At 66.2% G+C, this 57,314-nt stretch carries 47 protein-coding genes, 1 pseudogene, 2 CRISPR repeat arrays, 1 riboswitch and 1 other annotated feature (2 of these 52 running past the window's edge); of the genes and pseudogenes, 22 read left to right on the top strand and 26 right to left on the bottom strand.

Going from position 1 to position 57,314, the window contains the following annotated elements:
• Together CAL15_RS21690 and CAL15_RS21685 are read right to left on the bottom strand one after the other, a co-directional pair.
• Nucleotides 1-818, bottom strand: the 5' portion of a protein-coding gene (locus CAL15_RS21690; protein WP_086080386.1) for a LysR substrate-binding domain-containing protein. Its footprint begins 130 nt before the window's first position; the window shows 818 of its 948 coding nt (coding positions 1-818); it begins with the start codon at nucleotides 816-818; its stop codon lies beyond the left edge, outside the window.
• Nucleotides 819-971: 153 nt separating this feature from the next.
• Nucleotides 972-2,183 (bottom strand): MFS transporter, encoded by a 1,212-nt coding sequence (locus CAL15_RS21685; protein WP_086080385.1) that lies wholly within the window; start codon nucleotides 2,181-2,183, stop codon nucleotides 972-974.
• Between the two features lie 190 nt (nucleotides 2,184-2,373).
• Here CAL15_RS21685 and CAL15_RS21680 point away from each other — a divergent pair, with 190 nt between their 5' ends.
• The 11 genes from CAL15_RS21680 (at nucleotide 2,374) to cas2e (ending at nucleotide 16,275) form a co-directional block, all read left to right on the top strand.
• Nucleotides 2,374-2,874: a (2Fe-2S)-binding protein gene (locus CAL15_RS21680; RefSeq protein WP_086080384.1), complete on the top strand. Its 501-nt coding sequence runs from the start codon at nucleotides 2,374-2,376 to the stop codon at nucleotides 2,872-2,874.
• Nucleotides 2,875-2,878: 4 nt separating this feature from the next.
• Nucleotides 2,879-3,874, top strand: a complete 996-nt coding sequence (locus tag CAL15_RS21675; protein ID WP_086080383.1) for an FAD binding domain-containing protein — start codon at nucleotides 2,879-2,881, stop codon at nucleotides 3,872-3,874.
• A gap of 11 nt (nucleotides 3,875-3,885) precedes the next feature.
• A complete protein-coding gene (locus CAL15_RS21670; RefSeq protein ID WP_086080382.1) occupies nucleotides 3,886-6,102 on the top strand; it encodes a xanthine dehydrogenase family protein molybdopterin-binding subunit in 2,217 nt (738 codons plus the stop codon).
• A 159-nt stretch (nucleotides 6,103-6,261) separates the two neighbouring features.
• Nucleotides 6,262-7,329: a CRISPR direct-repeat array (repeat unit 29 nt; unit sequence GTGTTCCCCGCGCATGCGGGGATGAACCG).
• A gap of 517 nt (nucleotides 7,330-7,846) precedes the next feature.
• Complete coding sequence (gene cas3 / locus CAL15_RS21665) at nucleotides 7,847-10,567, top strand: CRISPR-associated helicase Cas3' (RefSeq protein WP_198299098.1); 2,721 nt, start codon at nucleotides 7,847-7,849, stop codon at nucleotides 10,565-10,567.
• Nucleotides 10,542-12,089 (top strand): type I-E CRISPR-associated protein Cse1/CasA, encoded by a 1,548-nt coding sequence (casA, locus tag CAL15_RS21660; RefSeq protein WP_086080380.1) that lies wholly within the window; start codon nucleotides 10,542-10,544, stop codon nucleotides 12,087-12,089. The genes cas3 and casA overlap by 26 nt, the downstream gene beginning before the upstream one ends.
• Nucleotide 12,090: 1 nt before the next feature.
• A complete protein-coding gene (gene casB, locus CAL15_RS21655) occupies nucleotides 12,091-12,633 on the top strand; it encodes a type I-E CRISPR-associated protein Cse2/CasB (RefSeq protein WP_086080379.1) in 543 nt (180 codons plus the stop codon).
• Nucleotides 12,634-12,648: 15 nt separating this feature from the next.
• Nucleotides 12,649-13,782 carry a type I-E CRISPR-associated protein Cas7/Cse4/CasC gene (gene cas7e, locus CAL15_RS21650; protein WP_086080378.1) on the top strand — a complete coding sequence of 378 codons (1,134 nt, stop codon included), beginning with the start codon at nucleotides 12,649-12,651 and terminating at the stop codon, nucleotides 13,780-13,782.
• A 1-nt stretch (nucleotide 13,783) separates the two neighbouring features.
• The gene (gene cas5e, locus CAL15_RS21645; RefSeq protein WP_086080377.1) at nucleotides 13,784-14,461 is read left to right on the top strand and encodes a type I-E CRISPR-associated protein Cas5/CasD; all 678 of its coding nucleotides are present in this window, start codon (nucleotides 13,784-13,786) and stop codon (nucleotides 14,459-14,461) included.
• Nucleotides 14,436-15,047, top strand: a complete 612-nt coding sequence (cas6e, locus tag CAL15_RS21640) for a type I-E CRISPR-associated protein Cas6/Cse3/CasE (protein ID WP_086080376.1) — start codon at nucleotides 14,436-14,438, stop codon at nucleotides 15,045-15,047. The genes cas5e and cas6e overlap by 26 nt, the downstream gene beginning before the upstream one ends.
• 35 nt (nucleotides 15,048-15,082) lie before the next feature.
• Nucleotides 15,083-15,970: a type I-E CRISPR-associated endonuclease Cas1e gene (gene cas1e, locus CAL15_RS21635; RefSeq protein ID WP_086080375.1), complete on the top strand. Its 888-nt coding sequence runs from the start codon at nucleotides 15,083-15,085 to the stop codon at nucleotides 15,968-15,970.
• Nucleotides 15,967-16,275: a type I-E CRISPR-associated endoribonuclease Cas2e gene (gene cas2e, locus CAL15_RS21630; protein ID WP_420042520.1), complete on the top strand. Its 309-nt coding sequence runs from the start codon at nucleotides 15,967-15,969 to the stop codon at nucleotides 16,273-16,275. The genes cas1e and cas2e overlap by 4 nt, the downstream gene beginning before the upstream one ends.
• Before the next feature lie 633 nt (nucleotides 16,276-16,908).
• Here the strand turns inward: cas2e and CAL15_RS21625 are convergent.
• From CAL15_RS21625 to CAL15_RS21595, 7 genes and pseudogenes are all read right to left on the bottom strand, one after another.
• Nucleotides 16,909-17,193, bottom strand: a complete 285-nt coding sequence (locus CAL15_RS21625) for a type II toxin-antitoxin system RelE/ParE family toxin (protein ID WP_086080374.1) — start codon at nucleotides 17,191-17,193, stop codon at nucleotides 16,909-16,911.
• Nucleotides 17,177-17,476, bottom strand: coding sequence for a type II toxin-antitoxin system RelB/DinJ family antitoxin (locus tag CAL15_RS21620; protein ID WP_086081236.1), 300 nt, complete (start codon nucleotides 17,474-17,476; stop codon nucleotides 17,177-17,179). The genes CAL15_RS21625 and CAL15_RS21620 overlap by 17 nt, the downstream gene beginning before the upstream one ends.
• Nucleotides 17,477-17,685: 209 nt before the next feature.
• Nucleotides 17,686-18,201: pseudogene (locus CAL15_RS21615) on the bottom strand (IS3 family transposase); the annotation flags it as partial.
• Nucleotides 17,794-17,910 (bottom strand) — a sequence feature (AL1L pseudoknot). It overlaps the preceding pseudogene by 117 nt.
• Before the next feature lie 108 nt (nucleotides 18,202-18,309).
• Nucleotides 18,310-20,230: a CRISPR direct-repeat array (repeat unit 29 nt; unit sequence GTGTTCCCCGCGCATGCGGGGATGAACCG).
• Between the two features lie 19 nt (nucleotides 20,231-20,249).
• Complete coding sequence (locus tag CAL15_RS21610; protein WP_086080373.1) at nucleotides 20,250-21,008, bottom strand: LamB/YcsF family protein; 759 nt, start codon at nucleotides 21,006-21,008, stop codon at nucleotides 20,250-20,252.
• An 11-nt stretch (nucleotides 21,009-21,019) separates the two neighbouring features.
• Entirely contained in the window at nucleotides 21,020-22,036 is a 1,017-nt protein-coding gene (locus CAL15_RS21605; protein WP_086081235.1) for a biotin-dependent carboxyltransferase family protein, read from the bottom strand.
• 17 nt (nucleotides 22,037-22,053) lie between these two features.
• Nucleotides 22,054-22,818, bottom strand: a complete 765-nt coding sequence (pxpB, locus tag CAL15_RS21600; protein WP_086080372.1) for a 5-oxoprolinase subunit PxpB — start codon at nucleotides 22,816-22,818, stop codon at nucleotides 22,054-22,056.
• An 87-nt stretch (nucleotides 22,819-22,905) separates the two neighbouring features.
• Nucleotides 22,906-23,337, bottom strand: a complete 432-nt coding sequence (locus CAL15_RS21595; RefSeq protein ID WP_086080371.1) for a VOC family protein — start codon at nucleotides 23,335-23,337, stop codon at nucleotides 22,906-22,908.
• 116 nt (nucleotides 23,338-23,453) lie between these two features.
• On the opposite strand from CAL15_RS21595, the gene CAL15_RS21590 reads away from it, so the two are divergent.
• Nucleotides 23,454-24,314 (top strand): LysR family transcriptional regulator, encoded by an 861-nt coding sequence (locus CAL15_RS21590; RefSeq protein WP_086080370.1) that lies wholly within the window; start codon nucleotides 23,454-23,456, stop codon nucleotides 24,312-24,314.
• 75 nt (nucleotides 24,315-24,389) lie between these two features.
• On the opposite strand, the gene serA is transcribed toward CAL15_RS21590, so the two are convergent.
• The 3 genes from serA to phoB all read right to left on the bottom strand — a co-directional run bounded on the left by serA (nucleotide 24,390) and on the right by phoB (nucleotide 27,779).
• Nucleotides 24,390-25,586 carry a phosphoglycerate dehydrogenase gene (gene serA, locus CAL15_RS21585; protein WP_086080369.1) on the bottom strand — a complete coding sequence of 399 codons (1,197 nt, stop codon included), beginning with the start codon at nucleotides 25,584-25,586 and terminating at the stop codon, nucleotides 24,390-24,392.
• Between the two features lie 177 nt (nucleotides 25,587-25,763).
• On the bottom strand, nucleotides 25,764-27,074 hold the full coding sequence (gene phoR / locus CAL15_RS21580; protein WP_086080368.1) for a phosphate regulon sensor histidine kinase PhoR: 1,311 nt from the start codon (nucleotides 27,072-27,074) through the stop codon (nucleotides 25,764-25,766).
• 6 nt (nucleotides 27,075-27,080) lie between these two features.
• The gene (gene phoB, locus CAL15_RS21575) at nucleotides 27,081-27,779 is read right to left on the bottom strand and encodes a phosphate regulon transcriptional regulator PhoB (RefSeq protein ID WP_086080367.1); all 699 of its coding nucleotides are present in this window, start codon (nucleotides 27,777-27,779) and stop codon (nucleotides 27,081-27,083) included.
• Nucleotides 27,780-27,922: 143 nt separating this feature from the next.
• Here phoB and ubiE point away from each other — a divergent pair, with 143 nt between their 5' ends.
• The 6 genes from ubiE to rfaE2 all read left to right on the top strand — a co-directional run bounded on the left by ubiE (nucleotide 27,923) and on the right by rfaE2 (nucleotide 33,800).
• A complete protein-coding gene (gene ubiE / locus CAL15_RS21570) occupies nucleotides 27,923-28,699 on the top strand; it encodes a bifunctional demethylmenaquinone methyltransferase/2-methoxy-6-polyprenyl-1,4-benzoquinol methylase UbiE (RefSeq protein WP_086080366.1) in 777 nt (258 codons plus the stop codon).
• Nucleotides 28,700-28,861: 162 nt separating this feature from the next.
• On the top strand, nucleotides 28,862-29,860 hold the full coding sequence (locus CAL15_RS21565) for a Tim44 domain-containing protein (RefSeq protein ID WP_086080365.1): 999 nt from the start codon (nucleotides 28,862-28,864) through the stop codon (nucleotides 29,858-29,860).
• A 136-nt stretch (nucleotides 29,861-29,996) separates the two neighbouring features.
• Nucleotides 29,997-30,629, top strand: a complete 633-nt coding sequence (locus tag CAL15_RS21560; RefSeq protein ID WP_086081234.1) for a ubiquinone biosynthesis accessory factor UbiJ — start codon at nucleotides 29,997-29,999, stop codon at nucleotides 30,627-30,629.
• 4 nt (nucleotides 30,630-30,633) lie between these two features.
• Nucleotides 30,634-32,187 carry a ubiquinone biosynthesis regulatory protein kinase UbiB gene (ubiB, locus tag CAL15_RS21555; protein ID WP_086080364.1) on the top strand — a complete coding sequence of 518 codons (1,554 nt, stop codon included), beginning with the start codon at nucleotides 30,634-30,636 and terminating at the stop codon, nucleotides 32,185-32,187.
• A gap of 183 nt (nucleotides 32,188-32,370) precedes the next feature.
• Entirely contained in the window at nucleotides 32,371-33,261 is an 891-nt protein-coding gene (locus CAL15_RS21550; protein WP_086080363.1) for a ferritin, read from the top strand.
• A 56-nt stretch (nucleotides 33,262-33,317) separates the two neighbouring features.
• The gene (gene rfaE2 / locus CAL15_RS21545; protein ID WP_086080362.1) at nucleotides 33,318-33,800 is read left to right on the top strand and encodes a D-glycero-beta-D-manno-heptose 1-phosphate adenylyltransferase; all 483 of its coding nucleotides are present in this window, start codon (nucleotides 33,318-33,320) and stop codon (nucleotides 33,798-33,800) included.
• Between the two features lie 17 nt (nucleotides 33,801-33,817).
• Here the strand turns inward: rfaE2 and CAL15_RS21540 are convergent, their stop codons facing one another.
• The 14 genes from CAL15_RS21540 to CAL15_RS21470 all read right to left on the bottom strand — a co-directional run bounded on the left by CAL15_RS21540 (nucleotide 33,818) and on the right by CAL15_RS21470 (nucleotide 50,954).
• Entirely contained in the window at nucleotides 33,818-35,146 is a 1,329-nt protein-coding gene (locus tag CAL15_RS21540; protein WP_086080361.1) for a TolC family outer membrane protein, read from the bottom strand.
• A gap of 3 nt (nucleotides 35,147-35,149) precedes the next feature.
• On the bottom strand, nucleotides 35,150-35,830 hold the full coding sequence (locus CAL15_RS21535) for a protein-L-isoaspartate O-methyltransferase family protein (protein WP_086080360.1): 681 nt from the start codon (nucleotides 35,828-35,830) through the stop codon (nucleotides 35,150-35,152).
• A gap of 63 nt (nucleotides 35,831-35,893) precedes the next feature.
• The gene (thiD, locus tag CAL15_RS21530; RefSeq protein WP_086080359.1) at nucleotides 35,894-36,718 is read right to left on the bottom strand and encodes a bifunctional hydroxymethylpyrimidine kinase/phosphomethylpyrimidine kinase; all 825 of its coding nucleotides are present in this window, start codon (nucleotides 36,716-36,718) and stop codon (nucleotides 35,894-35,896) included.
• Entirely contained in the window at nucleotides 36,715-37,521 is an 807-nt protein-coding gene (locus CAL15_RS21525; RefSeq protein ID WP_086081233.1) for a thiazole synthase, read from the bottom strand. The genes thiD and CAL15_RS21525 overlap by 4 nt, the downstream gene beginning before the upstream one ends.
• 94 nt (nucleotides 37,522-37,615) lie before the next feature.
• Nucleotides 37,616-38,497 (bottom strand): cobalamin-binding protein, encoded by an 882-nt coding sequence (locus CAL15_RS21520; RefSeq protein ID WP_157666745.1) that lies wholly within the window; start codon nucleotides 38,495-38,497, stop codon nucleotides 37,616-37,618.
• Between the two features lie 236 nt (nucleotides 38,498-38,733).
• Nucleotides 38,734-40,782: a TonB-dependent receptor gene (locus tag CAL15_RS21515; protein WP_086080357.1), complete on the bottom strand. Its 2,049-nt coding sequence runs from the start codon at nucleotides 40,780-40,782 to the stop codon at nucleotides 38,734-38,736.
• Between the two features lie 88 nt (nucleotides 40,783-40,870).
• A riboswitch (cobalamin riboswitch) is annotated at nucleotides 40,871-41,042 on the bottom strand.
• A 57-nt stretch (nucleotides 41,043-41,099) separates the two neighbouring features.
• The gene (locus CAL15_RS21510; protein WP_086080356.1) at nucleotides 41,100-41,540 is read right to left on the bottom strand and encodes a DUF7832 domain-containing protein; all 441 of its coding nucleotides are present in this window, start codon (nucleotides 41,538-41,540) and stop codon (nucleotides 41,100-41,102) included.
• An 81-nt stretch (nucleotides 41,541-41,621) separates the two neighbouring features.
• Nucleotides 41,622-42,587 carry a tetratricopeptide repeat protein gene (locus CAL15_RS24725; RefSeq protein WP_232468056.1) on the bottom strand — a complete coding sequence of 322 codons (966 nt, stop codon included), beginning with the start codon at nucleotides 42,585-42,587 and terminating at the stop codon, nucleotides 41,622-41,624.
• Between the two features lie 36 nt (nucleotides 42,588-42,623).
• Nucleotides 42,624-43,622 carry a PAAR-like domain-containing protein gene (locus tag CAL15_RS21495; protein WP_086080355.1) on the bottom strand — a complete coding sequence of 333 codons (999 nt, stop codon included), beginning with the start codon at nucleotides 43,620-43,622 and terminating at the stop codon, nucleotides 42,624-42,626.
• 40 nt (nucleotides 43,623-43,662) lie between these two features.
• Nucleotides 43,663-44,739, bottom strand: a complete 1,077-nt coding sequence (locus tag CAL15_RS21490; protein WP_086080354.1) for a pentapeptide repeat-containing protein — start codon at nucleotides 44,737-44,739, stop codon at nucleotides 43,663-43,665.
• Nucleotides 44,736-47,363, bottom strand: a complete 2,628-nt coding sequence (locus CAL15_RS21485; protein ID WP_086080353.1) for a DUF2169 family type VI secretion system accessory protein — start codon at nucleotides 47,361-47,363, stop codon at nucleotides 44,736-44,738. The genes CAL15_RS21490 and CAL15_RS21485 overlap by 4 nt, the downstream gene beginning before the upstream one ends.
• 21 nt (nucleotides 47,364-47,384) lie before the next feature.
• The gene (locus tag CAL15_RS21480; RefSeq protein WP_086080352.1) at nucleotides 47,385-47,903 is read right to left on the bottom strand and encodes a DUF3592 domain-containing protein; all 519 of its coding nucleotides are present in this window, start codon (nucleotides 47,901-47,903) and stop codon (nucleotides 47,385-47,387) included.
• 7 nt (nucleotides 47,904-47,910) lie between these two features.
• A complete protein-coding gene (locus CAL15_RS21475) occupies nucleotides 47,911-50,250 on the bottom strand; it encodes a type VI secretion system Vgr family protein (RefSeq protein WP_086080351.1) in 2,340 nt (779 codons plus the stop codon).
• 38 nt (nucleotides 50,251-50,288) lie between these two features.
• Nucleotides 50,289-50,954, bottom strand: a complete 666-nt coding sequence (locus CAL15_RS21470; protein WP_157666707.1) for a DUF3540 domain-containing protein — start codon at nucleotides 50,952-50,954, stop codon at nucleotides 50,289-50,291.
• A gap of 306 nt (nucleotides 50,955-51,260) precedes the next feature.
• Between CAL15_RS21470 and metH the strand changes: the two genes are divergently transcribed.
• From metH to CAL15_RS21450, 4 genes are all read left to right on the top strand, one after another.
• A complete protein-coding gene (metH, locus tag CAL15_RS21465; protein ID WP_086081231.1) occupies nucleotides 51,261-55,034 on the top strand; it encodes a methionine synthase in 3,774 nt (1,257 codons plus the stop codon).
• 236 nt (nucleotides 55,035-55,270) lie between these two features.
• Nucleotides 55,271-55,759, top strand: coding sequence for a PTS sugar transporter subunit IIA (locus tag CAL15_RS21460; RefSeq protein WP_086080349.1), 489 nt, complete (start codon nucleotides 55,271-55,273; stop codon nucleotides 55,757-55,759).
• A 66-nt stretch (nucleotides 55,760-55,825) separates the two neighbouring features.
• Entirely contained in the window at nucleotides 55,826-56,650 is an 825-nt protein-coding gene (locus tag CAL15_RS21455; RefSeq protein WP_086080348.1) for a helix-turn-helix transcriptional regulator, read from the top strand.
• A gap of 140 nt (nucleotides 56,651-56,790) precedes the next feature.
• Nucleotides 56,791-57,314: the 5' portion of an IclR family transcriptional regulator gene (locus tag CAL15_RS21450; RefSeq protein ID WP_086080347.1), read on the top strand. The gene runs 244 nt beyond the window's last position; the window shows 524 of its 768 coding nt (coding positions 1-524); it begins with the start codon at nucleotides 56,791-56,793; its stop codon lies beyond the right edge, outside the window.

Raw genomic sequence — 57,314 nt, 5'->3', positions numbered from 1 at the left:
AGGATCAGGTAATAGCCGCCGGAACCCAGCATGACTTCGTTGAACGGCGCCGCCAGTTCGCCCGATGCCAGCATCTTGCGCACCAGCAGCCGCGGCATGATAGCCACGCCGAGCTCGGCCCGCACGGCCTCGACCATGACGGAGTAGTGGTCGTACTCCTGGGCCTGGCCGTCGAATTCCAGGCCGGGAGCCAGCGTGCGCCGCCACTCGTCCCATGCAGTGGGATACAGCACGTGCTGCAGCCGCGGCACGCGCCGCAGGTCGGCATAGTCGCGCAAGGGCAGCCGCTCGCACAGCGCGGGGCTGGCGATCACGCACATCTCGCGGCCGAACAGGTACTGGTCCCGCGCCCCTTGCCAATTGCCCCGTCCGAAGCGGATCTCGGCGTCCAGGTCGCTGCGGCCGACGCGACCGCCCACGGGACGGGTGCGCATCTGGAGTTCGATGGCGGGATGCTCCTGGGCGAAGCGGGGCAGCAGCGCGACCAGCCAGAACTGCAGCACGGCGGGCGGCGCGAGAAAGGTGACGATCGCGCGTTGCTCGGCCGGCGCCGATACGCGTTCGACGGCGTATTGGATCTGCTCCAGTGCCGGCTCGATGGCGTCGAGGAACTGGATGCCCGCCTGCGTCAGCGCCACGCCGCCGGCGCGGGTGAGCAGCGGCACGCCCAGGTGTCTTTCCAGCAGCCCGATATGCTTGCTGACCGCGCTTTGCGTCAGGTGCAGATAATCGGCCGCGCGAGTGAAGCTGCCCAGCCGTGCCACGGCAATGAAGACCTGCAGCGATAGCAGCGAGAAAGGCGGTCGTGACGGCGTCATGGCGGCGCGGCATAGAGGGGAAGGCAGGCAGCTTTCCCGTTTCGATCCGCATTCTAGAGCGCTGCGCGGCGGCGTTCGCCTGCCCCTGGTATATACCCCTACGTGTCGCGCTTTGCGGCTGAGGCGCGCTTGTCGGGCTGCCTCGTTGCCAGGTCAGCGTGCCGCGTCCGTCGCCAGCGCGGGCGCCTTGCCGCGGGTCCGCCGGTCGGTGGCCACCGACACCGCCCACAGTGCCAGCCCGCCCAGTGCCAGCAGGGTGCCCACCCAGCCCGTCGACGTCCAGCCGAAGCCGGCCGCGATCGCCAGCCCGCCCAGGTACGGGCCCAGCGCATTGGCGGTATTGAATGCGGAATGGTTCAGCGCTGCCGCCAGGCCTTGCGCGTCTTCGGCCACGTCCATCAGGCGCGTCTGCAGCACCGTGCCCAGCGCGCCGCCGCAGCCGATCAGGAACACCGACAGGCCCAGCGTCCAGATGTTGCCGGCCATCAGCGGGAACAGCGCCAGCGCGCCGGCGCTCCAGACGAGCATCAGGCCCGCGGTGCGCATCAGCGCCCGGTCGGCGAACAGCGGCACCACCATGTTGCCCACGGTGAATCCCACCCCGAACATGCTGAGCACGACGGGCACCATGGCAGGCGACACGCGCGTCACTGCCATCATGGTGTCGGCCATGTAGGTGTACACCGCAAACAGGCCGCCGAAGCCGATCGCGCCGATGCCCAGCGTCAGCCATACCTGGCCGCGCTTGAGCGCGCCCAGTTCGCGCAGCGGGCTGGCATGCGGGTCGGCCGGCGTATCGGGCGCGAACAGGCGCACGCACGTCATGGTGAGCACGCCCAGCAGGGCCACCAGCGCGAAGCTCCAGCGCCAGCCCACCGCCTGGCCCAGCCAGCTGGCCATGGGAACGCCCACTATGGTGGCGCAGGTCAGGCCCAGGAACACGCGGCCCACCGCCAGCGTGCGCCGGTTCTCGGGCACCAGCGAGCTGGCCACCAGCGCGGCGATGCCGAAATAGGCGCCATGCGGCAGGCCGCTGATGAAGCGGAACGCCAGCATCCAGTGATAGTCGGGCGCCAGCGCCGAAAGGCCGTTGCCGACCGCGAACATCGCCATCAGCAGGATCAGCAGCGTGCGGCGCGGCAGCCGCGCGCCCAGCACGGCCAGCACGGGGGCGCCCACCACCACGCCCAGCGCGTAGGCGCTGATGACGTGGCCGGCGGTGGGGGCGTCGATGCCCAGGCTTGCCGCGAAATACGGCAGCAGGCTCATGGAGGCGAATTCGGTGGTGCCGATCGCGAAGCCGCCAACGGCAAGCGCGAACAGTACCAGGCCCGGTTGTTGCGGCCGGGCATTGACGTCAGTCATGCGTACATCCTTGGTAAAACGAGTGCTGCGTTCAGCGCCGTGTCAGCCCGCGACAGCGGCGCGGCGCGAAGGGGCGATTGAATCACGAATGCATGACACAGGTGTCCATACCCATGCCGGTTGTGGACACAATCGTCGCCCGCATCGGGCATGACGTTTGCTGGTGCCTCCGGTTCTTCAGGAGGTTCCCATGCCAGACTCGTCCCCTACCGCGGCGCCCATGGCTGGCGCCGTCGACGCCACGCTGCACGTCAATGGCGCCGCCTACGAACTCAAGCTCGATCCCCGCGCCACATTGCTGGACACGCTGCGCGAGACCCTGCATCTGACCGGCACCAAGAAGGGCTGCGACCATGGCCAGTGCGGCGCCTGTACCGTGCACGTGGATGGCCGCCGCGTGAACGCCTGCCTCACGCTGGCCGCGTCGGTCGGCGACAGCGAGGTCACGACGATAGAAGGACTGGGCACGCCGGACGCGCTGCATCCGATGCAGGCGGCCTTCGTCGCCCACGACGGCTACCAGTGCGGCTACTGCACGGCCGGGCAGATCATGTCGGCCACCGCGCTGTTGTCCGAGCCTTGCGGTCCCGGCGACGACGAGGTGCGCGAATTGATGAGCGGCAATATTTGCCGCTGCGGCGCCTATTCGAACATCGTCGCCGCGATCCAGGACGTGCGCGGGAAGAGGTGACGCCATGGAGACCTTTCGCTACAGCCGCGCGGCCGACGCCGCCGAAGCCGTACGCATGGCCGCCGCGGAGCCGGCCCACGTGCGCTTTCTTGCCGGAGGCACCACGCTGGTCGACCTGATGAAGCTGGACGTCGAGACGCCGCAGCACGTGGTGGACATCGGCCGCATCGGCCTGGACCAGGTCGAGGTGGCCGAGGACGGCAGCGTGCGCATCGGCGCCATGGTGCGCAATGCGGACCTGGCCCACCATGCATACGTGCGCGCGCACTATCCGGTGCTGTCCCAGGCCCTGCTGGCAGGCGCCTCCGCGCAGCTGCGCAACATGGCGACCACCGGCGGCAATCTGCTGCAGCGCACGCGCTGCGTGTACTTCCGCGATCGCGCCTCGCCGTGCAACAAGCGCGAGCCGGGCACGGGCTGTTCGGCCATCGGCGGCTACAACCGCAACCTCGCCGTGCTGGGCACCAGCGAGCATTGCATCGCGTCCAATCCCTCGGACATGAACGTGGCGTTGATGGCGCTGGGCGCGAGCGTGCAGGTGCAGGGCGCCGGCGGCATGCGCACCATCCCGATTGCCGACTTCTATCTGCTGCCGGGCGACACGCCGCATCGCGAGACCGTGCTCGAGCCCGGAGAGCTGATTACCGCCGTAGTGCTGCCGCGGCTGCCCAGCGGCACGCGCTCGGCTTACCTCAAGCTGCGTGACCGCGCCTCGTATGAATTCGCGCTGGCCTCGGCGGCGGTGGTGCTGCACGTCAATGGCGGGCGCATCGACCACGCGGGAATCGCGCTTGGCGGTGTAGGCACGCGCCCCTGGCGTTGCCCACAGTCCGAACAGGCCTTGCTGGGCCAAGCGCCGGACAGCGAGCCCTATGCCCAGGCCGCTCGCGCGGCGGTGCGCGACGCCGTGCCCCAAAGCGAGAACGCATTCAAGATCGAACTGGCGCAGCGCTGCCTGGTGCATGCGCTGGCCACGACCGTGCCGCCGCACCACGCGTAGGAGCAATGCCCATGGAACCCATCCGGCTTTCCCATCCCGAGGCCGTCAGCAATCCATACCCGCGCATCGACGGACCGCTGAAGGTCAGCGGCACGGCCCGCTACGCGGCGGATTTCAATCTGCCGGGCATGCTGTATGGCGTGCCCGTATGCGCCACCATCGCACATGGCCGCATCGCGGAGCTCGACGTGACGCGCGCCGAAGCCGTGGCCGGCGTGCGCGCGGTACTGCATCGCGGCAACTGTCCGCCGTTGCGCCGTGCCGAGAAAGGCAGCATCGACGAGAAGCGTCCGCCGTTCGAGGACGACGTGATCCGCTACTACGGCCAGTACGTGGCCCTGGTGGTGGCCGACACGCTGGAGATCGCCACGGCGGCCGCCCGCCTGGTGCGCGCGCGCTACGACGCGCAGACGCCCGACGTGTCGCCTCCCGGGCCCGTGACCGAGGCCGATACGCCGGACGTAGAGAGCGAGCGCGGCGACGCTGTCTCTGCCTACGACAGCGCGGAGGTGCGCATCGACGCCACCTACACCACGCCGGTCGAGACCCACAATGCCATCGAGATGCACGCCTGCGTGGCGGACTACAACGGGCAGACCTACACGCTGTACGAGACCAGCCAGGGAGTGGTGAACCATCGCGACGTGATGGCGCAGATGCTGGACGTGGAGCCTGCGCACGTGCGGGTGGTGTCGCTGTTCCTGGGCTCGGGCTTCGGCGGCAAGCTGTGGCCCTGGCCGCATTCGCTGCTGGCCGCCGCGGCTTCCTGCAAATTGCACCGTCCCGTGAAAGTCGTGCTAGCGCGCGCCATGACCTTCCATGGCACGGGCCATCGTCCCTACACGCGCCAGCGCTTTCGCCTGGGTGCGACGAAGGAGGGGCGCCTGGTGTCCGTGCAGCACCACTACGTCAGCCAGGGCTCGCTGCTGGACGAATACACGGAGTACTGCGCCGAGGCCACGCCGCGCATGTACAGCACGCCGAATCTGAAGGTGTGCTCGGGCATGGCGCGCCGCAACGTGGGCACGCCCACGTCGATGCGGGGCCCCGGTGCCGTGCCGGGCCTGTATGCCTACGAGTCCGCCATGGACGAGCTGGCCATCGCGCTGGGCAAGGACCCGGTTGAACTGCGCTTGATGAACGAGCCCGAGAAGGACGAGAGCAACGGTTTGCCGTTCTCGTCGCGCCATCTGCGCGAATGCCTGACCACTGGCGCCGATCGGTTCGGCTGGTCGCGGCGCACCCCCGCCGTCGGATCGATGAAGAGAGGCGAGCTGACGTTGGGATGGGGCATGGCATCGTGCTCATGGCTGGGATACCGCATGCCCACCGAGGCCACAGTCAGCCTGCACGCCGACGGCTCGGCGCGCGTGCTGTGCGCGGCACAGGACCTGGGCACCGGCACCTACACCGTGCTGGCGCAACTGGTCAGTGCCGAGACGGGCCTGCCGCTGGACCGCATCGAAGTGCGGCTGGGCGATTCGGACCTGCCGCCCGGGCCGACGTCCGGCGGCTCGGGCGCCACCGCGTCCGTCGTGCCGGCCGTACTGCAAGCCGCGCGCCATGCCGTGCGGGCAGCCATCGGCTTATGCGTCCAAGGCGAGGGCGCCTGGGCTGGCCGGCCGGTGGACGACCTGTGCTGTCGCGACGGCGGCATCGGGCCTGCAGATGGGGATGAATGCGTGCCGCTGCAGCGCGTGCTGCTGCAGGCAGGCGTGGAGTCCGTATCGGGCCAGGGCAAGGCCGGCTCGGGCGGCGACGTGAAGAAGCGCTATTCGGTGAATTCCTACGGCGCCCACTTCGCGGAAGTGACCTGGCATCCCGCCACCGCGCGCCTGCGCGTGTCGCGCGTCGTGACGGTGATCGACGGCGGCCGCATCGTGAACCCGCGCACCGGCCGCAACCAGATAGAGGGCGCGGTCATCATGGGCGTAGGCATGGCGCTGTTCGAACACACGCAATACGACCCGCGCAGCGGCGCGCCCGTGAACAGCAATCTGGCGGATTACATCGTGGCGACGCACGCCGATGCGCCGGAACTGGATGTGATGTTCCTCGATTATCCCGACACGGTGTGGAACGAGGTGGGCGCGCGCGGGATCGGCGAGATTGGTCTGGCGGGGATCGCGGCCGCGATCACCAATGCGGTGTATCACGCGACGGGCGTTCGGGTGCGCGATCTGCCGGTGAGGATCGAGGATTTGTTGGAGGCTCGGCTGGCCGCGTAGGACAGGCTAGAAGGAGAGATTTGCGGGGCTCGCTAAGTCCGGCTGCAGTGAGATTCTGTTGATCGGTGTTTGATAACGTGGCAGCCTTCGAAGTGTCAGTTCGTCGGTAGATTTTGGCGGCGTGGATTTGTCGTTTCGAAACAAGGGCTTATCGGAAGAGTGTTCCCCGCGCATGCGGGGATGAACCGCCGGAACACCAGGAGAAGTACGACGCCGCCATGTGTTCCCCGCGCATGCGGGGATGAACCGAGCATGGACATCATTCAGCCGCGCGTCATCGCGTGTTCCCCGCGTATGCGGGGATGAACCGGTTGGGCCGCCACCACACGGGAAGCGCTGTCTCGTGTTCCCCGCGTATGCGGGGATGAACCGTCCATCGGTGCCGGCAAGTCCTGGCAGTTCCCGTGTTCCCCGCGCATGCGGGGATGAACCGCCGCGTTGACCTTCTACGCCGAGAACGACATTGTGTTCCCCGCGCATGCGGGGATGAACCGTAGTGTGATTCAGCGCCGCACTACTTTGCTGCGTGTTCCCCGCGCATGCGGGGATGAACCGGTTACGCCGTAAACTTGGTCCTCGGCTGCAATGTGTTCCCCGCGCATGCGGGGATGAACCGGCCCGCGCCCTGGACGTGCTCGGATACCTGCCGTGTTCCCCGCGCATGCGGGGATGAACCGCTGACAGCCCCGTTCGGGTTCTACGACCTGAAGTGTTCCCCGCGCATGCGGGGATGAACCGTTGATCGAGGGATCGGTCAGTACCGCGGCGAAGTGTTCCCCGCGCATGCGGGGATGAACCGCGCTATTACGATGCACAAGAGGCAATGCAGATGTGTTCCCCGCGCATGCGGGGATGAACCGCGCTACTTCATCCGCGAGGTGATGGCCCTGACGTGTTCCCCACGCATGCGGGGATGAACCGTAGTCGGCCGGAATCTGCCGCTCGTCCTCGATGTGTTCCCCGCGCATGCGGGGATGAACCGTTTTGGATATAAGTGGCGTAGCTGCTGATGAAGTGTTCCCCGCGCATGCGGGGATGAACCGGCCAGCATGCAGTACACGCCTGACCGGCGAAAGTGTTCCCCGCGTATGCGGGGATGAACCGGTGAAGGAGCGCGCCACCGTCTCGCTGCGCGCGTGTTCCCCGCGTATGCGGGGATGGACCGACGGTCGCGGCGCCGGCGACGGAGGGGGGTGATGTGTTCCCCGCGTATGCGGGGATGAACCGCGGGGGGGAGAACCGCACGAGCCTGGGCTACCCGTGTTCCCGCGTATGCGGGGGATTAGCCCTCCTTGCAGCGCTTCATCCATTCACGTGTGTCTCGGGCGCATGCAGACGAGGCGGAGTTCTCCGAACCGTGCGGTTGTGGTCACGGCGCACACATGGAAGCGGGTGCGGGACATGCTCGGCAGCACTGAACAGACCTCTTGTGCGAAGTCTTGAATGCGGGGTGCCCACATTTCCTCGTCAGAATGCTCCCTGCTTCCGGGATGGGCTTCAGCAATCCGCCAAGGTGATGTCTAGCGTCGCTCGCGGCAACATGCGCGGCTGCAGCCTTTCCCACAAGCATTTGAAGCCCACGTCGCGGATATATCGAGCGCTCACGATCAGGGGCTGCCGCTACGCCTCTGGTTACTAGTTCCCATAAAAGTGCCGGCAGTCGTGCAATAACCGGGACATAATGGTTGTGCAATGTTTAGTTTCTGTTGTACATATTTATTCATATAAATCTAAGAGATTGGCCGTGCCCGAATCCGTCGACAGCGCCCCGACTACATTCAGCCAGCTTTCTCCGGCAGCCAGAGCCATCTGGGCAAAGAGCGGGGAGGGTAGTGGGCACGGGTTGCTGGCCCATATGCTTGATGTTGCCGCGGTCGCGCAAAGGATTTGGCAGGGCACACCTCGACCTTTCAAAAGAAAAATTGCAGCGCGCATGGGCTTGCCCCATGCCCACGCGGGCCGTTGGATTGCCACGCTGGTGGGTTTGCACGATTTCGGCAAAGCCATCCCCGGGTTTTATGCAAAATGGCCGGAAGCCATGGCAGCAAGCCGAGCTGCCGCTTTGCAGTTCAATGACCGATCACTGCACGTCACGAACCACTCTTGCGCGACGGCGGCCTTGCTTGCGCCTGCGTTGCGTAAATTGGTAGATGCAGAGTCCATATGGCTGCTCCACGCTATTGGGGCAATCAGCGCACATCACGGCTACCATTTCTCGTCGACCGAGATCGCCGCGGCGAAACCTTTGCGCGAAGACAAGGTATGGTCCGAGGCCCGATTCGAACTGCTCGCGGCCTACTGGCGCGTCATGGCGCCGCAGGGTCGGCCAGTGAGCGACGAGTTGGATCTACCGACGGTCAACTGGCTGGCCGGCTTGACCAGCGTGGCGGATTGGATTGGCTCTAACGTCGACTGGTTCGCCATGGGCGAGCGGCATGATGACCTGCTGCAGTATTTTGGTCATGCGTTGGAATTGGCCGAGACAGCGTTAGCGTGCGTACCTTGGCCGTCATCACGCACGTTTCTCCCTGTAGAAGCGTCCACCGATGAGTTGATCTGCAGGATCATTGGAGTGGATAGCCAAGTTAGCGCCAGACCGTTGCAGCATGCCGGGGAACTTTTGCTTAGCAAGGCACAGGGGCCTGCTCTAATGCTGGTCGAGGCCCCCATGGGCGAAGGAAAAACCGAACTCGCGCTGCTGGCGTGTCTGAGGCTGCAGACACTCAACGATCACCGTGGCCTCTTCATGGCGTTGCCGACGCAGGCCACGGGCAACGCCATGTTCAAACGCGTCGTCGGTTTTCTCCAGCGATTCGCGCAAGCGGACACCGATATACAACTGGTCCATGGCGGTGCGCTGCTGAACGAGGACATGCAGAATCTACGCGATGTAGACCATTCGCGTGGCGAAACGGTCTCTGCGGCTGCTTGGTTCACTCCACGTCGTCGCCCGTTGCTTTCCCCTCATGGGGTGGGCACCATCGATCAGGCGCTGTTTGGCGTATTGAACGTCAAACATCATTTCGTTCGTCTGTTCGGCCTTTCCAACCGCGTCGTGGTACTTGACGAAGTCCATGCCTACGACACCTATACCTCCGGACTGATCGAATGCCTGTTGCGGTGGCTGAAAGCGTTGGGATGTTCCGTCGTACTGATGAGCGCAACATTGCCCCGGCATCGGCGCGATGCACTTCTACAGGCCTGGAACATACCGAATGAAGAATCGCCAGAGCTGCCGTATCCGCGCGTATTGGTTGCTAGCGGGAGCGGTGTGTACGCAGAAACGTTTGCCGCGCGACCGTTGCCTCCCGTGACGGTAAGTGGCCTGAGTGAAGACCTTGCAGAAATAGCGCTGCTATCGATGCGGCAGGTCGAGCACGGTGGTTGCGGTTTGGTCGTCGCCAATACCGTCGAACGCGCACAAGCCTTGTATCGACTGCTTGAAGGTCAACTGGACAACGACAGTAGTCTCATGCTGTTCCATGCGCGTTATCCGGCTGAGCAGCGTACATCGATCGAGCAGGCCGTTCTGGCCGCTTTTGGCGCCCACGGTCAACGGCCAGCCAAGGCCATCCTGATCGCAACCCAAGTCGCAGAACAGTCCTTGGACGTTGACTTCGATTTTGTAATAACCGACTTGGCTCCGGTCGACCTGCTGCTGCAGCGGGTAGGTCGCCTGCATCGCCACGAACGCATACGACCCGATTCGCATAGTGTGCCGCGAGTGCACGTCGCCGGCCTGGGCGGTAAACAGCTGCCGGAACTGAAGGAAACCGCATGGGAGTACGTGTACGACCCTTACATTCTGGGCCGGACATGGGCAATCCTGTCGCGTATGAACTCAGTCGAACTGCCGGAGGACATAGATCGTCTAGTGCAGCAAGTCTATGGTGACCACGAACTACCGGAAGACCTCGAAGCGCAAGCGCGTGCCTTCATCGAAATAGAGTCATACGGCAAGTACCGAGCTCGGGTCACGAGGGAACGGCAGCAATGGCTGAACATTTCCATCGACCCATCCGAGGAGCCGCAAGCCGCCTATGTGGGAAAACCTCGCGGCGCCGATGAAGACGAGCTGCTAGGGCAAGTCAATCAGACGCGGTTGGGGAGGGAGTCAGTGACTCTAGTTCCTGTCCATGTCGCGGCGGATGGATGGTGCATTGAGCCGTATGGCGAGTGCTTCGACCCCAACGCGCCCGTATCAGATGATTTGGCCAAGCGTCTCTATGCAAGGCACGTCCGGGTGTCCGGCAAGGCTTGCGTCGCGCACTTCAGCGCCCAACCCATACCCGTAGCCTTCGAAATGCACGCATTGCTTCAGAATTTCCATCCGCTGGTGCTGCGGGATGGTTGGTACTCATCGCAAGATTTAACGCTAGGCCTACACGAGACTTTGGGCCTGCTGCAAGCAAACGATACTCGCTTGGCGGACGATACACATGCCCAAACACTTCAACCTGCTTGACGAGCCCTGGTTGCCGGTACGGCTGGCCGATGGAGAAAACGTCGACGTGGGACTGCGCGACCTCTTCGCGCGCGCCAACGAAATACGCGCATTGTCGGATACCGAGCCGCCCAGCCTTATCGCACAATATCGGGTGTTGCTCGCGATCGTGCACTCGGCGCTGACCCAATCGCTGGGAAAGTGGACCGACCGGCAACGCGCTCAGTGGTATGAAAACGGTTTGCCCATTCAGGACATCCTGGGCTATCTGGCGCATTGGCAGGACCGCTTCTGGCTCTTTCACGATGAGCATCCCTTCATGCAGGTGGCTGTGCTGGCTCATGCTGAAGAGACTCGCGACAAGCTCAAACCTTGGACGCAAGTCGGGTTGGCGCATGCCACCGGCAATACCCCTGCGGTGTTCGATCATTCCGTCGACTCGCAGCCGACCGCCGTTCCTCCGGCACGCGGCCTACGCAGCCTATTGGGATTCTTGCAGTTCACTCCCGGCGGTTTGGTAAAGACCTTCCGTGATTCCGACAAGGCCGGTGCATTGGCGAACACGGCGGCCTCGTTGCCCATGGGGGAGACGCTTTCTAAAACTTTGTGCCTGGCGCTGCACGCTGCCAGCCGCGATGGAGTGAACGATATCCCCGCCTGGCAACAACCGTCCGTTACGCTTGCTCAACTCAAGGCCGACGCAGTCCTTGCTACCGGTCCCAATGACCGCTACACCCGATTGAGCCGTGCCGTGCAGTTCGTGCCTGAGGAAGACGGGTCGATTCGATGGTTGCGTTTCGGCGCAGGTTTGGCATTAGCGGACGATGTCAATGCGCCCGATCCTATGGCGAGCTACCGTGAAGGTTCGGTCGGCAAGGTTCGGTTGACCTTCACCGAGGGGCGTGCGTTCTGGCGTGACTTGCCAAGCCTATTGCCCAATCCGAGCGGCAAGACCAGCCCGGCCGCGGTGCTTCAGTCCGCAGCAAATCTTCAGGCGCATCTGCTCCAGCATGATGGCTATCAGCCTGTCTGGGTTGCGGGCCTTGCCAGCGATCAGGCGAAGCTTCTGCGCTGGAGATCCGAACAGTTCACCCTGCCGGTGAGTCTGCTAGAAGATCCGGACAATGCACGCGAACTTGCCGTGCTGATAGATCATGCGGATAAGCTTTTCTACGAAGTCCGAAGCCTGGGCAGTCGGATGGTGGCCGATGCCTTGCCCGACGGAGAAAGCAAGGATACCCGGGCTCGTGCCCGTGACATGTTCGACCGTGGGCCTGCTGCCGCAACTTTCTTCTCACGTGCCGAGCAAGCGTTGCCAGAAATTCTGAATCTGTTGGCAGCTGGTTCTTGGGCAAAGGCGGGAACAACTTGGCGTGACGCCTTGCGCGAGGCAGCCCATGCTGCTTGGTCGCATGTGCAAGTAAGTCTTGGCGCCTCTGCGCGCGCCTTGCGCGCAGATGCCAAGTACTGGCCGCGATTCAATGGGTTGTTCAAGGCTCACTTGCCTATCTCGCAGGAAAACATATCCCCCCAGGAGGTCTGACGTGAGCGATCACGCCAAGAAATTTGTTGACCATTTGCACGCGCTCAAACTTAACAATCGTGGTGCGCTTGCAGTCCTGCGCCGCAGCCTTGCCTTTCCGCCTGGTTCTTACCCACCCGCCTATCCGTTCGTAGAGCGCTTCGTCCCAGTTGACAGCCATGCGCAGGATGGGCGTCGCCTGTCGCTGTACCTGTCGGCTGCGCTCTATGCCATACATCCAGAAAGCGCCGAACAAGGGTTCGCAGCAAGTTTGGGAAAGCTGTTTATTGCACTCGACAAGCGACCAAGCCTCGAGCAGCGTTTCGTCGCATTGCTAGGCACGGATGCGGAAGGTTTGCCGGATCATCTCCGCCAGGCGGTAAGCCTGCTGGCGGCAGCGGGCATCGGTTTCGATCATGCCGCACTCGCTGACGACCTGACTCCGTGGCTGCAACCTAACTTCACCCGCTACCCCGAACGCTTGGAAGCCATACGCCAGCGTTGGGCTCGTGATTACTACCGCAACGCTCTGACAGGCAATGCGCCTGATAGCGCCCCTAACTAAAGGACGAGTGACCTCATGAGCTTCATCGAACTGCACCTCATCCAGAACTTCGCTCCCTCCAACCTGAATCGCGACGACACCGGGGCGCCCAAGGATGCGATTTTCGGAGGCCAACGCCGTGCACGAGTCAGCAGTCAATGCTTCAAGCGTGCCATCCGCCTGGCGGCGCAAGAGTGGGATCTAGTTCCTACCGAATATCGCGGTGTGCGTACCAAGAAACTGAAGAGTTTGCTGCTTGAACGTCTGGGCGATCGCGATCCCGAAGAGGCAGCTCTCAAGATCGACAACGCGCTTGCGGCGGCCGGACTCAAGGTCAAGGAAGATGGGAAAACCGAGTATCTCTTGTTCCTCGGAGCCGCCGAGATCGAAGGCTTTGCACGGCTGATATCTCAACACTGGGATGAGCTGGGCGTGACGACAGGGGAGAAGAAGAGCAAGAAGGACGCCAAGGCAGGAATTCCGCCTGAAATTGTGAAGAACGCAAAAGCTATATTGGATGGCGGGAAGGCGGTGGACGTTGCAATGTTCGGCCGTATGCTTGCCGATATGCCCGGCGTGAACAAAGACGCGGCGTGCCAAGTGGCGCATGCGATTAGTACGCACCGCGTGGAACGCGAATTCGATTACTTCACCGCTGTGGACGACCACGGAGGGGCAGACGGGACAGGAGCCGGCATGATCGGCCAAGTCGAGTTCAACTCTGCCACCCTTTATCGTTATGCAGTAATAGACGTGGCCAAGCTCCTGCAGAATCTGCAGGGAGACGAGGAGCTTACGTTGGCCGCGATCGAAGGCTTCGTGCAGGCGACAGTCCGCGCGATTCCTACGGGCAAGCAGAACAGCTTTGCTGCTCACAATGCGCCCGATTTCGTTGGCATTTGCGTACGAAAACTGGCGCCGTTGAGCCTTGCCAACGCTTTCGAGCTGCCGATTCGCCCTCGGCAAGACTTGTCGTTGAGCGCGCAGTCGGTTCATGCACTGGCTGAGTACGAGAGTAAAGTCGCGAACGTATACGCCGATCCCGGCGACCGTTGGGCTTTCCTGGACCTTACCGGCTCATGGCCGACCGACAAGGGCGCGAAGCATGTGCCGTTGGCGGCGCTCGCGCAGTGGACGCGTGAACAGGCGTCGTCAATGGTGGGGAACTGAAGTGGCGACCTTGCTGCTACGGTTGCAAGGGCCGATGCAATCCTGGGGTACGTCCAGCCGTTTCGATGAGCGGGACACGCAGCTAGAGCCTTCGAAATCGGGCGTGATCGGTTTGTTGTGTGCGGCCCTGGGAAGAGATCGCAGTCTGCCTGTGGCGGACTTGGCCGCATTGCGCATGGGGGTGCGGGTGGACCGCGAAGGGGTTCCGATGCGCGACTATCAAACGGCGACCGGAGTCTACATCGCAAGCGGAAAAGCAGACCGCGAGCGCACGGTGGTCAGCCCGCGGTACTACCTTTCCGATGCAGTGTTTTTGGTTGGATTGGAAGGAGAGGACCGCTGTTTGCTTGAAAGCTTACATGCCGCGTTGCGCGCGCCGACCTGGCCCCTGTCTCTTGGTCGCAAGAGCTTCGTGCCGGGGGCTCCCGTGTATCTGCCCGACGGAGTGCTGGATTTGCCATTGCTGGAGGCATTGCAGATGCATCGTAGCCTGTTGAGGACAGGTGCATCATCGTCGACCATGACCGTACGTGCGCTGATAGAGCACGACAGTGAAGGAGCAATCCGACTGGATCAACCTGTCGGCCCGTTTGTTTTGAGGCGGTTCGGCCCGCGCTTCATCCAGTCATTTACCCTGAAAATAGGAGGTGGCGATGCATCTCTCGCAACTGGCGATTGACTTGCGTAGCCATGGCGCTCGTCGTGATCTCGCCGACGCGTACGAGATGCACCGTACGTTATCCCGTGCCTTCGCTGTGGACGCCGCCACTGAGCCCGAGCGTTTTTTGTGGCGCATAGAAGCCGCCGGCGTGTGGGCAGAGCCGATGGTGCTGGTGCAGTCCCGTGCTGAACCGGATTGGTCCCCATTAACGGCTTTAGCCAACTACCTGCGCCAAAGCGTTCACGTCAAACGGTTGGATCTCGATCGTCTTGTTGTTCCAGCTAGGAAATACCGATTCCGCTTTGTGGCCAATCCTACCGTTACTCGCAATGGCAAGCGCTATGGGCTTGCCGCCGAAGCACAGCAGTTGGAGTGGCTTGGCCGCCAGGGCGACAAGCATGGATTCTCGGTGGAAGCCGTCATGGTCGCTGCCAGCGATCGTGTACAAATGCGCAAGAAAGATGCTGGCATACATTTGCAGCGCACGTGCTTCGAGGGGCTTCTGACGGTTCGCGATGCGAATGCAGTCAGTGCAGCGTTGCTGCAAGGAATCGGACCGGGCAAGGCCTTTGGATGCGGAATGCTTAGCATTGCACCCGGCTAGACGCATTTATGCTTCCACCCTTGAAACCGCTTCCCATGAAAGATCGCGTCTCCCTGGTCTTCGTCCAGTACGGGCAGATCGACGTGCAAGACGGTGCGTTCGTGGTGGTGGACCAAACTGGTGTCCGCACACATATTCCCGTTGGTTCGGTGGCGTGCATCATGCTCGAGCCGGGCACGCGAGTGTCGCATGCTGCCATTCATCTAGCGGCGCTTGTGGGCACGCTCTTGGTATGGGTAGGAGAGGCCGGTGTACGGCTGTACGCCAGCGGCCAGCCAGGAGGGGCCAGAGCCGATCGTCTGCTTTATCAGGCCAAGCTGGCATTGGACGATGACCTGAGGCTCAAGGTGGTGCGTAAGATGTACGAGGTGCGATTTGGCGAGCCGGCGCCTGCACGGCGTAGCGTCGAGCAACTTCGCGGCATCGAAGGGGCGCGGGTCAGAGAGACGTACAAATTGCTGGCACGCCAACATGGTGTTGATTGGAAGGCGCGCAACTACGACCAGAAGGCGTGGGACGCGGCGGATGTACCCAATCGATGCCTATCGGCGGCCACGAGCTGCCTGTATGGCATCACCGAGGCCGCTGTGCTTGCCGCGGGTTACGCGCCGGCCGTGGGTTTTATCCATACCGGCAAGCCGCTCTCGTTCGTTTACGACATTGCCGACTTATTCAGATTCGAGACGGTCGTTCCTGTCGCGTTCAAGATTGCCGCGCAGCAACCGTCCGAACCTGAGCGTCAGGTTCGGCTGGCATGCCGAGACGTGTTTCGCGCTAGCAAGTTGCTGGGACGCATCATCCCGACCATCGAAGACGTCTTGGCGGCAGGAGAGATTCCCCTGCCGGAGGCACCTCCCGAATCCGTTCTGCCGGCCATTCCCAATGCGCAAAGCATGGGCGAAGTCGGCCATCGGGCGCAATGATGGCCTTCGTTGTCGTGGTCACCGAGAATGTACCGTCTCGGCTGCGTGGGCGTATGGCGATATGGCTGCTGGAGGTGCGCGCGGGTGTTTATATCGGAGACGTGTCGCAGCGCACGCGTGAGATGCTGTGGCAGCAACTGAGCGAAGGGCATGACCAAGGCAATGTGGTCATGGCGTGGGCCAGTTCACACGAGTCGGGATATGAGTTCCAGACTTTAGGCGAAAGCCGACGCCTGCCCGTGGAGTTTGATGGATTGCAACTGGTGGCATTCCGTCCGATAGAGCCCGGACAGGCGGGGATTTGAGACGCAGGTGGAAGGGCGCCTGTTCCCAGGCTTATGCGCACGCGCGGCCGGCCACCCCGATTTTGCCGTGCAACTGCAGTGCATCGATGCGGACCTACTCGCCAACATAGCGCTCAATAGTAAGCACCCGGCGTAACACACATTGAGCGCGAGCGTTGTCTCCCGATGGTGTCCACCACTTCAGGTGGCCATGTCGAAGACATACTTAGCGGCGGCGGCTAATCGTTGGCCCGCGCGGTGGCGGTGTTCGGCGTTGCGCCCGCACCACGCCTATTGCTTCGCCAACCGGCGGGCCAATCGCATGAAGGGGCTGGCGCTCGACGGTGAGCAGTGGCAAGCGCTTGTGCCGGGCCTGCCGTGGCAGCACGTGGGCGCGGCCGGTGCGATCTCGGTGCTGTGACGCCTGGTCATCGGACAAGACGCCAATACCGCCACTGCGAGCCCTGCGGCATACTGGCAGCCATGAGTACCGCATCCCTGGACCGACTCGATGCGCAGCAGCAGCGAGCGGTGAGCAATTCGCGACGTACAACGCGCTGATCGCTCAACGGGATCAAGCGCTGTACTTCGATTTGTCATGCATTATGGCAAGGAACAGGCGGCCACGGCAGGTCGGAAGCCTTTCAAGCATTCCTATTGCGGAGGATAAAGTTGCGCCGCGTGCAGCACGCGCAAGACCGTGACCATGGTTTCGTCCTCTTCGTAGACGACGATGTAGTTGGCGCGCACCACCATTTCGCGGGTGCCTGGCACACGGCCAGGACGATACAGCTTGGGATGCTCGGGTAGTTCGTTGACTTTGGATTCGACTTCGTCCTTCAGTTTCTGCGCCGCATCGGGACTTTCGTCCGCGATGTAGTCGATATGCTGAAGGAATTCCTCCTGTGCAATCTGCTTCCACTCAAGCTTTGCTGGCACGGCGTTTCCTGTCGATGATGGCCTGTGCCTTGTCCATCACTTGCTTGTGTGGCGTTGTGGGGCGCTTGTCATCCACGGCTTCCTGTACCTTGGCTCGAAACCAATCGTCATAGGCTGCGGGATCGACGGCCAAACCAGCGGGAAGCCCGCCTTCCTTGGCAATGCGGGTTAGCAAGATACGCACGGCATCCGATACCGTCAGTCCGACGTTGGCAAGCGTAGCGGCAGCGGCGGCTTTCAGTTCGTCGTCCACACGGATGTGCAGCATTGAGGTGTGAGCCATGTTTATGCGTTCCAATGAAGTTTCGTCATTTTGCATCTCAATTGAGATGCGCACAAGCTTGCCCTCACCGACGTACCGCATGCCAAACAGCTCATCTTCACCCGCCATGCGGGTTTCATGTACAGGACGAGGTTACTTTGCGTGGCGTCTCGCGCTTGTCTTCATCATTGCGGTGGACATTGAAACCCCTGCGTGGCCTTGCCCCGCTTCTCCTGCCCGACCCGCTGGACGTGCGGCGTGAGTTGTTCGTAGCGGCGGGGGCGACCGATGCGTCGTGACGGATCACGCAGTCGCGCGGCATGGCGTCGGTAGGCCAACGGGGCGGTCTGCAACACTTTGGAGATCGGCTCGACCCCGTGAACCTTCCGGTGCCGGTCGATATAGGTGTTCACCACTTCAACTTGCGGTCGAGTTTCGCCGGCGCGAAAAGAGCACTGGCCGTGCGTCGGATGTCGTTGGCCCGGCGCAGTTCGCGATTCTCCCGCTCCAGTTCCTTGATTCGTTCCCGCTCGCCGGTGGTGACGCCTTCGCGCTGTCCGCTGTCGGCCTCGTGGCGCTTGCCGCAGGTCAGCAGCTTCTGGGCCGAGCAGCCAGTCTTGGGCGCGATGGACTCGACCGTCGCCCGTAGCGACGGATACTCGCTGCGGGATCGCTGCACCAGACGCACGGCGAACTCGCGCACTTCCGGGCAGAACTTGTTCGTTGCCCTTGCTCGTGGCTCGCATTTTGTCAAGAGTTGGAGCCTCCGCAAAACCCGGGGCGGTTCACAGGTATAAATCGGTAGATTCTTGAGAGGGAAATTTGTTCTTTAAAAATATAGGGTTATGCTAAGTGTGTTCCCCGCGCATGCGGGGATGAACCGAAGAAGAGGATGTCATTGAATTCATTATGGATGTGTTCCCCGCGCATGCGGGGATGAACCGGTAGGCGTGCGCATGGTTATTCTTCGGTCAACGTGTTCCCCGCGCATGCGGGGATGAACCGGGGAGACGAGGTTTTCAAGGTGCCGTGCCAGCGTGTTCCCCGCGCATGCGGGGATGAACCGTTATTTTGGTCATGGTGTCCAGTCTCAGAAAGGTGTTCCCCGCGCATGCGGGGATGAACCGATGGATGATCCGCACGGCGACAAAACCGGAAAGTGTTCCCCGCGCATGCGGGGATGAACCGGTCGGCGTTCGCATGGTCAGCCTTCTATCAACGTGTTCCCCGCGCATGCGGGGATGAACCGGCCAAACCTGCCGCCTGATTCTTTGGAATGAAGTGTTCCCCGCGCATGCGGGGATGAACCGGTACCGTCCGGCTTCCGATAGCCGACCACGTGGTGTTCCCCGCGCATGCGGGGATGAACCGTCACGCTGGCGCGACACGGTTGCCCCCAACGCGTGTTCCCCGCGCATGCGGGGATGAACCGTGATGTAGAATTTTGATGCCCTCGGCAGACGTGTGTTCCCCGCGCATGCGGGGATGAACCGCCGCCTTTGCCGCCGCCTACGGCCTGGACACCGTGTTCCCCGCGCATGCGGGGATGAACCGACCATCGCGCACTGGGTGCAGGCGTCGCGCCAGTGTTCCCCGCGCATGCGGGGATGAACCGTGACCATGGATCGCGCCGGGCGTGAAGCCCAGGTGTTCCCCGCGCATGCGGGGATGAACCGATATTGATGACGTCCTCGCGATCCTCGTTGGTGTGTTCCCCGCGCATGCGGGGATGAACCGCGTGCTGGCTGGGTCCCGCAGGTCGCCCCACTGTGTTCCCCGCGCATGCGGGGATGAACCGCACGTCACGTGATGCAGGCGCGCCAGCCGGGCGTGTTCCCCGCGCATGCGGGGATGAGCCGGCGCTCCGTCACACCATGGACGTCCGTCCGTCGTGTTCCCCGCGCATGCGGGGATGAACCGATTTCGGCGAGCGCGAGGTCACGCTGACCGTGGTGTTCCCCGCGCATGCGGGGATGAACCGAACACCTTACCCATGGCGACACGCGCGGCGATGTGTTCCCCGCGCATGCGGGGATGAACCGTTCCGGCTGCAGGTGGCGAGCTCGGGCACCGAGTGTTCCCCGCGCATGCGGGGATGAACCGACACCGCAGTGCGGGCGCCTGCTCGCCGCCCAGTGTTCCCCGCGCATGCGGGGATGAACCGTTTGAGGCCGCGCTGACCGCGGCGCTCCCGACGTGTTCCCCGCGCATGCGGGGATGAACCGGCGCCGGACGGCCGCAACCTCATCGACATGGAGTGTTCCCCGCGCATGCGGGGATGAACCGGCGCCATCGATGCGCATGATGGGCAGGTTTGCGTGTTCCCCGCGCATGCGGGGATGAACCGCTGGCGGGCGGCGGTCATGCCTTCGAGGTCATGTGTTCCCCGCGCATGCGGGGATGAACCGCCTCAGCCCCTGGCTCGCGACGTCACGCTGCCGTGTTCCCCGCGCATGCGGGGATGAACCGAAAACGACGGGCACGGGCCGGTTTCGGACTGGAGTGTTCCCCGCGCATGCGGGGATGAACCGGATGTCGCACGGTTCAGGGCTGATAGCGGAGGGTGTTCCCCGCGCATGCGGGGATGAACCGACGGAGATACGGCCGGCGACGGCGCGCCGCAAGTGTTCCCCGCGCATGCGGGGATGAACTGGTCAGCGGAGGGGCTTGGTACAGGGCTGCCGCGTGTTCCCCGCGCATGCGGGGATGAACCGCAGTGTTTCCAATCAGGGTGATCTGCGTGCCGGTGTTCCCCGCGCATGCGGAGATTAACCGACGTCGCAGCCGATGGCGGCTACACCGCCCGCACCTCAATCCCCGCCTCTTCCAACGCCTTGCGTATCCCTGCCGCGAACGCTTCGGCGCCGGGCTGATCGCCATGGATGCACAGCGTGTCGGGCCGCAGCGGCACGCGCGTGCCATCCGTGGCGCGCACGGCGCCGTCCTGCACCATGCCCAGCACCTGTTCGATCGACGCGTCCAGGTCGGTGATCATGGCGTCGGGCCGGCTGCGCGAGGTGAGCGAGCCGTCTGGCTGGTAAGTACGATCGGCGAACACCTCCTGCGCGGTGCGCAGGCCCACTGACTCGGCGGCCTCTATCCAGCGGCTGCCGGCCAAGCCGTACAGCACCAGGTCGCTGTCCACGTCATGCACGGCCTGGCACAGCGCGCGGGCCAGTTCCAGGTCCTTGGCGGCCATGTTGTACAGCGCGCCGTGCGCCTTTACGTGATGCAGCCGCGCGCCTTGCGAAGCGGCCACGCCAGCCAGCGCGCCGACCTGGTAGACCAGGGCGTCGTACGCTTCCTGCGGCGACACCTGGATGACGCGGCGCCCGAAGCCTGCCAGGTCCTGCAGGCTGGGATGGGCGCCCACGGCCACGCCCTGCGCCAGCGCGGCGGCCACGGTCTTGCGCATGGTGGCGGGGTCGCCGCCGTGAAAGCCACAGGCTATGTTGGCCGACGTGACGTAGCGCAGCACCGCTTCGTCGTTGCCCATGCGCCAGGCGCCGTAGCTCTCGCCCATGTCGCAGTTCAGGTCGATGGTGGATTTCATGGCAGGCTCCGTCATAGTGGCGCGTGCTGCGCGAGCAGTTCGCGCAAGGCTTGCAGGGATGATGACAGGTCGCGATAGGCGCGCTCGCGCGCGTTGTCCAGGCGCTGCGCTTCTTCCAGCCCGATCATCGCGAATCTCACGGACTGGCCGGGCGCGTATTGCGCCAGCAGCGGCAGGTCGGCGCTGGCCACTTGCGCGATCTTGGGATAGCCCCCGGTGGTCTGGCGGTCGGCCATCAGGATGATGGGCTGGCCGCCCGCGGGTACCTGGATAGTGCCGAAGCTCGCGGCTTCGGACAGCATCTCGCGCGGCTTGCTCAGCGCCAGGTTCGGGCCCGTGAGGCGGTACCCCATGCGATCCGACTGCGGGCTGATCTGGAAGGCCTCTTCCACCAGGCGTCGCCGCGAGTCCGCGTCGAAGGCGTCCCAGTGTGCGCCCGGCAGTATGCGCAGGGCCTGGCGCGGCATGTGCACCAGGGGCGCGGGCAGATAGATGCGCAGGTCGTCCAGCGCGCCGGCCAGCGCTTGCATCGCGGCGTCGTCGCCTTGCAGCGGGCGGCGCAGCGGGAGGCGGTCGTCCTTGTTCAGGGCGCGGCCGTGCCAGCCGCCGAAGCCGCTGCGCAGATAGGTGCTTTCGCTGCCCATGACGGGCTCGAGCTCATAGCCGCCATGCACGGCCAGATAGGCGCGCACCCCGCGCTCGTGCCGCGGCCGCGTGGCGAAGGCGAGTACGTCGCCCTGGCGCGCCAGCATCGGGCGCAGGGGCGGCACGGCAATGCCGTTCAGTGTCGCGCCCAGGTCGGCGCCGCCGATGGCCAGGCACGCGGGCGCATCGAAGCGCAGCGTCGGGCCGACCAGCGTGATTTCAAGGGTAGCGTGCGACGCCGTATTGCCGGCCAGCAGATTGGCCAGCCTGTGCGCGCGTTCGTCCATGGCGCCGGCCACCGGGATGCCCAGGTGTTGCAAGCCCGTGCGGCCCGTGTCCTGGAAGGACGACAGCATGCCGGGTTTGAGCACGGTGAGGCCCATGGCGCGTTCCGCGGAGCTCATGACTTCTCCTCGGCGCGCATGCTCGCGAACTGATCGGCGCCGATCGGCACGAAGCGGATGCGATCCCCTGGGGCCAGCAGCGCGGCGGGCTCGCGCGCGGGATCGAACAGCACCAGCGGCGTGGCGCCGATGACGTTCCACCCGCCTGGCAGGTTGCCCGGATAGATGACCGTCTGACGGTTGGCCACGGCTACCGCGCCGGCGGGGATGGCCATGCGAGGGGTGGCGCGCCGCGGAATGGCCAGCCGTTCGTCATGGATGCCGATATAGGCATGGCCCGGTGCGAAGCCCAGCATGAACACCATGCTGGCCGGCCCGCTGTGCATGGCCACCACCTCGTCCGGCGTGACGCCGGCATGTTGCGCCACTTCGGCCAGGTCGGGCCCGTGTTCGCCGCCGTAGCAGACGGGGATTTCGATCAGGCGGCCCGCCGCCGCATCGGGCTGGATGCCGGAGGCCAAGGCGCGCTCGATGCGAGCCGCCAGCTGGCTATGGGTGGGGCCGTCGCCCGTGGGCCGATAGTGCACGGCCACGGCCGTGAAAGACGGAACGATGTCGGTAACGCCCGGTAGCTGCGCGTCGCGCAGCATGCGCGCCGCGGCCAGGCAGACCTGTCCCGTGTGCACGTCCAGCGTGTCGCCGAAACGTATCAGCACGCACCGGTCGCCCTGCGCCTGTATGCGCCAGGGGGTTTCCGGATGCGGGGCGCCGGGGTTGGCGTCGGAGGCGGAACCGGCATGGGGAGCTGCGGCGTTGCTCAATCGTGTCGTCCGCGGCGTGGGCCGGATGGTGGGTTGATGGAATGCCGGCGCCCTCGGGCGCCGGCGGCATTGCTCGAAAACAGCAGCTTACTTCGCGAACAGCGACTCGATGTTCTTGAACGCCTTGAATTCCAGGGCATTGCCCGACGGATCCAGGAAGAACATGGTGGCCTGCTCGCCCACTTCGCCCTTGAAGCGGATGTAGGGCTCGATGACGAAGTCGGTGCCGGCGTCGGTCAGCTTCTTGGCCATGGCTTCCCATTCTTCCATCGACAGCACGGCGCCGAAGTGGCGCACGGGCACGTTGTGCGAATCGACCGCGCTGGTGGCCTTGTGGCCGCATTCGTCGGGCGACAGGTGGGCGACGATCTGGTGGCCGTAGAAGTTGAAGTCCACCCACTCCGGCGAGCTGCGGCCTTCGCTACAGCCCAGCAGTTCGCCATAGAACTTGCGCGCTTCGGCCAGGTCGCGGACGGGGAAGGCCAGGTGGAAAGGGGGCAGGGCGGCTTGGGCAGTCATTGCAAACACTCCGGTCAGACGAGGATTAAAGCAAAGTTGATGACGGCTTAGTGTAAGGATTGTTTTTTTGATTGGAAAACGATATTTTTTGAGCCTGAGCATAAAAAATATCGATAGTGATCCGCGAATTCAAAACCTTCATCGCGGTGGCTCGCGAAGGCTCCTTCACCGCCGCTGGCCGCCAGCTGGGGCTGACGCAGTCCGCCGTCAGCGCGCAGATACGCCGGCTAGAAGAGCACCTGGGCGTGTCGCTGTTCGACCGCACCGCCAAGTCGGCCGAGCTGAACACGCATGGCCGCGAGATCCTGCCGCAGGCCGAGGCCCTGGTGGCCATGTCCGACCGCATGGTGGGCATGGCCGGGGCGGGGCGCGTCAGCGGCCTGCTGCGCGTGGGCGCCATTGCGTCGGCGCAGCAGGCCCTGCTGGTGCGAGCGATGAAAGGCTTCCGGCAGGCCTATCCCGACGTGCGCGTGCGCGTCGTGCCGGGCGTGTCGCTGAACCTGCTGGGTCAGGTCGATTCGGGCGAGGTCGATCTGGCTGTGATGCTGCGCCCGCCGTTCGCGCTGCCGCCCGAGCTGGGCTGGCAACCCCTGGTGCGCGAGCCGATGGTGCTGGCGGTGTCGCGCGCGCTGCCGCAGGCGCCGTGGCGCCAGCTGCTGTCCACGCAGCCCTTCATCCGCTACGACCGTTCGTCGTTCGGCGGCCGCCTGGTCGATGGATTCCTGAAGAAGCAGCGCCTGACCGTGCACGAGGCGCTGGAACTGGACGAGCTCGATGCCATCGCCAACCTGGTGCGCGAGGGGCTGGGCGTGGCGCTGATGCCGCGCACGCGGCAAATGCTTACGCGCGGACTGCGCCTGCTGGACCTGGGCGAGCCCTCGTTCTGCCGCGAGCTGGGCGTGATCGCCCGCGTGCCGTTCGACCGCGCACCGCTGGCCGCCCACCTGGTGCAGTGCCTGGCGGACGCGGCGCGCTGAACGATTCCGTCGGATCGGCGCGAGCGGGATGCAAGACATGAGCCCGGGCCGGGTTGCGCCCGGGCTTGACTGGCCCTAGAGCCGATCGCAGCGTATCGTGACCGGATGGCTGCACAGCGCGGCCATCACGACGTCGTCCACCTTGCCTTCCACGTCGGTGATGACGTAGCCCACCTGTCCGCGGGTCTGCAGGCTCTGGCTGACGATGTTCAGTCCGTGTTGAGCCATCAGGTTGTCCAGCGCGCCCAGGGCTCCGGGGGCGTTGCGGTGCACGTGCAGGACGCGCGTGCCGCCCATGGGTTCGAGATAGGGCAGTTCGGGGAAGTTGACGGCCGTCTTGGTGGTGCCGGCCTGGATGAAGCGCACCAGTTTCTCGGCGACTTCGCGGCCGATGGCCTCTTGCGATTCCTGTGTGCTGCCGCCGATGTGAGGCGTGAGGATGACGTTGGGCATGCCCACCAGCGGGCTGGACAGCGGCTCGTCCGCGCTTTTTGGTTCGACGGGAAAGACGTCCAGCGCCGCGCCGGCCAGGTGCCCGGACTGCAGCGCGTCGCGCAAAGCCTGCAGGTCGACCACGGTGCCGCGCGAGGCGTTGATGAGAATGGCGCCGCGGCGCATGCGCGCCAGCGTCTCGGCATTCATGATGTTCTCGGTGCTCTTGCCGCCGGGCACGTGCAGGGTGACCACGTCGGACTGCTGCAGCAGTTCGTCCAGCGAGCCGGCCTGGCGCGCGTTGCCCAGCGGCAGCTTGGCCTCGACGTCGAAGAAGGTGACCCGCATGCCCACGGCCTCGGCCAGGGTGCCGATCTGCGAGCCGATGTTGCCGTAACCGATGATGCCCAGCGTCTTGCCGCGCGCCTCGAAGGCGCCGGCGGCGGTCTTGTCCCAGTGGCCGGCGTGCACGCGCGTGTTCTTTTCAGGGATGCGGCGCAGCAGCAGGATCGCCTCGCCCAGCACGAGTTCAGCCACCGAGCGGGTATTCGAGAAGGGGGCGTTGAAGACTGGCACGCCGCGCAACATGGCGGAGTCCAGGTCGACCTGGTTGGTGCCGATGCAGAAGCAGCCCACCACGCGCAGGTCGGGTCCCGACAGCAGTTCGGCATCCAGATGCGTGCGCGAACGGATGCCGACCACTTCGGCGCCGCGCAGGGCGTCGCGCAATTGCGCCGGCGGCAGCGCCGAGGCATGCGTGACGACGTCGGTGTAGCCGGCCGCCTCGAAGACGGCGCGCGCGCTGGGATGGATGTTCTCGAACAGGACGATCTTGGTCATGGCTGCCGGACCTCATGCAGAAGAAATACGACCGTCCATTGTGGCCCAGTTGTGTTGCTGCGGTGCAAGAAGCCATGGAGGCCGTGGGGCGAATGCCCCTGCGGCCGGATGCGAAGGCCGAGGGCGGCCGCCAGGCCGCGCGCTCGCCGCTTCATTGATGATGCGCCCGGGGCGCGATCAGGCCGGCGTCTCGTTGCGCGCCACGCGTTCGGGCGGGAAGCGCAGGGAGAAGGTGCTGCCTTTGCCCGGTTCGCTTTCGATGAACAGCGTCGCGTCGTGGCGCATGGCGATGTGCTTGGTGATGGCCAGGCCCAGGCCCGTGCCGCCCACCGCGCGGGACCGGCCGCGGTCGACGCGGTAGAAGCGCTCGGTGAGGCGCGGGATGTGGCGCGCCGGAATGCCGATGCCGGTGTCCTGCACGCTATAACACGCCGAGCCGTCCTCTTCGGGACGCCAGCGCACGGTGATGCGTCCGCCATCGGGCGTGTAGCGCACCGCGTTCGTCAGCAGGTTGGACACGGCCGACGCTAGTTCGCTGCCGCTGCCCAGCAGATGCAGGTGGGGATCGATGTGCCACTCGAACGTATGGCGTCCGCCCGACAACGCCTCGACCTGCTGGCGGGCGTTCTGCAGGGTCTGCGTCATGTCCACCGCCACAGGGTCGGCGCTGGGCGAGGATTCGAGCGTGGACAGCGTGAGCAGGTCTTCGACGATGGCCTGCATGCGCTGCGCCTGCTCGTGCATCATGCCCACGTACTGGTCGCGCTGCGCGGCGGGCAGCGAGTCGGCCGGCATGTCGCGCAGGGTTTCGAGGAAGCCGGACAGCACCGTCAGGGGCGTGCGCAATTCGTGCGAGACGTTGGCCACGAAGTCGCGGCGGGTGGTCTCGAGCTTCTCGATCTGGGTGACGTCGCGCGAGATCAGCAGGCGCTGGTCGCTGGCGTACGACGTCAGCTGGATCATCATCACGCGTTCCTGGCCGTTCTGCGACAGGCGCAGCAGGATGGGCTCGGGCCAGTCGTTGCTGTGCGCGTAGGCCACGAATTCCGGCGAGCGCAGCAGGTTCAGCAGATTGTGGCCGCGGTCGGCGGGCAGGCGCAGCCCCAGGTGGCGCCGCGCCATGCGGTTGCACCAGTCGATCTGGAAATCTTCGTTGAGCGTGACCACGCCGTCGGGCAGCGCCTGCGCCGCGGCCAGCATGCTCTGCATGGCGTCGCGGGTATCGGCCAGGTCGCGCGCGCGGGCGCGCAGGTGCCGGTACAGCGGCGCGAGGATGTCGTCCCACGCGCCCACCGCGACGGGCGGAGAGGTTTCCGGATGTTGGGCCCAGCGCGCCACCCGCTGCAGCCGCCAGCTGCGCCACAGTACGATGGCGACCATCGCCACGCTGAACAGGATCCAGCCGAAAGGATTGCCCAGCAACCATTCGGCAAGCGCCGAAATGACCGCCCAGAGAGCGATCAGCATCAACGTGCGCAGCCAGATCATCGAGGATCAGCGCGCGGGCAGCTGGGCGGTGAAGCGGTAGCCGCTGCCGCGGACGGTTTCCACGTGGATGTCGTGGCCGCTGGGCTCGAGCGCCTTGCGCAGGCGGCGAATGTGCACGTCGACGGTGCGCTCTTCGACGAAGACGTGGTCGCCCCACACCTGGTCGAGCAGTTGCGAACGCGAGAACACGCGCTCGGGGTGCGTCATGAAGAAGTGCAGCAGGCGGAATTCGGTGGGGCCGATCTGCAGCTGCTGGGCGTTGCCCGACAGGCGGTGCGTGACCGGATCGAGCTTCAGGCCCGCGACGTCGATGATGTCGTCCGTGAGCTGGGGCGCGCGGCGGCGCAGCACGGCCTTGATGCGGGCCATGAGCTCTTTGGGCGAGAACGGCTTGGTGATGTAGTCGTCGGCGCCGGCCTCGAGGCCGTCGACCTTGTCCTGTTCCGAACCCTTGGCCGTCAGCATGATGACGGGCACGGTGCGGGTGCGTTCGTCTTCGCGCAGCTTGCGGGCCAGCGACAGGCCCGAGGTGCCGGGCAGCATCCAGTCGAGCAGAATGAGGTCGGGCAGTTCGGCGCGGATAAGAGTCTGGGCTTGCTCGGCGTCGAAAGCCCGGAGAACCTTGTGTCCGGCGAACGACAGGTTGACGGCGATCAGTTCCTGGATGGCGGGTTCGTCTTCGACAACAAGTATGGTGCTGGACATGTGGGGAGTAACCGATGTGCGCCGGCGCGGCGCGAACGTTGCGATAGTATGGCCAGAATATTTCAGGTATGTGAATCCCTGGCGACATGCAGCTTGCGGCGTGGCGGATCGGCTACCATTGGACCATAACCGGGATCCCTACCATGCAGAACACTTCCTCCCCGTCCGGCGCGCAGGCGTCCGGGCAAGACACGACCCATTTCGGCTTTCAATCCGTCCCTGAAAACGAGAAGGCGCGCAAGGTGGCGGAAGTCTTCCATTCGGTGGCGTCCCGCTACGACGTCATGAACGACCTCATGTCCGGCGGCCTGCATCGCGTCTGGAAGGCTTTCACCATCGGTCGCGCGGCCGTGCGGCCGGGCATGAAAGTGCTGGACATCGCCGGCGGCACGGGCGATCTGGCCCGGGCCTTCGCGCGACGCGCCGGTCCCACGGGCGAGGTCTGGCTGACCGACATCAACGATTCCATGCTGCGCGTGGGGCGCGACCGCTTGGCCGACAGCGGCCTGCTGCTGCCCGTCACCGTGTGCGACGCCGAGCGCCTGCCGTTTCCCGACGGCTATTTCGACCGCGTCAGCGTGGCCTTCGGTCTGCGCAACATGACGCACAAAGACCGGGCGTTGGCCGAGATGACGCGCGTGCTGCGGCCGGGCGGCAAGCTGCTGGTGCTCGAGTTTTCGCGGGTGGCCAAGCCGCTGGCGCCGGCCTACGACTGGTATTCGTTCAACGTGTTGCCGTGGCTGGGCCGGAATGTCGCCAAGGACGAAGCCAGCTACCGCTACCTGGCCGAATCCATCCGCATGCACCCCGACCAGGACACCCTGGCGGGCATGCTGCGCGATGCCGGGCTGGAACGCGTGCAGTACTTCAACCTGACGGCGGGCGTGGCCGCCTTGCACGAGGGCGTGCGCCTGAACTGACCTGCGCGGCCCCGGGAACTTGTAGCGGCCCGCGTTGTCCGTTATTCTAGGTTTATTCAGTTTTCTGTAAGAAACTGGTTCGTAAGACAGAAGCGCCGGCCGCTTTGGCCCGTCTGGTCCTCCTGCGGGGGAGGGCGGCGCGCCTCGAGGAGCACATTAGAAATGTCCCGACTTTCCTTTTCCCGATTCATCGCCGCGGCGCTGGTCGCCGTCTCGGGCGCCACGTTGCTCGTGACGTCCTTCGACGCCGAAGCGCGCCGCGCGGGCGGCGGCAGCAGCGTGGGCCGCCAATCCTCCAACGTCACGCAGCAGCGCCAGGCGACCACGCCTCCGTCCGCTGCCAGCAACACCACGGCCGCCGGCAGCACCGCGGCCACGGGCGCGGCCGCCGCCGGCTCCACGGCCGCGGCTGCGGGCGCTCGCAGCGGCGCGTCGCGCTGGCTCGGCCCCATCGCCGGCCTGGCCATCGGCCTGGGCCTGGCGGGCCTGCTGTCGTCGCTGGGCCTGTCCGGCGCCTTCGCCGAGTTCATGGCCAGCATGCTGCTGATCGCCCTGGTGGTGTTCGCCGTCATCTTCATCGTGCGCCGCCTGCGTGGCGCCAGCCAGTCGCGCCATGCGTTCCAGGGCGCGGGCAACGGCGCGGGCAACGCCAACTACCGCGACAACGCCCGCGCGCAGCCCATGCATCGCGAAGCGCTGCGTCCGGCCCCGGCCCAGCCGGCGGCTGCTCCTGCCGCAGCCGCGCTGCCCAAGGCCGGCGAGGATGGCAACTGGTTCATCCCGGGCGACTTCGACACCCCGCGCTTCCTGCAGCAGGCCAAGGAACAGTTCACCAACATCCAGGCTCTGTGGGATACCGGCGACGTCAGCCGCCTGCGCGAGTACCTGACCGATGACCTGATCACCGAACTGAAGCCGCAGCTCGAGGCCCGCGCCGGTGCGCCCAACAAGACGGAAGTCGTGCTGCTGAACGCGGAGATGCTGGGTATCGAAACCGTCTCCGACGGTCACCTGGCCAGCGTGCGCTTCTCCGGCATGCTGCGCGAAGACCCCACCGCCGAAGCCTTCCGCTTCGAGGAAGTGTGGAACCTGTTCAAGCCGGCGCAAGGCGGCTGGCTGCTGGCGGGTATCCAGCAGATCCCGGTCGAGTACGCCAGCTAAGCTTCACGCTGGTTCCCGCGGTATCCGAACCGGCCCACGCGGCCGGTTTTTCATGCGCATCGTGGGTGCAGCGAACCCGGTAAACTGCCAGTTTGCTCATCGCCCGGCCGTCGCGGCGGCCATCCGTATGGACTTCATGTCGCTTCCTTCCGCCTTGCCTACTCCTGCGCGCCTGGCCGCGGGCGCGCTCAATGCCCTGCTGGGGCGAGAGCCCTGGGCGCGCGAGCGCCTGTCGCGGCACGCCGGCAAGACCGTGCGCTTCGCGCTGGCAGGGCAGGTCCTGTCGCTCACCATCGACAGCCAAGGGGCCGTCTCGTCCGCCGACCAGGCCATCGTGCCCGACGTCACGCTGACGCTGCAGTCCGACAGGCTGCGGCCCGACCGCCTGCTGGGCGGCAAGCCGGACTTTGCCGAGGTCACGCACATCTCGGGCGATGCCGCGCTGGCGCAGACGGTGGCCGAGCTGGCGCGCGACCTGCGCTGGGATGCCGAGAGCGACCTGGCGCGCGTCGTGGGCGACATTCCCGCCACGCGGCTGGCATCGGGCGCGCGCGCGCTGGCCAACGGCCTGCGCACGGCCGGCCAGCGCCTTGCGGCCAATGTCTCCGAATACCTCACCGAAGAGCAGCCCATGCTGGCGGGCAAGCCTTTGCTGGAGCAATGGCGGCACGACCTGGCGGCCCTGCAATCGGATGCGGATGCGCTGCAGCGCCGCATCGCGGAACTGAACGCGCGGCTGGCGCGGCTGACGGCCAAGCGGAGCGCATGACGCCATGCTGATCCTGCCGCGGCTGCTTCGCATCCTCTTCGTGGCTTTCCGCTACGGCCTGGACGAACTGGTGTTGTCCAGCCTCAATCATCCGGTGGCTACCGCGCTGCTGCGCGTCATCCGCCTGGGCACGCGCCCGCGCGCGCCGCGCGGCATGCGCCTGCGCCAGGCGCTCGAGTCGCTGGGGCCGGTGTTCGTCAAGTTCGGACAGGTGCTGTCCACGCGCCGCGACCTGATTCCCACCGACATCGCCAACGAACTGGCGCTGCTGCAGGACCGCGTGCCGCCATTCCCCTCGGCGCAGGCGGCCGCCAGCATCGAGGCCGCGCTGGGCGCGCCGCCGCACGAGCTGTTCGCCCACTTCGAGATCGATCCGGTGGCCTCCGCCTCCATCGCTCAGGTGCATTTCGCGGTGCTGCGCGACGGCCGCGAGGTGGCCGTGAAGGTCCTGCGTCCCGGCATCCTGGGCCTCATCGAGAAGGACATGGCGCTGCTGCGCGTGGTGGCCGGCATCATCGAGCGCCTGGGGCCCGATGGCCGCCGTCTCAAGCCGCGCGAAGTCGTGGGCGAGTTCGACAAATACCTGCACGACGAACTGGACCTGGTGCGCGAGGCCTCGAACTGCAGCCAGCTGCGCCGCAACTTCGGTCCCGAGACGGGCCGCGGCGACGTGCTGATCGTGCCCGAAGTGATGTGGGAGTACACCGCCAGCACGGTCTTCACCATGCAGCGCATGCATGGCATTCCGGTCGGGCAGGTAGACCGCCTGCGCGCGGCCGGCATCGACATCAAGACGCTGGCGCGCAGCGGAGTCGAGATATTCTTCACGCAGGTGTTCACCGACGGCTTCTTCCATGCCGACATGCATCCTGGCAACATCTACGTGTCGGACGACCCGCAGACGCTCGGCCGCTACATCGCGCTGGATTTCGGCATCGTCGGATCGCTGTCCGAGTTCGACAAGAACTATCTCGCGCAGAATTTCCTGGCCTTCTTCCACCGCGACTACCGGCGCGTGGCGCAGCTGCACATCGAGTCGGGCTGGGTGCCCGCCGATACCCGCGAAGAAGAGCTCGAGGGTGCCGTGCGGGCGGTATGCGAACCGTACTTCGACCGGCCGCTGTCGGAGATCTCGCTGGGCCAGGTGCTGCTGCGGCTGTTCCAGACCTCGCGGCGCTTCAATGTCGAAATCCAGCCGCAACTGGTATTGTTGCAAAAGACCCTGCTGAACGTGGAAGGGCTGGGCCGCCAGTTGGATCCTGACCTGGATCTGTGGAAAACGGCCAAGCCCTATCTCGAACGCTGGATGCGCCAGCGCATCGGACTGGACGGACTGCGCAAGAAGCTGTCCAAGGAAGCCGGGCAATGGTCGCAGATGTTGCCGGAACTGCCCCGCCTGGTGCATGACCGGCTCAGCAGGCCCGACGTCGGTCCGGAATTGTTGCGAGAGACGCAACGGTTGCGCCGGGCCCAGGAAGACGGCAACCGCCTTCTGGCGGCGCTGACGGCGGTTCTGGCCGTAGCGGTCGCCGTGGCGATCTGGGCGCTGACACGATGACACTCAGCGCAGGAGACGTTCCGTCATGGTTTTGTCATTAAACTGTCATTACAGTTTCTCGTAACGCGGCGATAAATGAACCTTATTAAGATCGCCTTGTGTACGGTGCGCCGTCGGTGCGTCCGTATGCACCGAGCGGCGCAGAGCCCACACTGAGAGCGGAAACCCAAGAAAGGGCCCATCATGCTTTATCCTGAACTTTTCAAGACCATGGAAGCCGTCCGGTGGAACATGGCTTCCGACATCCCCTGGGGCGACTTCGACCGCAGCAAGCTGACCGAAGACCAGGCGCAGACCATCAAGATGAACGCCATCACCGAGTGGGCGGCACTGCCGGCCACCGAGATGTTCCTGCGCGACAACCGTGGCGACAGTGATTTCTGCGCCTTCATGTCCGTCTGGTTTTTCGAAGAGCAGAAGCACTCGCTGGTATTGATCGAATACCTGCGCCGCTTCCGGCCAGACCTGGTCCCGACCGAAGAAGAACTGCACAAGGTGCGCTTCGAGTTCGACCCGGCTCCCGAGCTGGAAACGCTGATGCTGCACTTCTGCGGCGAGATTCGTCTGAACCACTGGTACCGCTGCGCGGCCGACTGGCACACCGAGCCCGTCATCAAGGCCATCTACAAGACCATCGCGCAGGACGAGGCGCGCCACGCCGGCGCCTATCTTCAGTACATGCGCCGTGCGCTGCATGACCGCGGCGAGTCGGTCAGCGTCAGCGCGCGCCAATCGTTCGCCAAGATCGGCGTGCTGATGGCCTCGGCCAGCCGCACCGCCCAGGCCATGCACCCGACCAACCTGCACGTGAACAAGGCGCTGTTCCCCAACGACACCGTGCAGTCGCGCCTGCCCGAGCCGGGCTGGCTCGAGCGCTGGCTGGACACCCAGATCCGTTTCGACAACGGCTGGGAGAACCGCGTGGCCAGCCGCATCCTGCACATCATGTCGAAGCTGCTGGACCGCAACTTCGAAACGGTGAAGGACCTGAACCGCTACCGCAAGGAAGTCATGGCGCGCATGCCCGGCGGCGGCAAGGACGAAAGCGACAGCGGCATCATCCTGGCCAGCTGATGCGCCATACGCCGCTGCCGCGTCCGTGGACGCGCGCAGCCGCGTAGAATGCGGGCATGCCTGCTCGCTTCGACTCCAAGATACTGTCGCGCGAGGCCGCCATCGCGGCCGCCGCGCATCTGCCCCGTCCGCTGGTATTCACCAACGGGGTGTTCGACATCCTGCATCGCGGCCACGCCACCTATCTCGATCAGGCCGCCCAGCTGGGGGCCACGCTCATCGTGGCGGTGAATACGGACGAGTCGGTGCGCCGGCTCGGCAAGGGCAGCGAGCGCCCGCTGAACCGGGCCGAAGACCGCGCCGCGCTGCTGGCCGCGCTGGGATGCGTCGACCTGGTGACCTCGTTCCACGAGGACACCCCCGAAGCGCTGATCGGCGAACTGCGGCCCGACATCATCGTCAAGGGCGGCGACTACGACATGGCAAAACTGCCCGAGACGCGCCTGGTGCAGACCTGGGGCGGCAAGGCCGTGGCCATCCCCTTCGAGCACGAGCGCTCGACCACCGCCTTGGTGAAAAAGATCCGCCAGCAGGATTGAGAGAGGCGCGGCGTCCCTCAGAGCGCGGGCAGGCGCAGCAGCCGGTTCACCGCGTCCAGGTCGGATTCGCTGAGGATGCCGCTCGCCGCTTTCAGGCGCAGGCCGTCCAGCAGCGTGCCGTAGCGTGCCTGTGCCAGATCGCGCTGCGTGGCGTAGAGCTGCTGCTGGGCATCCAGCACGTCCTGGTTGATGCGCACGCCCACTTCGTACCCGATGCGGTTGGCCTGCACGGCGTCGCGGCTGGAGCGCTCGCCCGCCTCGAGCGCGCGGATGCGTGCCAGCCCCGATGTGACGCCGCTGTAGTAGCGGCGGGCGGACTGCACCGCCTGGCGTCGCGATGCCAGGTAGTCCTGGCGGGCCTTCTGCTCTAGCTGCACCCGTTCGGTCACCTGGGACGAGACGCCTCCACCCGAGTAGAGCGGAATCGACACCACGACGCCGATGCTGTTGTCGATGGGCCGGCCGGGGGCGCTGCTGCCCTCGCGCATGCGCGCGTCCGAGGCGCTGCCGCTGCTGGCGCGCAGGTTCACCGACGGGTAATGGCCGCTGCGCGCGATCTGGATGTCGTGGCTGGCGATGCGCGTCTGCAGCTGCGCGCGCAGCACTTCGATGCCGGACGACTCGGCCTGGCTGGACCATTCTTCCATGCGCGCGGGCTGGGGGGCGGGCAGGGCGATGCCGGAAGGCAGTTCCGCCAGCGCGCCAGGCTGCTCGCCGATGATCTGCGCCAATTCGTCGCGGCGCACCTCGAGCGCGTTCTGCTGCTCCAGTTCCTGTGCCACGATCAGGTCGTAGCGGGCGCGCGCCTCGTAGCTGTCGGCGATGGTGGAGTTGCCCAGTTCGAAATTGCGCTGCGCGGCCGCCAGCTGCTCGGACACGGCGGCCTTTTCGGCCTCGGTGGCGGACAAGGTGTCCTGCGCGGCCAGCACGTTGAAATAGGCGTTGGCCACCCGCAGCAGCAGGTCCTGGAAGGACTGCTGCAGCAGCAGTTCGGCGTCGGCCACTTGCAGCTGCGACTGCTCGTAGCGCTGCCAGCGGCTCCAGTCGAACAGGGGCTGGGACAGCACCAGCGCCCAGGTGCCGCGCGTGCCGTCATAAGCCGTGAAGCCGCGGGTGGAGTGCGTGGATTCGTATGCGCCGCCCACTTCGGCGCTGATGGCCGGCAGCAGGCCGGCACGCGCCTGCGGCAATTGCTCGAGGCCCGCGCGGTAGGCCGCGCGCGCCGAGGCGTAGACGGGATCGCTGGACAGGGCCTGGCGCCAGATCTGCATCAGGTCCTGCGCGCGGGCGCCTTCGCTGGCGGCGCCGCATGTCAGCAGGATGGCCGCGAGCGTGAAGGCGCGCATGCGTCAGAACTTGAACTGCGACACGGCGGTGCCGCGCAGCGGCTTGACCATGGTCTCGAACAGGTTGACGGTTTCGAAGCTGGCGGCGGTGGTGCGGGTGATGCGACAGGCGGTCATCACGGGGGCTTGCCCGACCACGACGACCATGCGGCCGCCCACGCGCAGCTGGTACTTCAGCGCGTCGGGCACCGAGGGCACCGACCCGGTGACCAGGATGGCGTCGAACTCGGTGGAGCCCCAGCCGTTGCGGCCGTCGCCCGTTTCGACCTTGACGTTGGTGACGTTGTTCAGCTGCAGGTTCTGCTGCGCGAAGGCCACCAGGCGGCTGTCGATCTCGACCGAGGTGACCTGCTGGGCCAGGTGGCCCAGCAGGGCGGCCTGGTAGCCCGAGCCGGTGCCGATCTCGAGCACGCAGTCGGTGGGCTGCAGGCGCAGCTCCTGGGCCAGGCGGGCTTCCACCTTGGGCGGCAGCATGGTTTCGCGCGTGTCCACCGCGTTGATCTCGAGGGGGATCTCGATGTCGGAAAACGCCAGGGCGCGCAGCGCCGGCGGCACGAACTGTTCGCGGCGGACGGCGAACAGGGCATCGAGAACCTTGGAGTCGAGGACGTCCCAGGGGCGGATCTGCTGTTCCACCATGTTGAAGCGGGCGCGTTCTACGTCGGGCAGGGTTGAGGCGTTCATGACTGTGAGGCTTGAAACCGGGGGTGAATATCGCGGGCCATTGTAGTACCGGCCGGCTTGCCGTTACCACCACCCGTGGAAATGGTGCACCGGACCGTGGCCCGAGCCGGCGTCCAGGCGGTCGGCGTGGCGGATGGCCTCGCTGAGATAAGCCTTGGCGCGGCGGGCCGCGTCGGGCACGTCCGGGCACTGCGGCAACAGCGCGGCCAGGGCGGCCGACAGGGTGCAGCCGGTGCCGTGGGTATTGCGCGTGTCCAGGCGATGCGCCGTCAGTTCGATCATGCGGTCGCCGTCGTGCAGCAGGTCGATGGCGTCCTCGCCGGGCAGGTGGCCGCCCTTGAGCATCACCCAGCGGTGCCCGGAATGGGCCATGCGATTGCGCAGCCGTTCGGCCACGCGCCGCATCTCCTTCAGGGTTTCCACCGGACGCTCTTCGAGCAGCACGCCCGCCTCGGGCAGGTTGGGCGTGAGCAGGGTGGTAAGCGGCAGCAGCGCCTCGCGCATGGCGCCGACGGCTTCGCGCTCTAGCAGCAGGTCGCCGCTCTTGGCCACCATGACGGGATCCACCACCAGGTGCGGAGGGTTCCAGTGGGCCAGCCGCTCGGCCACGGCCGTGATGACGGGCTGCTGGCCCAGCATGCCTATCTTCACCGCGTCGATGCGCACGTCCGCGAACAGCGTGTCGATCTGCTGCGCCACGAAGGCGGCCGGCACCGCCGAGATGCCGGTGACGCCTTGCGTGTTCTGGGCGGTGAGGGCGGCGACCACGGCGCAGCCATAGGCGCCCAGGGCGCTCATGGTCTTGACGTCGGCCAGTACGCCGGCCCCGCCGGAGGGATCCACGCCGGCGATGGACAGCGCGTTCGGAATGCGCTTGGGCGAGTTCATTGCTTGGTCGACTTGGCGCTGATCAGCCCTTCGGTGGGCGAACTGGGAATGGCGCTGTAGAGCTTCCTGGGCATGCGTCCGGCCAGGAAGGCGTCGCGGCCCGCTTCGATGGCCTTCTTCATGGCGCCGGCCATGCGCACCGGGTCCTGCGCATGGGCAATGGCGCTGTTCATCAGCACGCCGTCGCAGCCCAGCTCCATGGCGATGGCCGCGTCGGATGCCGTGCCCACGCCCGCGTCCACCAGCACCGGCACGCGCGCCTGGTCGATGATGAGGCGCAGGTTCCAGGGATTGAGGATGCCCATGCCGGAACCGATGAGCGAGGCCAGCGGCATGATGGCGACGGCGCCCAGGTCTTCGAGCATGCGCGCCTGGATGGGGTCGTCCGCGCAATACACCATGACCTTGAAGCCCTCGTCCACCAGGGTCTTGGTGGCCTTCAGGGTCTCGGGCATGTTGGGGAACAGGGTCTGCGGATCGCCCAGCACTTCCAGCTTGACCAGGTCGTGGCCGTCCAGCAGTTCGCGCGCCAGGCGCAGCGTGCGCACGGCATCGTCGGCGGTGAAGCAGCCGGCCGTATTGGGCAGCAGCGTGAACTTCGAGGGCGGCACGTAATCCAGCAGGTTCGGCTCGCCCGGGTTCTGGCCCAGGTTGGTGCGGCGGATGGCCACGGTGACGATCTGCGCGCCGCTGGCATCCAGCGCGGCACGGGTCTGTTCGAAGTCCTTGTACTTGCCGGTGCCCACGATGAGGCGCGAGGCGTACTCGCGGCCGGCGATGGAGAGAGTGTCTGCGGTGGTCATGGTGCGCAAAAGGGGCGCGGCGGCCTGGCGTAGGCGGCCGGCGCGCTTCGGTTCAGTAGTCCTCCATCATAGACCACCGCGCCACGACCGGCCGCTACGGGCGGATCGCGTCGAGCTGCGCGCACAGTTGCTCGGCGGCGTCCACCAGCCGGCCCGTGGGCCGGTACAGGGCGTCCGCATCCAGGGTGTACAAGTGCCCGCGCTGCGCGGCGGCGCTGCCGGTGCCCTGCCACATGCGCCGCAGTTCGGCGGCCTCGGCGGCGTCGGATGCGCCCGCCACGATGGCATCCGGACGGCGCGCCAGCACGCTTTCCACGGAAACCTGCAGCGCCGCGCGCGCCTGGTCGGCGAACACGTTGACGGCGCCGCAGCGGCGCAGCACGTCGCCGATGATGCCGGCGTCGCCCAGCGCGTACAGCGGGTTGGCGCCCGCCTGCACGAAAACGCGCAGCGGCGCGCGGGTTGCGTAGCGTCGAGTCAGCGCGTCCAGGCGCTCGCGCAGGTCCTGCGCGCGGCGGTTCGCGACGTCCTGCGTGCCGAACAGCGCGCCGAATCGCTCCAGCGCGATGGGGATGTCGTCCAGCGTTCGCGGGTCGCTGTAGTAAACGGGAAGCGCGTGGGCCTGCAGCACGGGGGCCAGCGTGCGCAGCGCGCCGGCTTGCCAGGCTATCAGCAGGTCCGGGCGCAGTGCCGCGACGCGCTCGGGGTCGGGACGCAGGCCGTCGCCCACCTGCGGCAGCAAGTGCGCTTCCGGAGGATAGTCGCTGCCCGGTACGGAGCCGACCACGTAGGCGCCCGCGCCGGCCTCGTACGCCAATTCGACGGCGTGCGGAGCGAGCACGACGGCCCGCCTGGCGGGGGCGGGCAGTTCGACCGTGTGGCCGGCGTCGTCGCGGACGTGAATCGGGGCGGCGTTCTGCGGCGCTGCGGATGCCGGTTGCGCGGGATGGGCGGACGCGGGGTCACTGCCGGCCAGCCCGAGGGACGAGCAAAGCGCGGCCGCCGCGGCCGCCGCCCAGGTTGCCGCCGCCCGGCGCGCGCGTGGACCGGCCGGCGGCGGCGACGCGCGCAGTGGCCGCGGCAGCGCCGCGTGCCATTCCCGGCTGAGGGGCTGCCGCCTGAGGGGCGGCGTACGGCCTGGCTTCATCGCTTCAGCGTCCTCCGTATCCCGCAACGTATCCCGCCTCGTTTCGCGCGAGATGCGCGCGTCCGTCAATATCGCACGGTCAGCGTTGCCACCACGCTGCGTCCCATGCCCGGGTACAGGTTATAGCGCGCCGTGGGGCCCAGGTACTGGAAGGACGAGTCCGCGCCGCGGATGCCGTAGGTGGCGTATTCCTTGTCGAACAGGTTGGTCACGGCCAGCGTGCCTTCGATGTTCGGCGTGAAGCGGTAGCCGGCCTTGGCATTGAACAGCACGTAGTCGTCGATCTTGGTGGAGAACTGGTTGGCCTGGTCGTTGTCCATGCGCGAGCTGCCCACGTACTGTGCCGACACGCCGAGGAACAGCGCGTCCGTGGGGCGCCACGTGACGCCGGCATTGGCCAGCCATTCCGGCACCAGCGGCACGCTGTTGCCGCGCAGGTCCACGCCCAGATAGGTGCCCGAGCGGAATTCGGCCTGCATCCAGGTCACGTTGCCGTCCAGCGTGATGCGGGGCGTGACGGCCCAGCGGCCTTCCAGTTCGATGCCCTGGCGGCGCGTGGGCGACAGGTTGACGTTGGCGCCCGAGCCCGGCCCGAACGCGCCGTCGGCCAGCGGGTTGTACTGGATCTCGTTCTTCAGGTCGTAGTGGAACCACGCCAGGCGCGCGCTGGAGGCGCCCTGCGCCCACAGCACGCCAAGTTCCTTGTCGGTGGACGTCTGCGGCCGCAGCGGCGTATCCACCGACAGCAGTTCGTCGGCGTTGGGCAGGCGGAAGCTGCGGCCGATCTTGCCATAGGCGCTGAAGCCCGCGGCCAGGTCCTGGCGCGCGCCCAGCTGCCACGCGCTCAGGTGCCGGCTGGTGTCCGAAGAGGTGTTCGAGCCGGACAGCACGTCCAGGTCGCTGGCGGCGTACTGCCGCCGGCCGCCGAGCGTGATGGTGGTGCCCGGCGCGGCGCGCAGCGTGCCTTCGGCGAACACGGCGTGCTGGCGCTGGCGCGACAGCGAGGTCTGGTCCACGTCGTACCAGGGCGAGGTGGTGGCGTTGGTGCGGCTGTACAGCCCGTCGACGCCCGCCACCACGCTGTGGCCTCCGTCGAACGGCAACTGGTAGCGCAGGCTGCCGGTGGTCTCGCGCAGCTGCTGGTCGCGCAGGGTCTCGCCGAAGCCGTCGTCGCTGAAGCCGTCCAGGTCCTTGTCGCGCTGGCTCAGCTCGGCGTACAGCGTGCCGCGGCCGATCTGCTGCCGCATCTGCAGGCCGAACGCGTCGGTGCGGCTCTTGACGTAGTCGTCTTCGTAAGTCGCGCCGCGAGGATCGTCCTCGAACTGGTTCAGGCCGGTGCTCGGGTCCACCGCGCGCGGGCCGGGCAGGCCCAGCTTCTGGCTGGTGGTGCGCGCGTACAGGCGGATAGACCCCGTGTCGTGGCGGAAGGTCAGCGCGCCGCCGCCGCCCGCGCGGCGTTCCTTGTTGTTGTCGCGGTAGTTGTCCGTGTCGAGCTTCTGGCCCCAGGCCTCTACGCCGACCTTGCCGTTGTTCATCTGCACGCTGGCATCGGTCTGACGCAGCCCATAGTTGCCGATGGAGAAGGTGGCGCGGGCGTCCACCGGACGATCGAAGCCCTGGCGCGTGATGATGTTGACCACGCCGCCCGTGGCGCCGCCGCCGTACTGCACCGCGCCGCTGCCGCGCACGATCTCGATGCGCTCGATCTGGCCCAGCGGGATGGTGCCCAGCGAGGGGGCCGACAGGTCGTTGTCGTTCTGCTTGATGCCGTCGATCAGGATCAGCGTGTTGCTGGCGCCGGTCAGTCCGAAGCCGCGCAGGTCGACGATGGCGTTGTCGCTGGAACCCGTGTTGTTGATCAGGTGCACGCTGCCCTGCGTGGACAGCAGGTCCTGCAGGGTCCGCGCGCTGCTGGCCGCGATGTCGGCCGCGTCGATGACCGACACCGGCACGGGTTGGGCGCGGCCGTCGGTGGGCACGCGCGAGGCGGTGACGGTGATGGTGTCGAGCTGGGGGGCGGCGGAAGAGGCCGGAGCGGCCGTCTGGGCCAGGGCCGCCAGCGGGGCGGTACAGGCCAAAGCGCCGGCATAGCGCCGGATGAAACGGGAAGTCATGAGTAGAGCCTCGAGATGACGCGCGACCCCGCACGTCGAAACGGGAATGAGGCCGTCCGCCGCCCGATGCCTCGGACCTGGCGGGTACGCCCTCGCGTTCGAACCGGCCGGTATCGGGCTGCCATGGCCATCGCCATGGGGACCGTTGCGGGGGCAGCACAGGCTGGGCTGGGCGCGTCGTGCGGCGCCCATATTGCCTTCCTGTTTCCCGTTTACCTTTCGCGCTTCAAGCCGAAAGCACCGTTTCGGGGCGTGAATGTATCACTTTGCGCGGCGTTTGATGGAGCTTGTTTTATTTACGCCACGCTGGCCGCGCTTCAGTCGATGCCCTTTTCGCGCTTCCATTTGCCGAAGCGCGCGTCCAGCATGTCGCGGACCTCCGCGTATTTCTCGGCGGTGTCGGGCTCGTGGTAGATCGAGGGCAGATCGTCGTCCGACAGGTCCACGTAGTCGTCGAGGTAGTGGTCTTCGTAGTAGTCCTGGGCGAAGGCGTTGCCCAGGTCTGAAAACTGGAGATTGGTCAGCATGCTGTCGCAGCAGCGCTTCAGAATGTCAGAGCCCTTGAGCCTGCCGGCGCGCAGGTCTTCGAGCTGCGGCTTGGACGTGGCGCGCAGCAGTTCGCTTTCGAGGTTACGCTCGATCGCCCACGCCAGGAACATGCCGATGTGGGTGTGCGCGGCCCGCGCGTCGAGGTCTTCGGGGAAGTCCTCGTCCTCGGTGTGCCATTCGGTGTCGTCGTATGTGATCTGCTGAGTCATGGTGTGGCCTTCGATGGCAGGGGTACGCGCCGGGAGGATACTACGCCGGGACAACCCGGCACGCTTGCGATGCCAGTGGGCTCAATCTTCGTCGGGTTCGACCAGGCCCCGGTCGATCAGCAGCTGCAGCATGTCGGGGCCTTCCTCCTCGTCGCCGTCGAAGATGTCGACGCCGTCGAGCATGTAGGCGCGCAGCAGTTCATCCACGGCGCGGTCCTCGTCTTCGCCGATCTGCCACAGGGCCTTGCCCAGCATGTAGTGGACGAAGGGATTCTCCGGGCCTCCCGGTGCATTGAGCGCATCGAACAGCACCTGTACGGCATCGGCATAGTTTTCCTGGAAGTAGCACGCTTCACCAATGGATGCGTTCAGCCACATGTACGCTTCCCATTCGGTCTTCGGCTCGGGCAGCAGGTCAAGAGCCTGGCGCCATACGGCCTCGGCGCCCTCGTTGTCGCCGTCTTCCATCAGCACATTGCCTTCCTCGGAGAGCGCCTCGACCCGTTCATAGATGTCGTCAGGCAACTCCAGAGGGACGTCGCTATCGGGGGACGCCGTCTGCGTGCCGGGTACGCCGGGAAGCACGGGGTCGACAGGCGTTTTCCCCTCTTTCAGCACGGCCGAACGTTCGAGGTAGAACTCGAGATAGATCGGGTCTTCACCCTGAAAGGGGCGACGGCGAAACTGCTGGAACAGCTGGTCGAACAATTCAAAGGCTGCCTGAAATTCACCAGCTGCGTAATGCACCTTGGCAGCAATGAACTCTGTGTAGGGGTCAGGATCGGGTCCGTAAGCCTCCCGCGCGAGTGCGAGCCAGGACTTGGCCTGTTCGATCCGGCCATTCTCTCGATAGAAATTCGTCATGGCGGCTGTCATCGAGCCTGCGTAGTCGTACTCGAGCTTTGGTTCCGGGATGACATTCCAGGCCTCGAGGTAAAAGCGCTCCGCGGCGTCGAAATCGCCGGCCTCCCGCGCTTTACGACCTTTGGTCGCAAGACCTATGTATTGTTCTTCCACTTTCGGAGGCAGAGGGCGGGGATCTGACATTTCTGAATTCCTGAATAGAACCGGAGAGCACTTCACCTACTTGGCAGGTAGACGATAAATCTCAGGGCTTCTCGCGCCGGCCGCCCGGTTTGGATTGAAATGCTCCAACGTGTAGTTCTTGGAGTCGAGCATCCATTTTCGGACTTCCGGCGCCTTCCTGCCAAATTTGTACCCCGTGCGGTTCCACCACGTTACGACATCGGTGGGGGTGTGCGCCATATCGGCGTCCCGCAGTGGGTACCACTTCTTTCTTGCTTCCGAGTAGAACTGGGTTTCCCCGGTATTCGGATCCTCGCGGAGTTTTCCGTTCTTCCGCATGCGGTCCTGGACTTCCCGTCCCGTCCGCGAGTTCTTCCCTGGTGTGCGACCGACATTCTGTTCGCGGTTGCTCTTGCGCCGCGGCTTGCCGCCCTTGCCGCCGCCGCCTTTCCCACCCCCACCCTTGCCACCGCCGCCGCTGCCACCCCGGCCGCGTCCGCCGGTATTGCCCGCTCCGCGTCCCGAACCGCCGCCGCCCTTGCCGCTGGCCGTCTTCGCGTTGCTGCCGCCGCGCGCGCCCTTGGCCTGCGAGGCGCCGCGGCTGCCGCCCTTGCCGCCCTTCGCGGCGCCGCCGGCCGCGCGGCTGCCCGCGCCTCCGCCGCTGCCGCCCGAGCCCAGCAGCACCACCTTCACCTGGCTGGGCACGATGCGCGCGCCCACGGTGTTGGCGCGGTTCTGCACGGTCATGCTGGTCAGCCGCGTGGCGGGGATGGCCTTGAACAGCGTGTTGGGCACGCAGGTGACGTGCCGCGACGGTCCCATCACGGACGGCGATATCAGGCCCAGCGCCAGGCCGGGATTGTCGCCGTTGGTCATCGGAATGACGGTGGCCATGTTGTGCGCGGGCATTCCCATCAGCAGGATGTTCCACGCGTTCGGAATGGCCATCGGCCCCAGCGCGAAGTTGGGGTAGGGAATGGGGATGAGCGCGGGCGGCGTCTTGCAGATGTCCGGAAAGGCCAGGTCCAGGCCCATCAGCTGGCAATTCGCGAACATGGCGTTCCAGGCTCCTTGTGCGGCGAAAGGCGTGCGGTTGTCAGTAGCCGGCCCGCGGCGCGGCGGGGCGGGCGGCGGACCAGCGTTCGGCTTCGAACAGTTGCGGATCGTTCTCCAGCAGGCCGGCGCGGCTGTCGAAGCGCGTGCCCGGGATCAGGGCGCGATGCATCTGGGTGCGGGCGAAGCGGCTGCCGCGGAAATCGGCGTCGCTCAGGTCCGCGTACGAAAAGTCCGTGTATTCCAGCTCGGCGCGCGCGAACGAGGCACGCGCGCAGCGGGCGCGATGCAGGATGGCCTGCGTCAGGTCGGCGCCGCTCAGGTCCGTGCCGTCCAGCAGGGCGTCCACCCACAGGCTCTGCGGCGCGTGGATGCCCATGCCGCGCACGTCGCGCAGGTCGGCGGCGACGAACAGGCAGCGCGGCGCCTGCGCGCGGCTGAGGTCGGCGCCGCGCAGCGACGCGCCCTTGAAGCCGGACTGGCCCAGCTTCGCATCGCTGAAATCGCAGCGGTCGAGGTTGCAGCCGTGTATCTGGCAGCGCTCCAGCCGCTGGCCGGCGAAGTCGTGGCCGCTGAGATCGGACTCCACGCACACCACGCCTTCCCAGTCGGCCCCGACGATGCGCGCCCGCGTCAGGTCGATGCGGTAGTACAGCGTGCCCTTCTGCACGGTGCCGGACAGGTCGGCGTCCGTCATCTGGCAGTCGGTGAAGGTCACATGGTTGCGCAGATCGGCATGCGCCAGCGTGATGCCCGCCAGGTCGGTCTGCGTGAAGTGGCAGAAGTCCAGTTGCGCCTGGCCCATGTCGGCGCCGCGCAGCGAGCCGCCCGACCAGGTCATCTGCCGCGCGACCAGGCCGTGCAGGCGGGCGCCGCCCGCGTCGCATTGGTCGAACACGCATTCGTCCAGGGCGGCGCCGCTGAATACCGCGTCCTGCAGCCGGCATAGGCTGAAGCGGCTGTCGCGCAGGTCCACCCCGCCGAAATCCAGTCCGCGCAGGTCGCAATTGACGAATACCGCGCCCGCGTAATCGCCGGACGGCAGCTGCAATGCGCGCAGGTCGAGGTTGTGCAGGGGTTCGCCGCCCTTGATGCGGGCTTGCAGGGTTTGCGGCGTCATGGCGAGGTCTTCCCCGGTGCGGCGGGCAAGGTCTTCGTCTGCTTGACGTATGCGCCCGCGGTAAGCGTGGTGTCGTCCAGGATGCCCTGCGAGACATCGGTACGGAACAGGTTGGCGCCGCGCAGGTCCGCGCGCCTGAAGTCGCCCTTGGTCATCAGCGCATCGATGAGGTCGGCGTCGCGCAGGTCGGCGCCTTCCCAATAGGCGCCCATGAACAACGAGCCTCGCGCATCGGCGCGCACGAAGCGGGCGTCGCGCAGGTTCGATTCCGACAGGTCGCAGTTGTGCAGGCGCGCGTGGCTGAAGTCCGCGCCTTCCAGTTCGGAGTCGCGAAGATTGCAGTCGCGCAGCAGGGCCTCGTTGAAGCGGGCTTCGTGCAGGGGGCTTTCGACGAACGCGCAGCTGGTCAGGAAGGCGCCGAGATAGCTGGGAGGGCTGTCGAACTCGCAGCGCATCCACGTGCACGATTCGAGCGTGGCGCCGTCATAGTTGACGCCTTCCAGCGCAGCCTGCAGCCAGGTCACGCGCTCCAGGCGCGCGCCGGCATGGCTGCCGCCCGACAGCTTCGAATCCTGCCAGATCATCAGCTCGCGCAGGCGCGCCTGCTCGAAGCGGCAGTCGATCATCGTGATGCCCATCCAGGCACACTGTTCCAGCGCGGCTTCCTGCAGATTGCAGTCCTCGAGGTACGCCTGGTCCATCACGGTTTTCTCGAAGCGCGCGCGGGCAAAGTCGGCCTGCCGCGCCTGTACGGCGCCGAGGTTCGCTTCGGTGAAGTCCGCGCCGCCGCAGTTCGCGCCGTCCAGCGTGGCGCGGGTCAGCACGGCGCGGCGCAGGTCGGCGCCCGACAGGTTGGCGCCGGACAGGTCGGCGCTCTCCATCCACGCGCCATGGCAGCGCGCGCCCGATAGGTCCATGCCCGACAGGTCCACACCCGTCAGGTCCAGGCCGGACAGGTTGCGGCTGCCCTGCATCAGGCCTTCCACGCGGCGGCGCATGCGCACGCTGCGGCCGGGCAGGGCGGGCTGCACCGGCTGCTGCAGGTGCGCGCCGTGCCGGTACAGTTCGTTCCTGCGGGCCTGGGCTTCGTCCAGCATGCGTTCGATGTCCCCGACGTCCACCTGGCCCGCATGGCGGGACTGCACCTCGCGGGCAAGCTCGACCAAGCGGCCCGTGCCGTCGCCTTGCGCGCCGGATTTCGGCGGTCCGCCGGGCGGCGGATCCTGCGCTTGTTGCCGCGCGTCCTGCATGCCCGAGGCGCCTGCCTTCGAGGCGGCGAACTCGGCTTCCAGCCTGGCCTCGCCCTCGCGGCGCTCGCGCGCGGCGTCGAGCTTGGCCAGGCGCGCCTGCCGCCGCATCCTGCGCAGGTGATCCGGGATCTCGTCCAAACTCATGTCGTCGGGCTCGGGCAGGTCCGCCGTCAACCGATAGGCCGCTGGGTCATGTCCCTCTTCCTTCACCCGGTCCAGCATGTCGCGCTTCAGGTTCAGCGCGCGCTGCCGCATGTTCACGGCCAGCGGCGTCGACACGGTCGCCTTCATGTCCACCAGTTCGCGCATCAGCGTCGCCGGCACCAGGTCGCTGTCGCGCAGCGCGTAGGCGGCGCCATGCTCCTTCGACAGGCGGCGCGCTACCGTCAACTGGTAGTGCCGCGGGTCACGCGCGGGCGCATCGGCCAGTTCCAGCGCGGGCATGATCAGCGACAGGTCGGAGCCGTCGTCAGTCTGCAGCGGCGCGGCGCCATGGAACATCAGGACCATGCGCTCGCGGTCTGGAAAGAACCACACCGTGGTGTGGCGCAGCGCCACTTCCTCGAGTTCGGCGGATTCGCCGCGGCGCAAGAACACGCGCGCGCGCCAGCGCGGCACCTCGCCCTCCAGGATGGCATGCGCGGGATGCATGTTGCCGATGCGGTAGGGCGCGCCCTCCGGCAACTCGGGCATGCCGCGGAACCATTGGTCTGGCGAGGCCGCGTTGAAGTAATGCGGATCCAGGTTGTCGGGCAGCCCCGGGAAGGCCTTCTCGATATAGCTGGGGTCGTAGCTGCCCGTCAGCTTGAAGCGGCGCGGGCGTATGGGCGACACCGGCCCCAGCCCGGCCGGCGCGCACTTGTCGCGCGCGCGCATCATGCGCCGGTCGAAGTCCTCGACCTGCGGCGCCTGGCGCACGCCATGGGCGTCCGTCGCGGCGCCCAGGCCCACGGGGTTCTCGTCGAAGCCCGGGCCGCCGTAGGCATGGCGCCAGTTCACGGGCACGCCGTGCACGGGCAGCGGTTCGGTGGTGGCGCCGTCGTCCACCCAGGCACGCTTGCCCGTCACCAGCAGTCTCTTTTCGCGGTCGGCGACCTGGACCAGCACGGCGCAGCGGCCCGGCGAGGCGGGATCGTGCGACCAGGCCTTGCCGGACACCAGGAATTCGGCGCACGGTTTCGGAATGGACAGGTCGACGGCTTCGTCCTCGTCCAGTTCCTCGCCCATCATCTTCCACAGTTCGGACTCGGCCAGCAGGACCGGCTCGGCGTCCATGGTGGCCAGCGCAAGGACGGTCAGTCCCAGGTGATGGCCGCCCTGGTACTGGTAGGGGCGGCTCAACAGGCCCAGCCGCAGGGGTTTCAGGATGCGCATGCCGTGTGCTGTGCGTGCGCGCTATCGCACCCGCAGCGGCGAGCGCTCGCGGTCCACGGCCACGCGGCGGGGATCCGCGGGGTCGTACAGCACGTGCACGGTCTTGCCCGAAGCGAAGTTGGACAGCAGGGCGTCCTCGACCTTCACGACTACCTCGGACTGCTGCGGCGCGCCGGTCTCGGAGGGCATGCGCAGCGACAGGCGCAGGCGCGTCATCCGCAGGTTCTCGGTCTCCATGATGCCGTCGTGCCGCACGTCCGTCACCGTGGCCTCGCCGCGCGCGGTGTTGGGGGCGTGCTGCAGCGCATGGGCCGCGCGTTCCTCGGCGCTGGGCATCATGCTCTGCGTCATCACCATGTACATGAACAGCGGCACGCCCCAGATGATGGCGTAGCCCCACAGCGGCATGTCCTTGCCGGCGGCCAGCACGGTGATGACCAGCGGCACGCCGATGCAGCCGATCCTGAGGATCAAGCGCAAGGTGCGCTCGGAGAGTCCGGTGTCGGTGACGATCGAGCCGGGCGAGTTCTTCGTCTGCATGATGTGGTCACCCCAACAGGTGCAGGGCGCGCATGTTGACCCAGGGTCCGCCCATGCCCATCGTGGCCGCCGTGCTGTAGGCCTCGAGCACGTTCATGACGATGCGGGTCTTGCCGCCGTCGTTGCGGAAGTCGAAGTAGTCGAGCTTGACCGCCGACCACTGGAAGTTGACGCCGAATACCTGGCCGCGCAGTCCGTAGACGTCCGCTTCCACTCCCGTGGCGGTCGCCTTCCAAGACGTGGCCACCAGATGCTTCGTGTACCAGTGCGTGGTGTTCGACGCATTGGTGACCTTCCAGTTCGGCGTATCCACCGTCATGCCGGTGGGGGCGGTGATGGTGTATTGGCCCGTGACGGTCTCGTCTATCGTGCCGTTGAACGTGCGGGTGGTGTTGCCCGTCACCGTGGCGTTGACGTCGCCCGTCGTGGTGTCGGTCACCGCGCCGGTGATGGTGCGGTTCACGTCGCCGGTCGTTTCCTGCGTCAGGTTGCCGGTAATGGTCTCGTCGACGTCGCCGGTGGTCTCGTCCACCACGTTGCCGGTGATGGTGCGCGTGACGTTGCCAGTGGTGGTTTCAGTCACGTCCCCGACGATGGTCTGGTCGACGTTGCCGGTGATGTCCTCGATGAAGTTGCCCGTCAGCGTGCGCGTCTCGTCGCCGGTGATGGTCTCGTTCACCGGGCCCGTGACGGTGCGGTCCGCGCCGGACATGAAGGTTTCGGTTTCCTGCCCCTGCACGGTGGTGGTGCGCGCGCCCACCACCATCAGTGTGTCGTCCACGCCGATGGTGGTGGACCGGTTCAGGTCCACCGAGTGGGTCTCGTTGGCCTCGACCTCGGTGTCCATGTTGCGCTCGGCGTGCAGCCAGATGCGCTCCTGCCCGGAGGCGTCCTCGAACATCAGCGCGTTGGCCGTGCCCGGATCGCCGTTCTTGCTGCGGCTGAGAAAGCCGCTCTGCGTGGCGTTGGCCGGCAGTTCCCACGGGGGCATGTTGCTGGCGTTGTAGACGCGGCCGATGACGATGGGGCGGTCGGGCTGGCCGCCGATGAAGTCCACGATGACTTCGTCGTTCACGCGCGGCATCTGGATGCCGCCGAAGCCGCCGCCGGCCCAGGGGCTGGACACGCGCACCCAGCACGAGCTGTTCTCGTTCTTCTGGCCGTAGCGGTCCCAGTGGAACTGCACCTTGATGCGGCCGTACTGGTCCGTCCACAGTTCCTCGCCGGCCTTGCCCACCACGCGGGCGGTCTGCGGGCCGTGCGTGCGCGGATGCGGCGTGACGCGCTGGGGCCGGAAGGTCGTGCTGGAAGGGATGACCGAGAAGCGCACCTCGAAGACGTGCGCCGTCTCGTCATTGCTGGAGTAGTCGGTTTCCTGGATGTCGTACGAGACGCGGTGCACCAGGTACTCGCGGTTCTCGACGTTGCGCGGATGGTTGCGCAGCGTGAAGGTGCGGCCCGTGGTCATGGCGCGGGCGTTGCTCAGCCCCTCCACCGTGGCCTGTTGCACCTGCAGCGCCTCGAGCTGCACCAGCGAATAGCGCTCGCCCTGGTCGGGCTCGGTATAGCCGCCCATCCACTCGTACACTTCGAGGTCGCCATGGGCGTACTGGCCGGGGTTGCTGCGCAGGGCGTCCAGGCTGGCCGTGGGTTTCTTGAAGTCGTAGTCCACCGTGGCGAACTTGCCCGGGGTGATCTGTTCGGCGGGCGCCCAGTACGACACGTATTCGCGGATGGGCTGGGTCAGCCGGTCGGGGCCGATATAGGGCAGCAGGGGATCGCCGTCCAGCGGCTGGTGCTGCGCGGTCTCGTCGCCCAGCACCAGCGTGTGCTTGCCGTCGGTGTGCTCGAACCAGTAGTGGATGCCCTCGTGCTCCATCAGCCGGCTGATGAAGTTGAAGTCCGTCTCCTGGTACTGGACGCAGTATTCCCATTGCCGATAGCCGCCGCCCAGGCGCGTCTCGACCGGAAAGCCGTATTCCGACAGCACGTCCTGCAGCACTTCGGGCACCGTCTTGCCTTGGAAGATCTTGCTGTCCACGGTCTGCGTCAGGTACCACAGCCACGGCCTGACCGTGGCGCGATACACGTAGTGGCGCGAGGTGGGGCTGGCGCGGCCCACCAGCGTGCAGCGGGTGATCTGGCCGTTCAGGTAGCGCGTGCCCATGGGCTCCAGCGCGATTTCCAGCGTGACCGGGTTGCCCAGCATCTGGCGCAGATCCAGCGAATACGACGGCGAGGTCATCTCGAGTTCGAATTCGAACAACGCGGACATGCTCTCCGTGCCGCTCAGGGCGCGGAACTCCAGCTCGGGTTGCGAGATCTTGAGAACGACGTGGCGATTCATGCAGTTTCCTGCGAGGCTGAGGGAAGACCGGGAAGCGGTCAGCCCATGTGGATCTGGTCGGCGTCGACTTTGACGACGTCGCGGCCGGTCACTATCGTCTGGCGCGCATGCACGCGCGCGGTCTGGTCGGCCTGGTAGTCGATGTGCCCCGCGCGGGCCTGTTCCATGCGTTCGGCCAGCCGGAAGATGTGTTGCGCCAGGTGCGAAATGCGGTCCATCACGACTTCGCAGTTGCGGCCCACCACGCGCAGCGAGGCCACCGTCGCGCGCACGCCCACGCCAAGGAATTCGGTGTCCTGCAGGGCCAGCCGGGCGTGCGGTGCGTTGACCTTCAGCATCTCGCCGTCCAGCGACACGTCGGTGCCCGTCAGGGTCAAGTCGCGTGCCGCCTGCACATGGACGTTGCCGGAACGCGAAACCAGCGTCAGGTCGCCATCGACCTCGATGCGGCTGGCGGCGGGGTCGGCCTGCTCGATCACGGCCACGATGTAGGCCTGGGCGGGATTAGGGCCCCAGACCAGCACGGTATCGCCCATCCGGGGGTCGAGCAGGCAACTGGCGGCGCGTCGCACGCGCAGCGCGGCGCCATGCGAGTCATGGGGGCAACGCACGACGTGCCAGCCGTCCGCGCCGAGATGCGTCACCGTGCCCAGCTGCTGCACGGCGTCATCCTCTCTGATCAACACCTGGGGCAATGCCGCCACTCCCAACTCCTTGTTGTTCGAGCCGCGCGGCTGGGTCGGGCGCGGGCAGAGTGATAGAGCCTGTGAAAGGCCCACACTATAAAAAGGAGGGCGACCTCAGGTTATGACATTGACATTAATTTACTCATGTTGTGATTTGACTAATCCAGTTGCAGTCATGCGTACGGCGCCCTCATCAGCCGCCAGCCCACGTATCCGCGGCCTTCCATGCCGCGAGGCGCCTCGCCGGGCACGGCTAAAATGGACACAATTTGCCATCGACGCATGCGCTGCCGTTTCGCGCGCATGCTTCCCACAGGATCCGCCGTGTCATACCCCCGCATGCCCTATCCCCTGACCGCCTATACGCATGGAGCGGAATTCGTACGTCAGCTGGAGAAGCGCATCCTGATCCTCGACGGGGCGATGGGCACGATGATCCAGCGTTACAAGCTCACCGAGGCCCAGTTCCGCGGCGATCGTTTCGCCGAGCACCATAAAGACCTGAAGGGCGACAACGAGCTGCTCTCGCTGGTGCGGCCCGACGTCATCTCCGAGATCCACCGCCAGTACCTCGAGGCCGGCGCCGACGTCATCGAGACCAACACCTTCGGCGCCACCTCCATCGCGCAGGGCGACTACGACCTGCCCGAGCTGGCCTACGAATTGAACAAGGCATCGGCCCGGCTGGCCCGCGAGGCCTGCGACGCCTACAGCACGCCCGAGCATCCGCGCTTCGTGGCGGGCGCCCTGGGCCCTCAGCCCAAGACAGCCTCCATCTCGCCCGACGTCAACGACCCCGGCGCGCGCAACGTCACCTTCGACGAGCTGCGCGAAGCCTACATCGAGCAGCTCAACGGCCTGCTCGACGGCGGCATCGACATCGTGCTGATCGAAACCATCTTCGACACACTGAACGCGAAGGCCGCCATCTTCGCCACCGAAGAGGTGTTCGAACAGCGCGGCGTGCGCCTGCCCGTGATGATCTCGGGCACGGTCACCGATGCGTCGGGCCGCATCCTGTCGGGCCAGACGGTCGAGGCATTCTGGAATTCGGTGCGCCATGCGCGGCCCGTCACCATCGGCCTGAACTGCGCGCTGGGCGCCGCGCTGATGCGGCCGTACGTGGCCGAGCTGTCCAAGATCTGCGACACCTACGTCTGCGTCTATCCCAACGCCGGCCTGCCCAATCCCATGGCCGAGACGGGCTTCGACGAGACGCCGGCCGACACCTCGGCCCTGCTCGAGGAATTCGCGCGGGCCGGCCTGGTGAACATGGCCGGCGGCTGTTGCGGCACCACGCCCGACCACATCCGCGAGATCGCGCGCAAGGTGCAGTCGCTGACGCCGCGCGCGGTGCCCGAGGTGCCCGTGAAGACGCGCCTGTCGGGGCTGGAGCCGCTGAACATCGACGAAGAGACGCTGTTCGTCAACGTGGGCGAGCGCACCAACGTGACGGGCAGCAAGATGTTCGCGCGCCTGATCCGCGAAGAGAAATACGACGAGGCGCTGGCCGTGGCGCGCCAGCAGGTCGAGAACGGCGCGCAGATCATCGACATCAACATGGACGAGGCCATGCTGGATTCAGTGGCCTGCATGCACCGGTTCCTGAACCTCATCGCCTCCGAGCCCGACATCGCGCGCGTGCCCGTGATGATCGACAGCTCGAAGTGGGAAGTCATCGAGACCGGGCTGAAATGCGTGCAGGGCAAGCCGGTGGTCAACTCGATCTCGATGAAGGAAGGCGAGGATGCCTTCAGGCATCATGCCCGCCTGTGCCGCCGCTACGGCGCGGCGGTGGTGGTGATGGCCTTCGACGAGCAGGGCCAGGCCGACACGCTGGCGCGGCGCCAGGAGATCTGCGGCCGCGCCTACCGCATCCTGGTCGACGAAGAGGGCTTCCCGCCCGAGGACATCATCTTCGATCCCAACGTGTTCGCCGTGGCCACCGGCATCGACGAGCACAACCACTACGCCATGGACTTCATCGACGGCGTCGCGTGGATCCGCAAGAACCTGCCGCACGCGCGCATCTCGGGCGGCATCTCGAACGTGAGCTTCTCGTTCCGCGGCAACGAGCCGATGCGCGAGGCCATCCATACGGTGTTCCTGTACTACGCCATCCGCGAAGGCCTGACGATGGGCATCGTCAACGCGGGCCAGCTGGGCGTGTACGCCGATCTGGCGCCGCAGCTGCGCGACCTGGTCGAGGACGTCATCCTCGACCGCGCCGAGCCCGAGGGACGCGAGGGCGATGCCGACGAGCGCACGCCCACCGAGCGGCTGGTTCAGTTCGCCGACACCATCAAGGGCGCGGGCGCGAGGAAGGAAGAAGACCTGGCCTGGCGCAACGCCGAGGTCGAGCAGCGCCTGACTCACGCGCTGGTGCACGGCATCACCACTTTCATCGTCGAAGACACCGAAGAAGTGCGGCAGAAGATCGCCGCGCGCGGCGGCCGGCCCATCGAGGTCATCGAGGGTCCGCTGATGGACGGCATGAATGTCGTGGGCGACCTGTTCGGCGCCGGCAAGATGTTCCTGCCGCAGGTGGTGAAGTCGGCGCGCGTGATGAAGCAAGCCGTGGCCCACCTCGTCCCTTTCATCGAGGAAGAGAAGCGGCAGATCGCCGCCGCCGGCGGCGACGTGCGCGCCAAGGGCAAGATCGTGATCGCCACCGTGAAGGGCGACGTGCACGACATCGGCAAGAACATCGTGTCGGTGGTCCTGCAATGCAACAACTTCGAGGTCGTGAACATGGGCGTGATGGTGCCCTGCGCTCAGATCCTGCAGAAGGCCAAGGAAGAGCAGGCCGACATCGTCGGCCTGTCGGGCCTGATCACGCCCAGCCTCGAAGAGATGGCGTACGTGGCTTCCGAGATGCAGCGCGACGACTACTTCCGCGAGCGGCGCATGCCGCTGCTGATCGGCGGCGCCACCACCAGCCGCGTGCATACCGCCGTGAAGATCGCCCCGCACTACGAAGGGCCCGTGGTCCACGTGCCCGACGCGAGCCGTTCGGTGGGCGTGGCCACCAGCCTGATGTCCGAGCAGTCGGCTGCCTACGTGGCCGAACTGGCGCAGGAGTACGAGGACGTGCGGCGGCGCCATGCCAACCGCAAGGCCACGCCCATCATGCCCCTGGCCGATGCGCGCGCGGCCCGGCCGCGCATCGACTGGTCGGCCTACACGCCGCCGCGGCCGAAGTTCATCGGCCGGCGCACGTTCAAGAGCTATGACCTGGCCGAGATCGCGCGCTACATCGACTGGGGCCCGTTCTTCCAGACCTGGAGCCTGTTCGGCCCGTATCCGGCCATCCTGGAAGACAAGGTGGTGGGCGAGCAGGCCCGCAAGGTGCTGGCCGACGGCCAGGCCATGCTCAAGCGCATCATCGAGGGCCGCTGGCTGACCGCCAGCGGCGTGGCCGGCTTCTACCCCGCCAACACCGTCAACGACGACGACATCGAGGTCTACAAGGACGAGTCGCGCAGCGAGGTGTTGTTCACGTGGCGCAACCTGCGCCAGCAGGGCGCCAAGCGCGAGGGCGTGGCCAACAAGTGCCTGGCCGATTTCATAGCGCCCAAGGACAGCGGGGTGGCGGACTACATCGGGCTGTTCGCCGTCACGGCCGGCCTGGGCATTGAGAAGAAAGAGGCCGAGTTCGAGCGCGCCATGGACGACTACTCGGGCATCATGCTGAAGTCGCTGGCCGACCGCCTGGCGGAAGCCTTCGCCGAATGCCTGCATGCGCGCGTGCGGCAGGACCTGTGGGGCTACGCGGCCGACGAGGCCCTGTCCAACGAGGACATGATCGCCGAGAAATACCGGGGCATCCGGCCCGCGCCCGGCTATCCGGCCTGCCCCGAACACGTGGTGAAAACCGACCTGTTCCGCGTGCTGGATGCGCAAGAAGTGGGCATGGACCTGACCGACGCCTACGCCATGCTGCCCGCGTCCAGCGTGTCGGGCTTCTACTTCAGCCATCCGCAATCGCAGTACTTCAACGTGGGCGTCATCGGCGAGGACCAGGTCGAAGACTATGCACGCCGCAGCGGCCGCACCGAGGACGATCTGCGCCGCACGCTGGCTCCCAACCTGGGATAACGCGATGCGGCGCGCGGGCGGCGGCGCATCGGCCGGCGCGAGCGCCGTTTCGCCGTGGCGTCGAGCTCCCGGCGCGTCGCCGCTATATGTTCTTTATGGCTTCGTAGCCCTTGTTTGCAACATCTTTACGCGCGCTCTTCTACAGTGATCGGACAGGCTCGGGGAGCAGTTCATGAACGCGACGGCCGCGTCGCAACGACTCCGTTGGGCCAGTCCCGACGCAGAAGGGAGCGCATATGGGCGTGATAGACGATTTCCTGCAGCACGACCGCATCCTCGTGGACGTGGACGTGCGGGACAAGGATCAGCTGTTCCAGATTGCCAGCGAGCGCCTGGCGGCGGCCTGCCGCATTTCGGCCGAGGACATTCTCGCTGCCCTGGTGCGGCGCGAGCGGCTGGGCTCGACGGCGCTGGGACAGGAGGTGGCCATGCCGCATGCCTCGGTCGAAGGGCTGGAAGGCATCCGCCTTCTGTACATGCGGCTGAAGCGCCCGTGCTTCTTCGATGACGGGGCGGGCTCGCGGGTGGTGCACGCGCTGTTCATCATTGTGCCGGCGCCGGCGAACCAGACGCACCTGGATATCCTCGCCGAAGCGGCCGGACTGTTCTCGCAAGCCGAGTTCCAGAAGGCGCTGCGGCAATGCGACCAGGCGGATCAGGTAAGAGAGGCGTTCCGACGCTGGAACGAGCGAAATCCCGCGTTGTCCGACCGCGACGCGCACTAGCGCCGCGCGCCGCGCGGGTAAGATAGGCGCGCCCGAATCCGCGTACAGGCCTTTGCCTATCCTGGTATGAACAGTACCTCTTCCGCTCCGGCAGCCGGCCACGAGGGCTCGGCGCTGCGCCGCCGTACCCTGGGCGAATTCGTCCGCAACGCTCGCGCCCGCATCACCCCGCAGATGGCCGGACTGCCCGACGGCATGCGCCGGCGCACGCCGGGGCTGCGCCGCGAAGAGGTGGCGCAGCTGTCGGGCATCAGCGTCACCTGGTACACCTGGATCGAGCAGGGCCGGGAAGTGTCGGTATCGCCCGCGGTATGGGCGCGCATCGCCAACGTGCTGCAACTGGTGCGGGCCGAGCGCGCCTATCTGTTCGAGCTGGCCGAATGCGCCGATCCGATGCACGCGCAGGACGAACCGGGCGGCCCGTCCGGCCTGCCGCTGCAGGAGTGCGTGGACGCCATCGAGGCGCCCGCCTATGTCCTGGACCGGGCCTGGCACGTCCTGGCCAGCAACGCGGCCATGCGCGAACTGTTCGATCATTGGCCGGACCGGGACCCGCATCCCAACCTGCTGCGCTACATCTTCCTGGACCCCGCCGCCCGCGAACTGGTGGTGGGCTGGGAACAGCGCGCGCGCCGCGTGGTGGCCGAGTTCCGCGCCGATGCCGGCGCGCACCTGGACGAGCCGGACGTCAGCGTGCTGCTGGCCGAACTGAACCGCGCCAGCGAGACCTTCGCCCACTGGTGGACACGCCATGCCGTGGTGGAGCGCGAAGGCGGTGCGCGCGAATTCGCCCATCCGCGCGACGGACGCTTGACGTTCCGGCAGGTGACGTTCCGGCTGGCCACGCATCCCGGGCTGAAGCTGGTGATGTTGCTTCGCAACCTCGGCTGAACAAACCTTCCACGCATATTTCTTTGATGCGCCACGCGCCGCTCGCCGAGTGCGGCGGGCACGTCGTTTGACGCTCGCCCGCTGCTTGCAGTACGCTTGTTCAACATTACGGAACTATAGTTCCGAAAAACGGAACTTGTATGAGCATTCTGGATGGCGTGCAGCGCGTGCTGTCGCTCTACGCCGATGGCGCGACCGAATTGAGCTTCACCGACGTGGCCGGGCGGCTGTCGCTGCCCAAGAGCTCGGCGTCGCGCTTGCTCGCGCAGATGCAGGCTTACGGACTGCTGGACCAGGACCCGCAGACCCGGCGATTCCGCGCCGGCGCGCTGCTGGCGCAGGCGGTACGCGCCAGCATGGCCGCCACGCCGCTGGACGAAGCCTGCCGCGCCGTGCTGGCGCGGCTGTCCGACACCTCGGGCCTTACCGCGTATCTGTCGACACTGAACCGCCACGAGACCGTGGTGCTGCAGCGCCTGAACGGTTCGCATCCCGTGCAGGTGCTGTCGCCGCCCGGATCGCGCCGCGCGGCGTCCAGCACGGCGATGGGGCGCGCGATGCTGTCGCGGCTTACCAAGGCCGAATTCGCCGCGCTGTATGGCGACGATCCTTCCGCGCCGCTGCCGCCGGAAGGGCGCGACTGCCCCGCCTCGGTCGGCGAGCT

It is taken from the genome of Bordetella genomosp. 13, assembly GCF_002119665.1.
Classification (GTDB): domain Bacteria; phylum Pseudomonadota; class Gammaproteobacteria; order Burkholderiales; family Burkholderiaceae_B; genus Bordetella.
Note: the sequence above shows the minus strand (reverse complement) of the source record. Positions and strands in the feature narration are given on the sequence as shown.

What these genes read in the sequence shown, in the direction of transcription:
- CAL15_RS21475 (WP_086080351.1), bottom strand. Translation starts at nt 50,250, where the DNA reads ATGAATCGCCACGTCGTTCTCAAGATCTCGCAACCCGAGCTGGAGTTC.
- casA (WP_086080380.1), top strand. Translation starts at nt 10,542, where the DNA reads ATGCCCAAACACTTCAACCTGCTTGACGAGCCCTGGTTGCCGGTACGG.
- CAL15_RS21675 (WP_086080383.1), top strand. Translation starts at nt 2,879, where the DNA reads ATGGAGACCTTTCGCTACAGCCGCGCGGCCGACGCCGCCGAAGCCGTA.
- CAL15_RS21495 (WP_086080355.1), bottom strand. Translation starts at nt 43,622, where the DNA reads ATGTTCGCGAATTGCCAGCTGATGGGCCTGGACCTGGCCTTTCCGGAC.
- CAL15_RS21525 (WP_086081233.1), bottom strand. Translation starts at nt 37,521, where the DNA reads ATGACCACCGCAGACACTCTCTCCATCGCCGGCCGCGAGTACGCCTCG.
- CAL15_RS21565 (WP_086080365.1), top strand. Translation starts at nt 28,862, where the DNA reads ATGTCCCGACTTTCCTTTTCCCGATTCATCGCCGCGGCGCTGGTCGCC.
- phoB (WP_086080367.1), bottom strand. Translation starts at nt 27,779, where the DNA reads ATGTCCAGCACCATACTTGTTGTCGAAGACGAACCCGCCATCCAGGAA.
- serA (WP_086080369.1), bottom strand. Translation starts at nt 25,586, where the DNA reads ATGACCAAGATCGTCCTGTTCGAGAACATCCATCCCAGCGCGCGCGCC.
- CAL15_RS21685 (WP_086080385.1), bottom strand. Translation starts at nt 2,183, where the DNA reads ATGACTGACGTCAATGCCCGGCCGCAACAACCGGGCCTGGTACTGTTC.
- phoR (WP_086080368.1), bottom strand. Translation starts at nt 27,074, where the DNA reads ATGATCTGGCTGCGCACGTTGATGCTGATCGCTCTCTGGGCGGTCATT.
- CAL15_RS21550 (WP_086080363.1), top strand. Translation starts at nt 32,371, where the DNA reads ATGCTTTATCCTGAACTTTTCAAGACCATGGAAGCCGTCCGGTGGAAC.
- CAL15_RS21670 (WP_086080382.1), top strand. Translation starts at nt 3,886, where the DNA reads ATGGAACCCATCCGGCTTTCCCATCCCGAGGCCGTCAGCAATCCATAC.
- CAL15_RS21480 (WP_086080352.1), bottom strand. Translation starts at nt 47,903, where the DNA reads ATGCAGACGAAGAACTCGCCCGGCTCGATCGTCACCGACACCGGACTC.
- CAL15_RS24725 (WP_232468056.1), bottom strand. Translation starts at nt 42,587, where the DNA reads ATGTCAGATCCCCGCCCTCTGCCTCCGAAAGTGGAAGAACAATACATA.
- CAL15_RS21680 (WP_086080384.1), top strand. Translation starts at nt 2,374, where the DNA reads ATGCCAGACTCGTCCCCTACCGCGGCGCCCATGGCTGGCGCCGTCGAC.
- thiD (WP_086080359.1), bottom strand. Translation starts at nt 36,718, where the DNA reads ATGAACTCGCCCAAGCGCATTCCGAACGCGCTGTCCATCGCCGGCGTG.
- cas6e (WP_086080376.1), top strand. Translation starts at nt 14,436, where the DNA reads ATGCATCTCTCGCAACTGGCGATTGACTTGCGTAGCCATGGCGCTCGT.
- CAL15_RS21620 (WP_086081236.1), bottom strand. Translation starts at nt 17,476, where the DNA reads ATGGCTCACACCTCAATGCTGCACATCCGTGTGGACGACGAACTGAAA.
- cas1e (WP_086080375.1), top strand. Translation starts at nt 15,083, where the DNA reads ATGAAAGATCGCGTCTCCCTGGTCTTCGTCCAGTACGGGCAGATCGAC.
- CAL15_RS21455 (WP_086080348.1), top strand. Translation starts at nt 55,826, where the DNA reads ATGAACAGTACCTCTTCCGCTCCGGCAGCCGGCCACGAGGGCTCGGCG.
- CAL15_RS21490 (WP_086080354.1), bottom strand. Translation starts at nt 44,739, where the DNA reads ATGACGCCGCAAACCCTGCAAGCCCGCATCAAGGGCGGCGAACCCCTG.
- cas7e (WP_086080378.1), top strand. Translation starts at nt 12,649, where the DNA reads ATGAGCTTCATCGAACTGCACCTCATCCAGAACTTCGCTCCCTCCAAC.
- CAL15_RS21535 (WP_086080360.1), bottom strand. Translation starts at nt 35,830, where the DNA reads ATGAACGCCTCAACCCTGCCCGACGTAGAACGCGCCCGCTTCAACATG.
- CAL15_RS21485 (WP_086080353.1), bottom strand. Translation starts at nt 47,363, where the DNA reads ATGCGCATCCTGAAACCCCTGCGGCTGGGCCTGTTGAGCCGCCCCTAC.
- CAL15_RS21515 (WP_086080357.1), bottom strand. Translation starts at nt 40,782, where the DNA reads ATGACTTCCCGTTTCATCCGGCGCTATGCCGGCGCTTTGGCCTGTACC.
- CAL15_RS21560 (WP_086081234.1), top strand. Translation starts at nt 29,997, where the DNA reads ATGTCGCTTCCTTCCGCCTTGCCTACTCCTGCGCGCCTGGCCGCGGGC.
- ubiE (WP_086080366.1), top strand. Translation starts at nt 27,923, where the DNA reads ATGCAGAACACTTCCTCCCCGTCCGGCGCGCAGGCGTCCGGGCAAGAC.
- ubiB (WP_086080364.1), top strand. Translation starts at nt 30,634, where the DNA reads ATGCTGATCCTGCCGCGGCTGCTTCGCATCCTCTTCGTGGCTTTCCGC.
- CAL15_RS21460 (WP_086080349.1), top strand. Translation starts at nt 55,271, where the DNA reads ATGGGCGTGATAGACGATTTCCTGCAGCACGACCGCATCCTCGTGGAC.
- CAL15_RS21605 (WP_086081235.1), bottom strand. Translation starts at nt 22,036, where the DNA reads ATGGGCCTCACCGTGCTCAAACCCGGCATGCTGTCGTCCTTCCAGGAC.
- rfaE2 (WP_086080362.1), top strand. Translation starts at nt 33,318, where the DNA reads ATGCCTGCTCGCTTCGACTCCAAGATACTGTCGCGCGAGGCCGCCATC.
- cas2e (WP_420042520.1), top strand. Translation starts at nt 15,967, where the DNA reads ATGATGGCCTTCGTTGTCGTGGTCACCGAGAATGTACCGTCTCGGCTG.
- CAL15_RS21540 (WP_086080361.1), bottom strand. Translation starts at nt 35,146, where the DNA reads ATGCGCGCCTTCACGCTCGCGGCCATCCTGCTGACATGCGGCGCCGCC.
- CAL15_RS21595 (WP_086080371.1), bottom strand. Translation starts at nt 23,337, where the DNA reads ATGACTGCCCAAGCCGCCCTGCCCCCTTTCCACCTGGCCTTCCCCGTC.
- CAL15_RS21510 (WP_086080356.1), bottom strand. Translation starts at nt 41,540, where the DNA reads ATGACTCAGCAGATCACATACGACGACACCGAATGGCACACCGAGGAC.
- CAL15_RS21610 (WP_086080373.1), bottom strand. Translation starts at nt 21,008, where the DNA reads ATGAAATCCACCATCGACCTGAACTGCGACATGGGCGAGAGCTACGGC.